This is a genomic window from Pseudomonas sp. GW821-FHT07B01, assembly GCF_059419065.1.
This window is the reverse complement of the sequence record NZ_JBWKRA010000022.1, coordinates 1-57,671: the sequence shown is the minus strand read 5'-3', so window position 1 is coordinate 57,671 and position 57,671 is coordinate 1. Positions and strand designations below refer to the sequence as shown.

42 protein-coding genes (1 of these 42 running past the window's edge) are annotated in these 57,671 nt (G+C 61.0%); 23 read left to right on the top strand and 19 right to left on the bottom strand.

Annotated elements, in window-relative coordinates:
- On the bottom strand, positions 1-2,245 hold the 5' portion of the coding sequence (locus AC07S6_RS21515) for a calcium-binding protein (protein ID WP_495112994.1). Its footprint begins 1,124 nt before the window's first position; the window shows 2,245 of its 3,369 coding nt (coding positions 1-2,245); its start codon is at positions 2,243-2,245; the stop codon falls past the left edge of the window.
- Positions 2,246-2,406: 161 nt separating this feature from the next.
- On the opposite strand from AC07S6_RS21515, the gene pdxR reads away from it, so the two are divergent.
- On the top strand, positions 2,407-3,840 hold the full coding sequence (gene pdxR, locus AC07S6_RS21510; protein ID WP_495112993.1) for a MocR-like pyridoxine biosynthesis transcription factor PdxR: 1,434 nt from the start codon (positions 2,407-2,409) through the stop codon (positions 3,838-3,840).
- A gap of 84 nt (positions 3,841-3,924) precedes the next feature.
- Positions 3,925-4,326, top strand: a complete 402-nt coding sequence (locus AC07S6_RS21505; RefSeq protein WP_019820196.1) for a cupin domain-containing protein — start codon at positions 3,925-3,927, stop codon at positions 4,324-4,326.
- A 127-nt stretch (positions 4,327-4,453) separates the two neighbouring features.
- Here AC07S6_RS21505 and AC07S6_RS21500 read toward each other — a convergent pair whose 3' ends face one another.
- Positions 4,454-5,083 carry a DNA-3-methyladenine glycosylase I gene (locus AC07S6_RS21500; RefSeq protein ID WP_019820197.1) on the bottom strand — a complete coding sequence of 210 codons (630 nt, stop codon included), beginning with the start codon at positions 5,081-5,083 and terminating at the stop codon, positions 4,454-4,456.
- 215 nt (positions 5,084-5,298) lie between these two features.
- On the opposite strand from AC07S6_RS21500, the gene AC07S6_RS21495 reads away from it, so the two are divergent.
- The 3 genes from AC07S6_RS21495 (at position 5,299) to AC07S6_RS21485 (ending at position 8,187) form a co-directional block, all read left to right on the top strand.
- Positions 5,299-6,624, top strand: coding sequence for a C4-dicarboxylate transporter DctA (locus tag AC07S6_RS21495; protein WP_495113022.1), 1,326 nt, complete (start codon positions 5,299-5,301; stop codon positions 6,622-6,624).
- A gap of 158 nt (positions 6,625-6,782) precedes the next feature.
- Positions 6,783-7,484 carry a FadR/GntR family transcriptional regulator gene (locus AC07S6_RS21490; RefSeq protein WP_014718317.1) on the top strand — a complete coding sequence of 234 codons (702 nt, stop codon included), beginning with the start codon at positions 6,783-6,785 and terminating at the stop codon, positions 7,482-7,484.
- Positions 7,485-7,500: 16 nt separating this feature from the next.
- Positions 7,501-8,187 (top strand): GntR family transcriptional regulator, encoded by a 687-nt coding sequence (locus AC07S6_RS21485; RefSeq protein ID WP_054897964.1) that lies wholly within the window; start codon positions 7,501-7,503, stop codon positions 8,185-8,187.
- Positions 8,188-8,370: 183 nt separating this feature from the next.
- Here the strand turns inward: AC07S6_RS21485 and AC07S6_RS21480 are convergent, their stop codons facing one another.
- On the bottom strand, positions 8,371-13,239 hold the full coding sequence (locus tag AC07S6_RS21480) for an NAD-glutamate dehydrogenase (protein WP_495112992.1): 4,869 nt from the start codon (positions 13,237-13,239) through the stop codon (positions 8,371-8,373).
- A 482-nt stretch (positions 13,240-13,721) separates the two neighbouring features.
- Between AC07S6_RS21480 and AC07S6_RS21475 the strand changes: the two genes are divergently transcribed.
- The 12 genes from AC07S6_RS21475 to AC07S6_RS21420 all read left to right on the top strand — a co-directional run bounded on the left by AC07S6_RS21475 (position 13,722) and on the right by AC07S6_RS21420 (position 27,520).
- Positions 13,722-14,075: a hypothetical protein gene (locus AC07S6_RS21475; protein ID WP_166406207.1), complete on the top strand. Its 354-nt coding sequence runs from the start codon at positions 13,722-13,724 to the stop codon at positions 14,073-14,075.
- A 266-nt stretch (positions 14,076-14,341) separates the two neighbouring features.
- The gene (locus tag AC07S6_RS21470) at positions 14,342-15,301 is read left to right on the top strand and encodes an AAA family ATPase (RefSeq protein WP_020301524.1); all 960 of its coding nucleotides are present in this window, start codon (positions 14,342-14,344) and stop codon (positions 15,299-15,301) included.
- Positions 15,302-15,306: 5 nt separating this feature from the next.
- Positions 15,307-16,239, top strand: coding sequence for a DUF58 domain-containing protein (locus AC07S6_RS21465; protein WP_014718313.1), 933 nt, complete (start codon positions 15,307-15,309; stop codon positions 16,237-16,239).
- Complete coding sequence (locus AC07S6_RS21460; RefSeq protein WP_003190798.1) at positions 16,236-16,730, top strand: DUF4381 domain-containing protein; 495 nt, start codon at positions 16,236-16,238, stop codon at positions 16,728-16,730. The genes AC07S6_RS21465 and AC07S6_RS21460 overlap by 4 nt, the downstream gene beginning before the upstream one ends.
- The gene (locus tag AC07S6_RS21455) at positions 16,723-17,811 is read left to right on the top strand and encodes a vWA domain-containing protein (protein ID WP_197884102.1); all 1,089 of its coding nucleotides are present in this window, start codon (positions 16,723-16,725) and stop codon (positions 17,809-17,811) included. Before AC07S6_RS21460 ends, AC07S6_RS21455 begins: the two co-directional genes overlap by 8 nt.
- Positions 17,808-19,547 (top strand): tetratricopeptide repeat protein, encoded by a 1,740-nt coding sequence (locus tag AC07S6_RS21450; RefSeq protein ID WP_495112991.1) that lies wholly within the window; start codon positions 17,808-17,810, stop codon positions 19,545-19,547. Before AC07S6_RS21455 ends, AC07S6_RS21450 begins: the two co-directional genes overlap by 4 nt.
- Positions 19,544-21,184 carry a BatD family protein gene (locus AC07S6_RS21445; RefSeq protein ID WP_019820202.1) on the top strand — a complete coding sequence of 547 codons (1,641 nt, stop codon included), beginning with the start codon at positions 19,544-19,546 and terminating at the stop codon, positions 21,182-21,184. The genes AC07S6_RS21450 and AC07S6_RS21445 overlap by 4 nt, the downstream gene beginning before the upstream one ends.
- A 103-nt stretch (positions 21,185-21,287) precedes the next feature.
- Positions 21,288-21,410, top strand: a complete 123-nt coding sequence (locus tag AC07S6_RS21440; protein WP_495112990.1) for a hypothetical protein — start codon at positions 21,288-21,290, stop codon at positions 21,408-21,410.
- Positions 21,411-21,511: 101 nt separating this feature from the next.
- Positions 21,512-21,634, top strand: a complete 123-nt coding sequence (locus AC07S6_RS21435; protein WP_254989527.1) for a hypothetical protein — start codon at positions 21,512-21,514, stop codon at positions 21,632-21,634.
- 419 nt (positions 21,635-22,053) lie between these two features.
- Positions 22,054-23,295, top strand: a complete 1,242-nt coding sequence (locus AC07S6_RS21430) for an exonuclease SbcCD subunit D C-terminal domain-containing protein (protein WP_495112989.1) — start codon at positions 22,054-22,056, stop codon at positions 23,293-23,295.
- On the top strand, positions 23,292-26,930 hold the full coding sequence (locus tag AC07S6_RS21425; RefSeq protein WP_495112988.1) for an AAA family ATPase: 3,639 nt from the start codon (positions 23,292-23,294) through the stop codon (positions 26,928-26,930). Before AC07S6_RS21430 ends, AC07S6_RS21425 begins: the two co-directional genes overlap by 4 nt.
- On the top strand, positions 26,927-27,520 hold the full coding sequence (locus AC07S6_RS21420; protein WP_495112987.1) for a glutathione S-transferase: 594 nt from the start codon (positions 26,927-26,929) through the stop codon (positions 27,518-27,520). Before AC07S6_RS21425 ends, AC07S6_RS21420 begins: the two co-directional genes overlap by 4 nt.
- A gap of 345 nt (positions 27,521-27,865) precedes the next feature.
- On the opposite strand, the gene AC07S6_RS21415 is transcribed toward AC07S6_RS21420, so the two are convergent.
- Positions 27,866-30,796 carry a carbohydrate binding domain-containing protein gene (locus AC07S6_RS21415; RefSeq protein WP_495112986.1) on the bottom strand — a complete coding sequence of 977 codons (2,931 nt, stop codon included), beginning with the start codon at positions 30,794-30,796 and terminating at the stop codon, positions 27,866-27,868.
- A gap of 196 nt (positions 30,797-30,992) precedes the next feature.
- Between AC07S6_RS21415 and AC07S6_RS21410 the strand changes: the two genes are divergently transcribed.
- Entirely contained in the window at positions 30,993-32,552 is a 1,560-nt protein-coding gene (locus tag AC07S6_RS21410) for a hypothetical protein (RefSeq protein ID WP_495112985.1), read from the top strand.
- Between the two features lie 57 nt (positions 32,553-32,609).
- Here AC07S6_RS21410 and AC07S6_RS21405 read toward each other — a convergent pair whose 3' ends face one another.
- From AC07S6_RS21405 to AC07S6_RS21385, 5 genes are all read right to left on the bottom strand, one after another.
- On the bottom strand, positions 32,610-32,789 hold the full coding sequence (locus tag AC07S6_RS21405) for a hypothetical protein (protein WP_495112984.1): 180 nt from the start codon (positions 32,787-32,789) through the stop codon (positions 32,610-32,612).
- 156 nt (positions 32,790-32,945) lie between these two features.
- Positions 32,946-34,118 (bottom strand): lactonase family protein, encoded by a 1,173-nt coding sequence (locus AC07S6_RS21400; RefSeq protein ID WP_495112983.1) that lies wholly within the window; start codon positions 34,116-34,118, stop codon positions 32,946-32,948.
- Positions 34,108-34,395: a DUF5629 family protein gene (locus AC07S6_RS21395; RefSeq protein WP_014718303.1), complete on the bottom strand. Its 288-nt coding sequence runs from the start codon at positions 34,393-34,395 to the stop codon at positions 34,108-34,110. The genes AC07S6_RS21400 and AC07S6_RS21395 overlap by 11 nt, the downstream gene beginning before the upstream one ends.
- A gap of 491 nt (positions 34,396-34,886) precedes the next feature.
- Complete coding sequence (locus AC07S6_RS21390) at positions 34,887-37,262, bottom strand: efflux RND transporter permease subunit (RefSeq protein ID WP_133633834.1); 2,376 nt, start codon at positions 37,260-37,262, stop codon at positions 34,887-34,889.
- An 18-nt stretch (positions 37,263-37,280) separates the two neighbouring features.
- Positions 37,281-38,318 carry a WD40/YVTN/BNR-like repeat-containing protein gene (locus AC07S6_RS21385; RefSeq protein ID WP_197884091.1) on the bottom strand — a complete coding sequence of 346 codons (1,038 nt, stop codon included), beginning with the start codon at positions 38,316-38,318 and terminating at the stop codon, positions 37,281-37,283.
- Positions 38,319-38,649: 331 nt separating this feature from the next.
- On the opposite strand from AC07S6_RS21385, the gene AC07S6_RS21380 reads away from it, so the two are divergent.
- Complete coding sequence (locus tag AC07S6_RS21380) at positions 38,650-39,009, top strand: hypothetical protein (protein ID WP_495112982.1); 360 nt, start codon at positions 38,650-38,652, stop codon at positions 39,007-39,009.
- A gap of 222 nt (positions 39,010-39,231) precedes the next feature.
- Entirely contained in the window at positions 39,232-40,347 is a 1,116-nt protein-coding gene (locus tag AC07S6_RS21375) for a Gfo/Idh/MocA family protein (RefSeq protein WP_495112981.1), read from the top strand.
- Positions 40,348-40,461: 114 nt separating this feature from the next.
- On the opposite strand, the gene AC07S6_RS21370 is transcribed toward AC07S6_RS21375, so the two are convergent.
- The 10 genes from AC07S6_RS21370 to AC07S6_RS21325 all read right to left on the bottom strand — a co-directional run bounded on the left by AC07S6_RS21370 (position 40,462) and on the right by AC07S6_RS21325 (position 54,008).
- The gene (locus AC07S6_RS21370) at positions 40,462-42,165 is read right to left on the bottom strand and encodes an AMP-binding protein (RefSeq protein ID WP_130175682.1); all 1,704 of its coding nucleotides are present in this window, start codon (positions 42,163-42,165) and stop codon (positions 40,462-40,464) included.
- 31 nt (positions 42,166-42,196) lie between these two features.
- Positions 42,197-43,495, bottom strand: coding sequence for an acetyl-CoA C-acetyltransferase (locus AC07S6_RS21365; protein ID WP_020301535.1), 1,299 nt, complete (start codon positions 43,493-43,495; stop codon positions 42,197-42,199).
- Positions 43,492-44,382 carry a MaoC/PaaZ C-terminal domain-containing protein gene (locus AC07S6_RS21360; protein ID WP_495112980.1) on the bottom strand — a complete coding sequence of 297 codons (891 nt, stop codon included), beginning with the start codon at positions 44,380-44,382 and terminating at the stop codon, positions 43,492-43,494. Before AC07S6_RS21360 ends, AC07S6_RS21365 begins: the two co-directional genes overlap by 4 nt.
- Positions 44,383-44,385: 3 nt before the next feature.
- Positions 44,386-45,729 carry a 3-oxoacyl-ACP reductase gene (locus tag AC07S6_RS21355; RefSeq protein WP_336826387.1) on the bottom strand — a complete coding sequence of 448 codons (1,344 nt, stop codon included), beginning with the start codon at positions 45,727-45,729 and terminating at the stop codon, positions 44,386-44,388.
- A gap of 152 nt (positions 45,730-45,881) precedes the next feature.
- Positions 45,882-48,392 (bottom strand): acyl-CoA dehydrogenase, encoded by a 2,511-nt coding sequence (locus AC07S6_RS21350; protein ID WP_495112979.1) that lies wholly within the window; start codon positions 48,390-48,392, stop codon positions 45,882-45,884.
- A gap of 248 nt (positions 48,393-48,640) precedes the next feature.
- Positions 48,641-50,050: an outer membrane protein transport protein gene (locus tag AC07S6_RS21345; RefSeq protein ID WP_060764225.1), complete on the bottom strand. Its 1,410-nt coding sequence runs from the start codon at positions 50,048-50,050 to the stop codon at positions 48,641-48,643.
- Positions 50,051-50,175: 125 nt separating this feature from the next.
- Positions 50,176-50,679, bottom strand: coding sequence for an alkane oxidation protein activator PraB (gene praB, locus AC07S6_RS21340; protein WP_034126044.1), 504 nt, complete (start codon positions 50,677-50,679; stop codon positions 50,176-50,178).
- 134 nt (positions 50,680-50,813) lie between these two features.
- On the bottom strand, positions 50,814-51,308 hold the full coding sequence (praA, locus tag AC07S6_RS21335) for an alkane oxidation protein activator PraA (protein ID WP_047710679.1): 495 nt from the start codon (positions 51,306-51,308) through the stop codon (positions 50,814-50,816).
- A gap of 125 nt (positions 51,309-51,433) precedes the next feature.
- Entirely contained in the window at positions 51,434-52,714 is a 1,281-nt protein-coding gene (locus AC07S6_RS21330; RefSeq protein ID WP_019820221.1) for an alkane 1-monooxygenase, read from the bottom strand.
- A gap of 295 nt (positions 52,715-53,009) precedes the next feature.
- Positions 53,010-54,008, bottom strand: coding sequence for an alpha/beta fold hydrolase (locus AC07S6_RS21325; RefSeq protein ID WP_495112978.1), 999 nt, complete (start codon positions 54,006-54,008; stop codon positions 53,010-53,012).
- Between the two features lie 287 nt (positions 54,009-54,295).
- Here AC07S6_RS21325 and AC07S6_RS21320 point away from each other — a divergent pair, with 287 nt between their 5' ends.
- From AC07S6_RS21320 to AC07S6_RS21310, 3 genes are read left to right on the top strand one after another with little or no spacing between them, the layout of a single operon-like run.
- A complete protein-coding gene (locus AC07S6_RS21320) occupies positions 54,296-55,834 on the top strand; it encodes a flavin-containing monooxygenase (protein ID WP_495112977.1) in 1,539 nt (512 codons plus the stop codon).
- Positions 55,831-56,721: an SDR family NAD(P)-dependent oxidoreductase gene (locus AC07S6_RS21315; protein ID WP_020301543.1), complete on the top strand. Its 891-nt coding sequence runs from the start codon at positions 55,831-55,833 to the stop codon at positions 56,719-56,721. The genes AC07S6_RS21320 and AC07S6_RS21315 overlap by 4 nt, the downstream gene beginning before the upstream one ends.
- 15 nt (positions 56,722-56,736) lie before the next feature.
- Positions 56,737-57,594, top strand: coding sequence for a metal-dependent hydrolase (locus AC07S6_RS21310; RefSeq protein WP_495112976.1), 858 nt, complete (start codon positions 56,737-56,739; stop codon positions 57,592-57,594).
- Positions 57,595-57,671 lie beyond the last annotated feature (77 nt).

Sequence of the window (57,671 nt, the reverse complement as noted above, 5' to 3'; positions counted from 1 at the left end):
ACACCTTGTCCAGGCTGACGTCCTGGCCGCCCGCTCTCACGGCAACGGTGACGTTAGTGTCCTCGCTGCCCATCAATACCGGTTCAAGGATCGGCTCAAGCGTATAGCCGTCCTCCGTGAGAAACAGCAGGTTGTGCTTGTTCAAGCGGCGCAGCTCATCACTGGACGTATAGAGCCGCTCAAGCTTGATGACTTGCTCCGGCAGTTCGCCGTCCACGCCCCTCCACGCCACGATGACCAGCGCACAGCCCTGGATACGCCAACTGCTGATAGACGCCAACGGCCAGCGCATCTCAATCACAGAGCCCTCGGCCCAGTCCTGCTCATGCAATGTCACCGCGCCAGGGTTGCTGGCAATCACATAACGGTCCTTGCCCGCGCCACCGTCCACCCAGGCGCCAGCGCCCAGCACAATCACTGTATCGTTGCCCTCTGCGGCTTCGATCCGATCGTTGTGACCGGCGGCGACCAGGGTATTGGCCTGTGCTGAACCCTTGACGTGGCTGGCTAGCCCGGTTGGGGTGTAGATATTTTCTATCGAGTCCAGGCTGATCGAAGGACAAGGCGGCGACTTGTCGATATCCTTGCGCCGCACCACAGTGCCCGCCTGCAGGTCGATGGCATAACCTGCCGTCCCGTCGTCATAGATTGTCGAGTTGGCCAGGTAAAGCGTATCGCAGCCCTCCTCGCCACGCAGCTCGCTGGCCGGGCTATTCGCATCGGTTTCGTCCAGTATGGCCGTCGGCATGTCATACCTGAACAGGTCGTTCCTGGCGCCCCCGGTGAGCTGCTTGTGGCCTTCACCGAAGCGGAAAATGTTCGGGTTGCCAGTCGAACCTTTGACCTTGTCATTACCTCCCCCCAATTGCCAGAGCACAGCCGCATCCACGGCAGTACTGTCAAACACCGCACCCGGCAGACGGTCAACCGGGGTATTGGACGCATCGACTTCATCATTTTGGTCAATCACCGTGGGCTCTGTGGTGTCGATGTACGGATCTTCACCCTCGGCCTCGTTCCAGCGGCGCTTCCAATGGCGGACTGGCCTCAACCGCACCTCAAACCCGCCATTGACCACCGCCTGCACGGTGCCTTTGAGCGCGCCTTTAAGCCAGGCATCGGCCTGCTCCTTCAGTTGCTGCGCATACTGTTGTTCCATCCTGGCCACGACGTACCGATCGCGTATGGCCCTCTCCTGCTCCTTGCCTTGAAAGGCCAGCCAGCCCGCGTGCAGGCGCTCGAAGATACTCAGTTCGATGTAATCATCAATGTCATCCACCTGACGAACCGCAGCATAGAGTTGCGTGCCAAAGATCAGTACGGCAGCGGCGGCAATGCCCAGCGGGCCGGCCACGCTGAACCCGGCCAACGCTGCGACACTCAGGGCCACAGCCACGCTGGCGCTCACAATACTGAAGCCGGCATTGACGTAATGGTCCATGGCTTCCTTGCCGGTACTCTTCGCTGCCTTGGCGAACGACTCCTTGGCATTGAGATAATCAAAGGGCAACGTCAGCACCAACGCAAACAGGCTGGCCCCCCGTCGCAGGGCCTGGCCGAGGCAACTGGTGCTGAAACCTGCAAATACCTTGCGACCGTTTTCCAGCAGCCGTCTGCCGAGTTTTTCCAGCGCCAGCTCCAGTGCAGCCCCTGTGAGGTTGGCCAATAACTCAGCGCCGGTGACTACCGACCTATTGATGTCGCCGGTTTTGATCGCCTCGGCCAAGGCGCTGATTGCGCTGTAGTACCCGTAAGCTGCAAGCCCCGCGCCCATGACCGCCAGGCTTCGGCTTTTCTTCGGCTCGACCCAGCGAGGCATTCCCTCCAACTGCGCCGCTTGGTTGAGATTGGTTTTCTGTACTGAACGCAACAGGTTATCGAGCTTGCCGACTGCACCAGGATGTTCGTCTCCCGGCTTCGCCAACAGCAGAGGTGGTGCCTGTAGCGAACGCAATGCCGCGAACTCGAATAACAGCGCGGCACTGTTGTCACTGACCGAGTCATTCCTGCGCAGACACCGATGCAGTCTGGATGCCGAGAATCGGATCGCATCAAGCAGCGTCTGGTCTGCTTCGCGTACTGCCAGGTGATGGGCCTTTACCGGTTTTCCCGCCATGTAGGCCCCCATGGCGGCAAGGTCTCTACGCTGGACAGTCAGCTCGCCCACAACCAATGGCCCCAGGCTCTGATCCAGGGCAAGCAATGCTGCTTGCCTTTTTTTCGCAGGTGTTTCGATTGTCGCCATGCGTCCGCCTCCCTATGCCACGACGTAAACAGGGATAGTGGCGGCCAACAGGACCCAGGCAACGGTAGATGCTTATGCGTACCGGCAATTGACGCACAGATAGTTTGAGCCCATAGCGCAAGCGAGTAATCTTGGCGCGGAGTGAAGCCTTGGGATGAAACATGGAACTGCACGTGGTAATCAATGGCCGCAAGGACCTGGCCGAACAGCTCTACCAGCAGTTGCGCGAAGCCATCGCCACCGGGCGGCTGTCGGCAGGCGCACAGCTGCCCCCTAGCCGACTGCTCGCCGAACAACTGGGCATCTCGCGCAAGACCGTGTCGGACACCTACGCCACCTTGACCTACGAGGGCCTGCTGATTGGCAAGATCGGCCGCGGTACTTTCGTCAATGCCTGGGCGCCACAGCCCGACCGCGTGCAAACCGCCACCGACCTGGCGTGTGCCGCCAACCTGGGCAAATGGGCGGCACTGCCCTCACCCATGGGCCACCCCGCCCGCGAGGAGATCCTGCGCTACGAATTTATCGGTGGCGCGACGACACGCCACCAATTCCCCCAGGATGAATGGCGGCGTTGCACCCAGGATGCGTTGCGTCGCATCGCCCAGAACAGTGGTTTTTACAGCCAGCCAGAAGGCGTGCCCGCCCTGCGCGATGCCATCGCCGGGCATATCGCGTTTTCCCGTGGGGTCAAATGCGGCGCCCGCGATATCGTAGTCACCAACGGCGCACAGCAGGCGCTGGACCTGCTTGCCCGCGTGGTGCTTGAACCCGGCAGCCTGGTCGCGATGGAAGACCCCGGCTACAGCCCCGCACGCCAATTGTTCGTCGCGATGGGCGCCCGCGTCGCCAGTGTTGCCGTCGACGAACAGGGCCTGCAGGTCGACCAGATCCCGGATGGCACGCGCCTGATCTATGTGACGCCGTCCCACCAATTCCCCCTCGGCATGCCCATGAGCCAGGCGCGGCGCGAAGCCCTGCTGGACCGCGCCATCGCGCTCGGCGCGATCATCATCGAAGACGATTACGACAGCGAATTCCGCTACGAAGGCCGCCCCACCGACTCCCTGCAAAGCATGGATACCCGCGGCGTGGTCACCTACGTCGGCACCTTTTCCAAAACCCTGTCGCCGGAGTTACGCCTGGGCTATGCGGTGCTGCCGCCGGCCATTTATGGTGCGGTGCTCAAGGCCAAGCAATTGACCGACCAGCACAGCGCTACCTTGCCGCAGTGGGCACTGGCCAAGTTCATCAGCGAAGGCTACCTGCTCAAGCATATTCGCCGCTGTCACGGGGTCTACGCGGGGCGTCGCGAACGCATCCTGCAGCGTCTGGCGGGCGATCTGTCGCCGTGGTTCGAGGCAGTACCGACGGTGGCGGGCTTTCACCTGGCGGCCCTGTGCAAGGTGCCGGTGAATATTCCATTGCTGATGGAACGGGCGCGTCAGGTCGAGGTGGGTTTATATCCCTTGGACGTGTTTTTTCACGACCTTCCGGTACGCTCGGGGCTGATTCTGGGGTTCGGCGCCATCGAGACTCTGGATATCGACCCGGCGCTGGACAAGGTCCACGATATTCTGCTGCAGATTGGCTAGGCAGTTTTCCGCCGCATTGGTCATTGGTGGCAAGCCCCCGGCGGCGTAGGGTGAAGCGGTCTTTCACCCGATGGAACCCTCATCATGAAACGCTTGTTCGCTGCCACACTGATGCTCGCCTCCCTCAGTGCATTTGCCCACGACCCGGTCTACAACAAGGAAACGCTCAAGGTGCTGCAAGAGCACGCCTTGACCAACGTGCCGGGCAAGAAAACCATCATGCTCACCGTGGACTACGCCCCCGGCCAGGCCACCGTGCCCCACAGCCACACCGGCACCGCCGTGGCTTATGTGCTCGAAGGCGAGATCACCTCGCGGGTCAATGATGAAAAGGCGATCACCTACAAAGCCGGGCAATCGTTCTACGAACCGGCCGGCTCGCGGCATTTTGAGTCAAGCAATGCCAGCCAGACCCAACCGGCCAAGCTGCTGGTGGTGATGGTGCTGGATGACAAGGCTGAGGTACTTACCCCACTTCCCAAGTAATCAGCAACACCACAAAACCCATGTGGGAGCTGGCTTGCCTGCGATAGCGGTGGACCAGCCAGCTCATCTTTTACTGGCCCACCGTTATCGCAGGCAAGCCAGCTCCCACAGTTTTAACCGTATCTGGTCAGGGACGTTTGAACAGGTTGCGCTGGTGTTCAATGCGCGGGCGGCACTCGCAACCCTCCAAGTGATCATTGACCATCCCCATCGCCTGCATCAACGCATACATCGTGGTCGGGCCGACGAAGGTCCAGCCGCGTTTCTTCAGGGCCTTGGATAAGCGCACCGAAGCCGCTGAGGTCGGATTGGCCGTCCAGTAAGCCATGTCCACCACTGCCGGCCGCTCTTGCGCGCCGGGTTCGAACGCCCACAGCCAGCGCGCCAGCGAACCGGTCTCCTCCACCAGCTCACAGGCCCGGCGTGCGTTGTTGATGGCCGAGATGATTTTCGCCCGATTGCGCACGATGCCCGGCTCGCTCATCAACCGCTCGATGTCCGTCTCGCCGTACTGCGCCACCCGGCGAAAATCAAAACCCTCGAACGCCTGTCGAAAGTTTTCGCGCTTGCGCAGGATGGTGATCCACGCCATCCCCGCCTGAAAGCCCTCCAGGCAGATCTTCTCGTACAACGCGATGTCATCCGCCACCGGCACACCCCACTCGTGGTCGTGGTAATGCAGGTAAGCAGGCGCTGCAGTGCGCCAGGCGCAATACATGCGCCCTGCTTCGTCGGTTGTCAGCCCTGATTGATCCATCCATCACCTCGTATGCCCAAGGCGATGATACGCAAAAAAAATTAATCCCCGCCAACCGCTCAAGCATCGTACTTGCCGACCAACTGGTCAGACCGGGACCTGCCAACCGCCAAATATTTACTTGTGATTTGAAAAAAACCGAGCGTAGACTGGCCCCGCACTGGACTTACCGGTAAGACCACAACAATTAAGCCCTGGAACCACCAGGGCACCGAATAGAGATCCCTCCCATGCTCAGATGGTGCTCGCGTTCGATTTTCCTGCAAGTCGTGATTGGCCTGATGCTCGGCATCGCCTGCGGCCTGGCCCTCCCCGAATTCTCCTCGCAACTCAAACCCTTGGGTGACGGCTTTATCAAGCTGATCAAAATGCTGATCGGCCTGATCGTGTTCTGCGTAGTGGTCAGCGGTATTTCCGGCGCGGGCGACTTGAAGAAGGTCGGACGCATCGGTCTCAAGTCGGTGATCTATTTTGAGATGCTGACCACCGTCGCCCTGGTGCTCGGCCTGATCATGGCCTTCAGCACCGGCATCGGCAGCGGCGCCAATATTCACCTGGAGCAACTCTCTTCCGCCGGTTTGAATGAACTGGCGGACAAGGGCCAGCACATCCGCGGCACCAGCCAGTTTCTGATGGAGTTGATCCCCAACTCGGTAGTCGGCGCCTTTGCCGATAATAACGTGCTGCAAGTGCTGTTGTTTTCGGTGTTGTTCGGCAGCGCGCTGAACCTGGTGGGCGAAGCGGCCAGCGGGATTTCGCGACTGATCAACGAATTGAGCCATGTGATCTTCCGCATCATGGGCATGATCGTGCGCCTGGCGCCGATTGGCGTATTCGGTGCTATCGCCTTCACCACCAGCAGCTATGGCCTGGACTCACTGCAACACCTGGGCAGCCTGGTGGGGCTTTTCTACCTGACCTGCTTTGCCTTCGTGGCGGTGATCCTCGGGCTGGTGATGCGCCTGTCGGGCCTGCGCATGTTGCCGCTGCTCAAGTACCTGCGCGAAGAACTGCTGATCGTGATGGGCACCGCCTCGTCCGACGCTGTGCTACCGCAGATCATGCGCAAGCTGGAACATTTGGGCATTGGCAGCTCCACCGTGGGTCTGGTAATCCCCACCGGATACTCGTTCAACCTCGACGGTTTCTCGATCTACCTGACCCTGGCTATCGTGTTTATCGCCAACGCCACCGGCACACCGCTGTCGATGACCGACTTGCTGACCATCCTCCTGGTATCGTTGATCACCTCCAAGGGCGCCCATGGCATTCCAGGCTCGGCATTGGTGATTCTGGCGGCAACGCTCACAGCGATTCCGGCGATTCCGGTGGTCGGCCTGGTGTTGGTGCTGGCGGTGGACTGGTTCATGGGCATCGGCCGTGCGCTGACCAACCTGATCGGCAACTGCGTCGCTACTGTGGCGATTGCGCGCTGGGAAAAAGACATTGATATACAGCGCGCCAACAGGGTGCTCGACGGCCAGCAAGGCTATGCCTTCCAGGCCAAGAAGCCGGTACTGCCGGCGCATCAGGAGTTCTAGGACAACACCCATCCAATGTGGGAGCTGGCTTGCCTGCGATAGCGGTGGGTCAGCGTCAACTGTAGTGCCTGACACTCAGTCATCGCAGGCAAGCCAGCTCCCACTTTGGACCTTCGCCAGACTGAATACTGTATGAGCAACATCAAGGAGCCATCGACGTGATCAGCACTTCAACCGTCGTCAATTCAGTGGTAGAAAAACTGCGCGCCGCCTTGGCGCGAGGCCAGTGGCGGCGCGGTGAAATGCTGCCCGGTCAACGCGAACTGGCCGAACAACTGGGTATCAGCCGCCCGAGCCTGCGCGAAGCGGTAATCGTGCTGGAGACCCTCGGCCTGGTGCGCTCCATGCCCGGCAAAGGCGTGGTCGTGCTGGAAACCAGCGTCAGCGAGCCGCAATCGAGCGACGCCGTGGCCGATGCCAGCCTCGAGGACATCCTGCAACTGCGCTACACCCTCGAACCCTTCATCGTCGGCCTGGTGGCGCAGTCGATCAGCAGCAAGGAAATCGGCCAACTGCGCCTGACCCTGATGGACATGCGCGAAGCCCTGGATGCCGGCGATGCCGAAGCCGGCATGAACGCCTATATCGACTTCCATGAAGAATTGTTCGCCCTGACCTCCAACCCGATCTTCCAGAACGTGGTGCAGCAAACCAGCACCGCGCTCAAACAAAGCGCCCAGGTATTGCGCAACTCCCCTGAACACCTGGCCGAACGCTTGCAAGAGAACGAAGCCGTGGTACGCGCCATCCGCAACAAGAACAGCGCCCTGGCCAGTGCCGAAATGCGTCGGCACATCCTGCAGGAAGGCCTGCGCATGGGCATTCGCTTGAATATCCCGGACGACCATCTGGGCAGTTGATTTTCGGAGACCGGCCATGAACGCTCACGCCCTGCAACGCGACTCCACCCTCACGTCCCTACGCTGGACGCCCGAAAAAAAGCCCTCGGTGGACGATATCTACCCACGCTTGTTCGACGCCATCCTTGAGCAACGCATTGCGCCCGCCAGCCGCTTCACCGAAGAAGGCCTGGGCGAACTCTTTGGCGTGAGCCGCAGCGTGATTCGCCGGGTGCTCGCCAAGCTGTCCCATCAGCAAGTGGTCATCTTGCGCCCCAACCAACGCGCCCAGGTCGCCGCGCCGGATGCCCAGCACACACGGCAGATTCTGGAAGCACGGCGCCTCACCGAAATGACCGTGGTGCAACTGGCCTGCGCCCAGGCCACAGCGATGCAAATTCGCCAACTGCGCGAGCTGATTGCACAGGAGCGCAACGCCATTGAGTGTGACCAGCGGGGGCCGGCGATCCGGTTTTCGGGAGAGTTTCATCTGCAACTGGCGCACATGGCAGGCAATGCGCCGTTGGCACAGTTTCTCAACAGCCTGGTGCCGTTGACGTCGTTGATCATTGCGCAATTTGAAACAAAGGCCTGCACCTATTGCGCATGGCAGGAGCATGTGGCGATTGTGGATGCCGTGGAACAGCGCGACGCTCACACGGCTGTCGCCCTGATGACCCAGCACCTGGATCACCTGGAAACCCGACTACTCAAACACCACTGACTCCAAGTGAGTAAAGTTAAAACTGTGGGAGCTGGCTTGCCTGCGATAGCGGTGTACCAGTGACCAAATTATTAACTGACCCGCCGCTATCGCAGGCAAGCCAGCTCCCACATTGATCGCATTCCAGATCAAACAAAAAGCCCCCGCATCTCACGATGCGGGGGCCTTTGGTTTAGCGAGGCATCAAGCCGGTTGCAACACCGACTGGCCACTCAACGCCAGGTCCAGCAACTCACGGTTGGCCACCGCGTACATGGCGTAGTCCGTGCCCACTGCGGCACGAATTTCCACCATCATGGCGCGCCAGCGATCCGCCATGTCCTGATGCTGCTCAAGCCACAGGGCCACGCGGGCTTCCATGTCTTGTGGCGCATCGGCCATTTGCAGGACCGAAATGGTGATCGCCCGTTGCTGCCAGTCCACGTCATCGCGGAAGGCTTCGCGGGCCTGGGCCTGCCAGTTGTTGGCAACCGGCAGATCACTGATCTGCTGCAGGTACCACGGCAGGTCCAGGGCGCTGCCAACGGCGAAGTAGGCCTTGGCCACTTCGGCGGCGTCATGCCCGGTCACGTCGGCGGCTTCGATGATCGGCAGCAAGGTGTACAGGTGGGTAGTGCCTGCCACCATGCGCGCCAACAACTCTGGTACGCCGGCCTGGGTGTAGGCCTGGTAGCGGTTCTGCCAGCCTTCGCGGGTCGGGCCTTCCAGCAGTTCGTCGAGCTTGAGGCCCAGCGCGGCCAGGTGCGGACCGAAGTGCGCGGTGTCGCGCCCGGCGTCTTGCTCGTTGCGACGGCTGCGCAGGAACCAGCGCGTAGCACGACGGCCCAGGCGCATCAGTTCATCCATGAGCTCCAGTTGCACGTCAGCGGAAACCTGGTGGTCCAGGGCTTCGATCTGACGGAACCAGTGCGGGAGATGGAAGATGTCCCGCACGATCACATAAGCGCCCGCCACGTTCGCTGGGCTCATGCCGGTCGACTCTTTGAGTCGCTGCACGAAGGTGATGCCCATGTGGTTGACCAGGTCGTTGGCGATCTGGGTGCTGACGATCTCGCGCTTCAGACGATGGCGACGCATGGCTTCGCCGAACTTGGCCACCAGGCTCGGTGGGAACGCGGTCTCCATGTCACGGGTCAGGTACTCGTCATCCGGTACCAGCGACTTGAGCAACGCTTCCTTGAGGTCGATCTTGCTGTACGAGATCAGTACCGACAGTTCCGGACGGGTCAGCCCCTTGCCAGCGGAAGCGCGCTCGGTGAGCTGCTCTTCGGTCGGCAGGTACTCGATGGCACGGTCCAGCTTGCCACGGCCTTCCAGGTCGCTCATCAGGCGCTTGTACTCGGCAGCACGCTCGTAAGCCTTGCGCGCAGCCAGGGACAGGGCCTGGGTCTGCTTGTAGTTGTTGCCCAACACCAGGTTGCCAACTTCGTCGGTCATGCTCGCCAGCAGCTGGTTGCGCTGCTTGTCGGTCATGTCACCGGCCTGCACCACTTCGTTGAGCAGGATCTTGATGTTCACTTCGTGGTCGGAGCAATCCACGCCACCGGCGTTGTCGATGAAGTCGGTGTTGGAACCGCCGCCATTGAGGCCGAATTCCACACGGCCCAGTTGGGTCATGCCCAGGTTGCCGCCCTCGCCCACTACCTTGCAGCGCAGCTCGTTGCCGTTGACGCGCAGTGCGTCGTTGGCCTTGTCGCCCACATCGGCATGGCTCTCGGTGCTGGCCTTGACGTAGGTACCGATACCGCCGTTCCACAACAGGTCCACCGGCGCCTTGAGCAAGGCGTTGAGCAGTTCGGTCGGGGTCAGCTTGTCGGCCTGGATGTCGAAGCGCTCTTTCATCTGTGGCGAGATGGCAATGCTTTTCGCGCTGCGCGAGAAGATACCGCCACCTTCGGACATGATGCTGGTGTCGTAGTCGGTCCAGGCCGAACGCGGCAGTTCGAACAAACGCTTGCGCTCGACGAAGCTGGTGGCCGGGTTCGGGTTCGGGTCGACGAAGATATGCAGGTGGTTGAAGGCTGCGACCAGTTGCAGTTTGTCCGACATCAACAAGCCGTTACCGAACACGTCACCGGCCATATCGCCGACGCCTACCACAGTGATGCTGTCTTCCTGCACGTTGATGCCGCGCTCACGGAAGTGACGCTGTACACCTACCCACGCTCCCTTGGCGGTGATGCCCATTTTCTTGTGGTCGTAACCAGCCGAACCACCGGAGGCGAACGCATCGCCCAGCCAGAAGCCATAGTCAATGGCAATGCCGTTGGCGATGTCGGAGAAGGTTGCAGTGCCCTTGTCCGCCGCTACCACCAGGTACGGGTCATCGTCGTCATGACGCACGACGTTGGCCGGCGGCACCAGGGCGCCGTCTTTCAGGTTGTCGGTGATGTCCAACAGGCCGGAGATGAAGATGCGGTAGCAGGCGATGCCTTCGGCCGCGATCTCGTCCCGGCTGCCGCCCAATGGCAGGCGACGCGGCAGGAAGCCGCCCTTGGCGCCCACCGGCACGATTACCGAGTTCTTCACTTGCTGGGCTTTTACCAGGCCAAGCACTTCGGTGCGGAAGTCTTCTTCACGGTCAGACCAGCGCAGGCCGCCACGAGCGACGTTGCCGAAGCGCAGGTGCACGCCCTCGACCCGTGGCGAGTACACGAAGATTTCAAACTTCGGCACTGGCTTGGGCAGCTCGGGGATGGCACGCGGGTCGAACTTGAAGCTGAAGTACGACTTGTTCTGGCCGTTGGCATCGGTCTGGTAGAAGTTGGTGCGCAGGGTGGCCTTGATCAGGTCCAGGTAGCGACGCAGGATGCGGTCTTCGTTGAGCACCTGAACGTCGTCCAGGGCGCTGAGGATCGCTTGCTCCAGGCGTTGCTGCTTGTCTTCCAGGTCGTCGGCAGTGAGCTTGCGCGCCAGGTAGAAGCGGGTCTTGAACAACCGGGTCAACTCGCGGGCGATGTCGGTGTGGTTGTTCAGGGTGCTGGCGATGTAACCCAGGTCGAAGCCCAGGCGAATCTGCTTCAGGTAACGGGCATAGGCACGCAGCAGCGCCACGTCGCGCCATGGCAGGCCGGCGGTGAGGACCAGGCGGTTGAACGCATCGTTCTCGGCATCGCCATGCACGATGTGCACGAACGCATCCTGCAGGGTGTCGTTGAGCTGCTGGATATCCAGGTTCACGCCTTCGGCGGCGATGAACGCAAAGTCATGAATCCAGAACTCACGGCCATTGGCATGGCGCAGGCGATACGGAAACTCGCCCAGCACGCGCAGGCCGAGGTTTTCCAGGATCGGCAGTACGTCGGACAGCGCCAGCGGGGTGTCAGCGTGGTAGAGCTTGCAATGCAGCTCACGCTGACCGGAGACCTGGCCCAGCGGCTGATAGAAGCTCATCACCAGCGGGTTGGCTTCGGTCAGGCTGTTGAGGTGCTGCATGTCGACCACAGCCGAATGCGCAGCGAAACGCTCGCGGTAGCCGGCCGGGAAGCCCTTAGGGAAATCCGCCAGCACGTTGGTGCCCTGGGCTTCGCCGAAGCTTTCCACGACCAGACTGGCGTAGTCGTCCTGCCAGCTGCGGCAGGCCTGCACCACTTCTTTTTCCAGTTGCAGCGGGTCGATGTCCAGGCGGTTCTTCGGGTCAACTCGCAGAATCAGTTGCACACGGGCAAGGACGGACTCGGAGAAGAAGGTCCAGAACTCGCAGTCCGAGGCCTTCAGACGGTCCATCAGCACTTGCTGGATCTTCTGGCGCACTTCGGTGGAGTAGATGTCGCGTGGCACGTACGCCAGGCAGTAGCAGAAACGACCGTAGGGGTCTTTGCGCAGGAACACGCGGATCTTGTTGCGCTCCTGGATCTGCACGATCGACATCACGGTGCTGAACAGCTCGTCGACTGGAGTCTGGAACAGGTCGTCACGGGGCAATACTTCCACCACCTGGGCAAGCTCTTTACCCAGGTGCGCCTTGGCCTGGAAGCCCGAACGACGTTCGATTTCCGCGACCTTGCGGCGGATGTAAGGGATCACCCGCACGCTTTCGCCGTACACCGAGGAGGTGTACAGGCCCATGAAACGGTGTTCCTTGATGACCTTGCCGTCGGCGCTGATCTCACGGATCGACACGTAGTCCGGGTAGGCCGGACGGTGCACGCGGCTTGGGTGGGCGGCCTTGGCGAACGACAGTACGGTCGGCTCGCGCAGGTAGGCCACCGCGTAGTCCTCGATGCGCAGGTCTTCGGCGGTGAGGCCGGCGCGCAGCAGCTTGGTCAGACCGAGGAAGGAGCTGGCGTCATATTCGATATGACCGCCGTCCGCCTCGTCACGTACCACAAACTCTTCGTAGCCCAGGAAGGTGAAGTGGTTGCCCACCAGCCATTCGAGGAAGTTCTTGATCTCGGCTTTTTCTTCGCCGTCGATGGCGAACGCGCTGGCGTCGATACCGGCCAGCAGGTCCTGGACCTTGGCTTTCATCGGTTCGAAATCGGCCACGGCCACGCGTACTTCGCCCAGCACCTGCTCAAGCTCTTTGCTCAGCACGTTCAGTTCGGCGGCATTGGCGCAGCGGTCGATCTCCAGGTACATCAGCGACTCTTGCAGGATGCCGTCGCCCTGGGTGCCCTTGGGCAGGATTTCCAGCAGCTCGCCCTTGCTGCCACGACGCACGCTGAGCACGGTGGTTTGCAAGGTATGGATGCTGTAGCCACGGCGGTTCAGTTCGGTGCGTACCGAATCGACCAGAAACGGCAGGTCATGGTGCAGCACTTCGACCGCAGTGTGGGTCGATTGCCAGCCATGACGTTCGTAATCGGGGTTGTAGACCCGCACTTGCGGTTGGGTGTGATCAAAGCGCTCAAGCAGGCGCCAGGCAGACAGGGTACAACCGGCCAGGTCGGAAAGGCGACGCTGGGTCAGTTCGTCCAGGGAAATGATGCCGAAGAATTGTTCAGCGAACAGCGCCACTTGTGGCAGTGCCTGTTCACTGAGGTGCTGCGCCAGTGCCGCTTGCAGTTGATGCTGGAAGTCGGCCTTGCTGGCTGCGGTGAAGAACGCCATCTGTGGTACTCCGCTTGGGCTTGTTATTGATGAAAGCGTCGCGTGTTATCCCCTTGCGGGGAGACCGTCAGCTCTGTTCGCTGGTGTGCTGACAAGCACCATAAACGAATCAGGGTGACAGGTGGGTGAAGCTGGACAGGACAGTCAGGTCACATACAACTTCCATACGGCATGCCGTTGGCCAGATGACGATACGACGGGCAGGTCAGGCGCCTGGCACAGGGCACATCCGTTGCGCAGCTTAACGAGTGTAGGAAGAACGCTGCTTGCGACGCTGCGACATATTCGGTCATCGGTAAGCAGGGTACCGGTTGCAACTTGGGCAACCCCGGATTTTCGGTAGAAAATCTTGCTACTTTGCACACCATCAGTACCAGAAATGACTGATCCGGCCCGTCAGGTCATGCCTGACTTCCGACACAGGATGAAGCACAAAATTCGCCGCAGTGGCACAATTGCCCTCCCCTATACAGGATTGCCCCATGCTGCAGCTGAAAACCGACGCCCTGATGGCCACCCCGTGCGACGACGAAGAAGACAACATGGCCATGCTTTGCTGTCACGGCAAGAACGGCGAAATGTTCATGCTCACCCGTTACCCGGATGAAGACGAAGTGGAGCTGACCTGGGACTACGAACCTTCGACCCTCGATGGGCTGAAAGTGACGTTGGGCGACACCACCTTATTGATCGAACTGGCGGCCGGCGATGCCGATGCCCTGGGCGGCAAGGACCAGTTGGAGATCACCCACAGCACCGCTGCGGCAGACATGGCCGAAGTGCAGCAAACCCTGCAGAACATCCTCACAGGCACCGGCACTTTCATTCGGATCTGAATGCACCGAAGACCCCATGTGGGAGCTGGCTTGCCTGCGATGCAGGCGGTGGGGTCTTTCAGCCAGACCGAGTTGAGGCCATCGCAGGCAAGCCAGCTCCCACAGTGACCGTGCTTTACCTGCCCAGACGCTTGCTATCCCATGGGTTTTGCTAAAAATACCCATCAAGCCGTTAGTCGCCGCACCCCGCGATGCATTAAAGTAAACGCCCCAGGCCCGGTGTTCTGTCACGACACCCAGGCTCATCTTTCCAGGAACCGTCATCGATGGAACATCGTGAAGCGCTGCTTGCGCTGCGAACCTTTCTTTCTACGCAGATTCTCGGCCAGGAAAAACTCATCGATCGCCTGCTGATCGCCCTGCTCGCTGACGGCCATATGCTGGTCGAAGGCGCACCGGGGCTGGCCAAGACCAAGGCGATCAAGGAGTTGGCCGAAGGGATCGAAGCGCAGTTCCATCGTATTCAGTTCACCCCCGACCTGCTGCCCGCCGACATCACCGGCACTGAGATCTATCGCCCGGAAACCGGCAGTTTCGTGTTCCAGCAGGGGCCGATCTTCCATAACCTGGTGCTCGCAGACGAAATCAACCGTGCCCCGGCCAAGGTCCAGTCGGCCTTGCTTGAAGCGATGGCTGAGCGCCAGGTCAGCGTAGGCCGCAGCACCTATGAGCTGTCGCCGCTGTTTTTGGTGATGGCCACGCAGAACCCCATCGAACAGGAAGGCACCTACCCGCTGCCCGAAGCGCAGCTCGACCGGTTCCTGATGCACGTCAAGATCGGCTTCCCGGACGCCGCCGTCGAGCGTCGCATCCTGCAGCAAGCCCGCGGCGAAGCACTCAATGGCGAAACCAAACCCGAGCGCCGGGTCAGTCAGCAGGCCATCTTTGCTGCGCGCAAGGAAATCCTCGGCCTGTACATGGCCGATGCCGTGGAGGAATACCTGGTGCAACTGGTGATGGCCACGCGCACCCCTGCGAAGTTCGATCCGGAAATGGCCGAGTGGATCGCCTATGGCGCCAGCCCCCGTGGTTCCATCGCCCTGGACCGTTGTGCCCGGGCCCATGCCTGGCTGGCCGGTCGCGATTTTGTCAGCCCGGAAGATATCCAGGCGGTCTTGTTCGACGTGCTGCGTCACCGCATCATCCTGTCGTTCGAGGCCGAGGCCGCCGGTGTCGACCAGGACCGCGTGGTGCAACGCATTCTCGACGTCGTTGCCGTCGCTTGAAGTCGATGAACGCAAGCGATGGCATCCGCGTAACCCTCAGTGAATTGATTGAGATGCGCCACCGCGTGCGTGAGGTGCAGTTGTTCTCCACGCCTGGCCAGCGTAGCCCGCTGGTGGGCCTGCATCACTCCAAGCTGCGCGGGCGTGGCGTCGATTTCGACCAGGTGCGCGTGTACCAGGCCGGCGACGACGTACGCACCATCGACTGGCGCGTGACGGCGCGTACCCAGGAGCCGCACACCAAGCTGTTCCACGAAGAGCGCGAGCGACCGATTTTCATCATGGTCGAGCAAAGTTGCCGGCTGTTTTTCGGTTCGGGGCAAATGTTCAAGTCGGTGCTTGCCGCCCAGGCCGCCAGCCTGATTGGTTGGGCCGCCCTGGGCCACAACGACCGGGTGGGCGGGCTGGTATTCGGCGACAACGAGCACTACGAGATCAAGCCACGGCGCAGCAAGCAAAGCCTGTTGCAACTGCTTAACCGGCTGGTGCGGGTCAACCAGAGCCTGGATACCGAGCGTCAGCCGGAAGCGGATGCCCTGGGCATGGCCTTGCGCCGTGGCCGCGAGGTACTGCGCCCGGGCAGCCTGGTGGTGGTGATCTGTGATGAACGCGCCCTCACCGAAGGCGCCGAGCAACAGCTGAGCCTGCTGGCGCGCCATTGCGACCTGCTGTTGTTGCCAATCTCCGACCCGTTGGACCACGCCCTGCCCGCCGCCGGGCTGCTGCGTTTCGCACAAAGAGGTGCGCAACTGGAACTGGACACACTGAACATCGACCTGCGCCAGGCCTACAAGGCCCAAGCCGAAGCGCGTATCGCCCGCTGGGAACTGCTCGCGCAGAAACTGCGGCTGTTGTTGATGCCCTTGAGCACCCAGAGTGAAATGGTCGAGCAACTGCGCGAATACCTCAACCCGCAACGCCCGGTTAAAAAACCATGAGCAGCCTGGACCAACTGCAACCGCTGATCGCCCCGCCCGCCATTGGCTTCTGGCCACCTGCGCCGGGCTGGTGGCTGTTGCTGCTGGTGATCCCACTGCTCGGTTGGGGCTTGTGGTGGCTGCGTCGTTTCCTGCCGGCCCGCCGCCCTGTGGCCCGCGCCGAACAACCGCTGGACCCGTTGCGTATCGCCGCCCTGGCCGAGCTGGCTTTGATGCCCAAGCCCTACGACGGTGCGCCTGCGGGCGCCTGGTTGCAGCAACTCAACGGCCTGCTTAAGCGCCTGTGCCGTAACGACTACCCTTATAGCCAGAGCCATACCCTCAACGGGCGCAAATGGCTGGCCTTCCTGGACAACCGCTGCCCCGCCGCCGGCCTGACGCGCTGGATGGTGTTGGTGGAAGGCGCCTACAAACCCGAATGCAAGCTCGACGACAAAGCCATCGCCGGTCTCACCCAAGCCGTCGACACCTGGATTCGCAAACATGTTTGAGTTCGCCTGGCCGTGGATCTTCGCCCTGTTGCCACTGCCCTGGGTCATGCGCCTGGTGCTGCCCGTGGCCGACAGCGGCGAACCGGCGCTCAAAGTCAGCTACCTCAGCGACCTCGAAGGTTTGGCCCGCCGCCGTGCCCGCGTCAATCTGCCCGGCTGGCGCCAGCAAGCCCCCTTCGTGGTGCTGTGGCTGCTGCTGTTGACCGCCGCCGCCCGCCCGCAATGGCTGGGCGAACCCTTGCCGATTGCTGCCAGCGGCCGGGATTTGCTGGTGGCCGTGGACGTCTCCGGCTCCATGGATTTTCCCGACATGCATTGGCAGGACGAGGACGTCAGCCGCCTGGCCCTGGTCAAGCACCTGCTGGGAGACTTTCTGGAGGAGCGTGAAGGTGACCGCGTGGGCCTGATCCTGTTCGGCAGCCAAGCCTACCTGCAAGCGCCCCTGACCTTTGACCGCCGCACCGTGCGCACCTGGCTGGATGAAGCGCGCATCGGCATTGCCGGCAAGAACACCGCCATCGGCGACGCCATCGGCCTGGCCCTCAAGCGTCTGCGCCAACGCCCGGCGCAAAGCCGCGTGCTGATCCTGGTCACCGACGGCGCCAACAACGCCGGGCAGATCGACCCGTTGACCGCCGCACGCCTGGCGGCCGAGGAAGGCGTGAAAATCTACCCCATCGGCATCGGTGCCGACCCCGAGCAAACCGGCTCCCTGGGCATCCTCGGCGTGAACCCGAGCCTGGACCTCGACGAACCGGCGCTCAAGGCTCTGGCCGAGGCCACTGGCGGCCAGTATTTCCGCGCCCGAGACGGCGAGGAACTGCTAAAGATCAAGGACACCCTCGACACCCTGGAGCCCGTGGAGCAACAACCCACCCAGGCCCGCCCGGCCCAGGCGCTGTACAGCGGCCCGTTGGCCTTGGCGTTGGTGTTGAGCCTGTTGCTGGTGATCCAGGAACGCTGGCCGAACAACGCGCTGCAGCGCGGCTTCAATAGGCTATCGAGCAGGGGCATCTTTTTGCAGCAACACCCTGAATGGCGCCAGCGCCTACAGCGCCTGCGCTTGCGGAGGCGTCGATGATCGCGCTGTGGCCGCACTGGTTGCGCCCCTGGTGGCTGTTATTGCTGCCCCTGCTTGGCTGGTTGCTGTGGCAGTTGTGGCACCGGCAAAAGCGCGCCGGGCGCTGGCAGATGATCCTGCCGCCGGCGTTCCATGCCGAGTTGCTCAGTGGTGGCAATGGCCGCGAGAGTAAATCGCCATGGGTGGTGCTCGGCATCGCCTGGCTGTTGGCCGTGCTGGCGCTGCTGGGCCCCAGTTGGCAACGGGTTGAACAGGCCAGCCAGAAACCTTCCGACCCCCTGGTGGTGCTGCTGGAACTGACCCCGGAAATGCTCGCCACCGACAGCCCGCCCAACCGCCTGGAACAGGCACGGCGCAAGCTGTATGACTTGCTGCAAGCACGCACCGATGCGCAAACAGCCATCATCGTGTATGCCGGCAGCGCCCATACCTTGGTGCCGCTGTCCGATGACCTGGCCACCAGCCGCAACCTGTTGGAAGCCCTGCGCCCTTCGATCATGCCAGAGCCCGGCCATCGTGCCGATCTGGCTGTGGAAAAAGCCCTGGGCCTGCTCAAGCAAGGCGGTCTCGGCCAGGGGCGCCTGCTGCTGATCGGTTCCTCATTGTCCAAACAAGAGCGCCAGGGCATCCGCCTGCAACTGCAAAGTGCCCAGGCTCCAACGTTGTCGATCCTCGGCATCGGCAGTCGCGAAGGTACGCCGGTGACTCAGGAGAGCGGCGAATTCCTCAAGGACGACCAGGGCGCGATCCTGGTGCCGCGCCTCGACAGCCCGACCCTCAAGGCGTTCGCCAGCGAAATGGGCGGCCGCTACCGTGCGGCGCGCCTGGATGACAAGGACCTGCGCCAACTCGGCATGCTCGACAGCGCCCAAGCCCTGCGCGACGACGGCCAACGGCTGCGCCTGGACAGCTGGGCCGATCAGGGTTACTGGCTGCTTTTGCCGTTGTTGCTGCTGGCCGCGTGCGCCGGGCGTCGCGGCTGGCTGTTCTGCCTGCCCTTGCTGCTGATGGGCGCGCCGCAACCCAGCTACGCCTTTGGGCTGCAGGACCTGTGGCTTCGCCCCGACCAACAAGGCCAGTACCTGCTCAAGCACAAACGCCCGGCCGAAGCCGCCGAACACTTCCAGGACCCGCAATGGCAAGGCGTTGCGTTGTATGAAGCCGGCAATTACGCCGAGGCCATCAAGCGGTTTGCCCAAGGCAGCGACGCCTATTCCCACTATAACCGCGGCAATGCCCTGGCCAAGGCCGGTGAACTTGAAGCGGCCCTTGATGCGTATGAACAAGCCCTAGAAGCCCAGCCCGATTTGCAGCCCGCGCTGAAAAACAAAGCCCTGGTTGAAGCGCTGATGCAGGAGCAAGCGCAGCCCGAGCCGGACCCGCCCGCAAAAAACGCAGATGACGAAACCGCCCAACCCGGCCAAACTGCGCAACCGGGCACCAGCGCACAAACGGCCCAGGACGGCGAGCAATCGTCCCACGGCCAGGGCGAAGCCGGTACCGCTGAGACTCAGACAGGCGCCGCGCCACAGCCAGGCGGTAATGAAGTGCCTGGCAGCGAACTGGGCGACGAGCAGACCACCACGCCGCCACTGCGCCCCGCCGACACACGCCTGGAAGGCGAGCGCCGCCAAGCACTGGAGCAATGGTTGCAGGAGATCCCGGACAACCCCGGCGAGCTGTTGCGCCGCAAATTCTGGTACGAACAGCAACAACATCAGGACACCACTCGATGAGCCGCCGCACCACCCTTTTGCTCCTGCTCGCGTTGTCGGCAGGCCACGCCCAGGCGGCGGACTTGGTCGCCAGCGTAGACCGCAGCCGCCTCAACTCCGGGGAAACGGTGGAGCTGACGGTGCAATCCAGTGATGTGACCCAGTTTGGCAAACCGGACCTGTCGCCCCTGGACGCGCAGTTCGAAGTCAGCGGCACCCGCCAGATCAACCAACTCACCACGCTGGACGGCGACAACCACGCCACCACCCGCTGGATCATCACCCTGTTGCCCAAGGTAAACGGCAACGTGGTGATCCCGCCGCTGCAGGTGGGCGCGCTCAAGACCCAGCCGATCACCCTGCAAGTGGTGGAAAGCGCGAGCCAGAACACCAGCGCCGAACTGGCCCCGGTGTTCATCGAAGCCAGCCTCGACCAGACCAGCGTTTACGTGCAGGCCCAGGCCCTGTTGACCGTGCGCGTGTACCACTCGGTGTCGCTGTATGACGACAGCAGCCTCACGCCCTTGCAGATACCGGATGCTCGTGTTGAACAACTGGGCGAATCACGCACCTATGAAAAGGTCATCAACAGCATTCGCCATGGCGTGATCGAAACCCGCTACGCCCTCTACCCGCAACACAGCGGCGCTGTGGTGATTCCGGCGCAGACCTTCAGCGCCACCCTGGTGGAATCGCGACCGCCCCAGGAAAACACCCTGCAGGGCACCAAGCCGGGCAAGATGATTCACGTCAGCTCCGCGCCCCTGCCCTTGACGGTCAAACCCAAACCGGACGCCTACCCCGCCGACACTCCCTGGCTGCCCGCGCGCAGCCTGACCTTGAGCGAAGGCTGGAACCCCACGCCGGACCACGTGCAAGTCGGCGATTCCCTGACCCGCAGCCTTACCGTGGAGGCCGAAGGCCTGTCCAGCGCACAGCTGCCGGCGCTGCCCGGCACCGAGGTCAACGGCCTGCGCCGCTACCCCGACCAACCAGTGATGGCTAACCGTACCAGCGACCGCGGCCTGACCGGCAGCCGTGAAGACCGCGAAGCCCTGGTGCCGACCCGCGCCGGCGAGCTGGAACTGCCCGCCGTGGAAGTGGTGTGGTGGAACACCCACGAAGATCATCTGGAACGCACCAGTCTGCCGGCGCGCACCGTGCACGTGGCGGTGAACCCCAGCCTGGTGGTGGACACCCCGGCGACACCGACCATCATCACCGCCCCCGACGATGACCGCCTGTGGCTATGGCAACTGAGCACACTGATACTGGCCTGCACCACCCTGCTAGGCTTTGGCCTTTGGTGGCGCGCACGCCGGCAACCGGCGGTACAACGCGCCGCGCAAACCGGCCCCAGCCCACGCACCCTGCTCGACGACCTCAAGCGCGCCACCCAGGCCAACGACCCCCACGCCACCCGCCAGGCCCTCGACGCCTGGGCAAGGCAACAACCCGAAACCCTGGCCGACATGGCCGCACGGTTTGTGCCGCTGTCCGATGCCCTGGATGGCTTGAATGGCGCGCTGTACAGCGAAAGCGGCCAGTACTGGTTGGGTGATGACCTGTGGCGTGCGATCAAAGCCATCCCCGTGGCCGAACGCGAGCAAGACCCGGCCACCGACACCACCAGTTTGCCGCCGCTCTACCCCAAGTAACCCCCGAGCCTGATCGTTCCCACGCTCTGCGTGGGAATGCCGCCCCGGACGCTCCGCGTCCAGGTTTCACGCCCTGTGCAACGGTGACGCAGAGCGTCACGGGATGCATTACCACGCAGAGCGTGGGAACGATCAATGGCGAGCGATCAAGGCCATTCCTGCGGCCGAACGCGAACAAGACCCGGCCACCGACACCGCCAGCTTGCCGCCGCTCTACCCCAAGTAACCCCGAGCCTGATCGTTCCCACGCTCTGCGTGGGAATGCCGCCCGGACGCTCCGCGTCCAGGCTTCACGCCCTGTGCAATGGTGACGCAGAGCGTCACGGGATGCATTACCACGCAGAGCGTGGGAACGATCAATGGCGTGCCATCAAGGCGATCCCCGTGGCCGAACGCGAGCAAGACCCGGCCACCGACACCACCAGTTTGCCGCCGCTCTACCCCAAGTAACCCAGCCTCGACCAACACCACAAAACCCTGTGGGAGCGGGCTTGCCCGCGATGGCGGTGTAACAGTCGGCAGATGTGCTGGCTGATACTCATCCATCGCAGGCAAGCCAGCTCCCACAGTGGATCTGCGTCGCCTGATCGACATGGCCCGCACCCTCGCCGACCGTGCGCTCGATTGCCTGCAACCCAACCCCACTAACACGCCATAACCCCCTAGGAGCGAGCTTGCCCGCGAAAAACTCACAAGCGCCGGGTTTATCCAGAAAACACGCGTTATCGTTGACGTTTTTCGCGAGCAAGCTCGCTCCTACAATCAGCCATCAGGGCTAGCCCACACTCCGTTGATCGCGTCGGCCATGAGTCCGCGTGCACTTTTACAGGTAAACTCCCCTCCTTTTCATCTTCTCCACGGAGTTCGCCTTGCGTCTGTTTCATACCTCCGACTGGCACTTGGGCCAAAACCTCCACGGCCAGGAACGCGACTTCGAACACGCCTGTTTCCTTGAGTGGCTGCTGGGCCAACTCAAGGCACAGCGCCCGGACGTGCTGTTGATCGCCGGCGATATCTTCGACACGGTCAACCCGCCGCTCAAGGCCCAGGAGCGCTTGTATGACTTCATCATCAGCGCCCACGAACAACAGCCGACACTGACCATTGTGATGATTGCCGGCAACCATGACTCCGGTTCGCGCATTGAGCTGCCTGCGCCTCTGATGCGCCGCTTGCGCACCCATGCCCTGGGCCGAGTGCTGTGGCTGGATGACGGGCAACTGGATGCCGACCGCCTGCTGATCCCGCTGCCCAATGCCAAAGGCAAGATCGCCGCCTGGTGCCTGGCGCTGCCCTTCCTGCGCCCGGCGGAAGTCACCGGCGCACAGCTGGGCGATGATTACCTGCGCGGCATCGGCCAAGTGCATGAATGGCTGATCGCGGCCGCCAATGCCAAGCGCAACAAAGGCCAGGCGTTGATAGCCATCAGCCATGCGCACATGGCCGGTGGGTCGGTATCCGAAGACTCCGAACGCAGCCTGATCATCGGCAATGCCGAGGCGCTGCCCGCCACACTGTTCGACCGAAGCGTGGCATATGTGGCCCTCGGCCATTTGCACAAGCCGCAAAAGGTCAATGGCGAGGAGCGCATTCGCTACAGCGGCTCGCCAATCCCCCTGTCGTTCTCCGAAATCGGCTACAAGCACCAGATTCTCGACGTGACGTTCCAGGGCGAACGGCTGGTGGGCTGTGAACCGATCCTGATTCCCCGCTCCGTCAACCTGCAACGCCTGGAAGCCGCGCCCCTGGCCGATATTCTCAAGCAACTGGGTGAACTGCCCGACATCGACCTGCTCGCCGAAACCCAGCGCCACCCCTGGCTGGAAGTGCGCGTGCGCCTCGACGAGCCGCAACCGGACCTGCGCCAACAGATCGAAACCGCCCTGCAAGGCAAGGCCGTGCGCCTGGTGCGGATCGCCGCCGAGTATGCCGGCACACGCGGCAGCGCAGAGGTAGACGATGCGCAACTGATCGAACTCGACCAGCTCACGCCCCAGGAACTGTTCAGCCGCGCCTGGCAAGACAGCTACGGCAGTGAGGTGGATGAACAGACCTTGAAGGACTTCGCCGTGCTGCTCCAGGAAGTACAACAGGAGGGCGAACAGCCATGAAGATCCTCGCCATCCGCCTGAAAAACCTCGCCTCCCTGGCGGGCCCGTTCGAAATCGACTTTACCGCCGAGCCCCTGGCCAGTGCGGGTCTGTTCGCCATCACCGGGCCGACCGGCGCAGGGAAAAGCACCCTGCTCGATGCGTTGTGCCTGGCGCTGTTTGGCGCGGTGCCACGCCTGGGTGACACCGGCCAGGCCAAGATGCCGGACGCCGACACGGATATTTCCATCGGCGACCCGCGCACCCTGATTCGCCGCGGCACTGGCGGCGGCTATGCCGAGGTGGATTTTGTCGGTGTCAGTGGCCGTCGCTACCGTGCGCGCTGGGAAGCCAACCGCGCCCGCGACAAGGCCAGCGGCAAGTTACAGAACAGCCGGCAAAGCCTGATCGACCTGGACAGCGACCAACTGCTGGCCAGCCAGAAAACCGAATACAAGACCCAGCTGGAATTGGCCCTGGGCCTGAACTTCGAACAGTTCACCCGTGCGGTGCTGCTGGCGCAAAGCGAGTTCAGCGCCTTCCTCAAGGCCAATGACAATGAGCGCAGCGAACTGCTGGAAAAGCTCACCGACACCGCGCTCTACACCCAGCTCGGCCGCCGTGCGTTCGACAAGGCCAAAGAGGCCAAGGACGCCCACAAACAGCTGCAGGACCAAGCCACCGGCGTGGTGCCCCTGGCCCCCGAAGCCCGCGCCGAGCTGGATCAACAGTTGGCCCAAGCCCAGCAGCAGCTCAAGAGCCAACAAGCCCAGCTCAAGCAGCTGGAGTTGCAGCACACCTGGCTCAAGGAACTGCGTGAATGGCAGGAGCGCCATCAGCATGCTGTGGAGCAACTGCAACGCGACGAGCAGACCTGGGCCGACCAAGGTCAGCAACGCCAGGACCTGAGCCTTCTGGAGCAGTTGGCACCGCAACGCCATCACTTCCTGCGCCAGGCAGAACTCGCCACCTTGCTGACGCCCCTGGCGGCACAGATTGCCCAGCACCTCGAGCAACAAACCGCCCTGCACACCCGCCAGGAACAGGCGCAACACCAGCAAGTGGCCGCCCAGTCAGCGCTGGCCGAGGCCCTGAAACACCAGGCCGACGCCGCGCCCCTGCTGCGCCAGGCCATCGAAGAGCAAAACACCCTTGCCCATGTGAGCCGCGAACTGGCCAAGCGCAACGAGGAAAAACACCAGCACGAAAGCGCCTGCACCGAAGGCCAGGCCCTGCTCGACGGTTTGCAACACACGCAGGCCCAAGGCACCGAGCGCCTGCAACGCCTGGCCACCGAGCTTGAGCACAGCGCCGCCCTCGCGCCGCTGAGCGATGCCTGGAACGCCTACCGTGACCGCCTGCAACAACTGGTGCTGATCGGTAATCGCCTCAACCAAGGCCAGGCCGAGCTGGGGCAACTCGAACAGCGCGCCAGCGCCGCCATTGAACAGTTCACCCAACAGCGCGAAGCCCTGGATTTGCTCTACCACGAGGCCGGTGCCGAACCGCACGCGGTGGCCGAACAAATCCAGTTACTGGCCAGCCTGCTGCAAGACAATCGCAAGCAACAGCGCGCCTTCGAAGACCTGGCCCGCTTGTGGGACAGCCAGCAACAGTTGGATCAACAGGCAGGTGCGCTCACGCAAAGGCTCGCCGAGGCCGCGCAAAAACGCGAACAACTGAACCAGACCGGCCTGCAAACCAAGGCCGAACTCACCGTTGCCGAACAAACCCTGACGGTGACCAAGCAACTGCTTGAGCGCCAACGCCTGGCCCGCAGTGCCAGCGTCGAGGAATTACGCGAGCAGTTGCAGGATGACCAACCCTGCCCGGTTTGCGGCAGCCACGAACACCCCTATCACCAGCCCGAGGCTCTGCTGCAGAGCCTGGGCCGCCATGATGAAAGTGAAGAGGCGGCGGCACAGAAAGCCGTCGACAGCCTAAAGGAAAAACTCACCGAACTGCGCGGTGAAGTGGGCGGCCTGATCGCTCAGCAAAAAGAGTTCCTGCAACAACAGGAACAGTTGGCCACCCAGCAGCAGGGTTTGGCACCGAGCCTGCAAGCCCACCCACTATCTGCCTCGCTGTTCGCCCAGGACACCCCCAAGCGCAGCCCTTGGCTGGCCCAGCAATTGGCCCAATTGACCCAAAGCATCAGCCAGGACGAACAACGCCAAGGCGCCCTGCTCAACCTGCAACAGAACGCCGGGCGCTTGCAGCAACAATTGCAAGCGGCCCAGGACGCCAGCCAGCAAGCCCGGCAATTGCTGGTGGACCAACAACGGCAACTGGCCGGCGACCGCGAACGCCTGGAGGCGGAACTCAGCGCCTTCGCCAGCCTGTTGCCCAGCGAAGCGCTGGAAGGCTTGCGCAGCGCGCCTGCGGCGACCTTCATGCAGCTCGACCAGCAGGTCAGCCAGCGCCTTGAGCAGTTGGGCCATCATCGCGATGAGCAGGCCGAGCAGCAGGAGCGCCAACAGGCCATCGAGAAACAACACACCCACCAACAGCATCGCCAGCAGCAACTCGACGCCTTGAATCTGCAAGTCGCCGAGCTGGCCGACCAGCAACACGCCGTCCAGGAAAAACTCCGCGCCTTGCTAGGGGACCACCCCAGCGCCGAGCAGTGGCAACAGCAGCTGGAGCAAGCCGTCACGCAGTCGCGCCAAAGCGAGACCGACGCCAACCAGGAACTGCACGCCGTGCACACGGCCCAGGTACAGCTGGCCGCCGACCTCAAGGCCCAACAGCACCACCAGCAGGCATTGGAGGCGGAGCAGCAAGCCCTTGCGACACGCATCGGCGAATGGCGCGCCCTGCACCCAGACCTGGATGATCAGGGCCTGGCACGCCTGTTGGCCCTTGATGAAGCCCAGGTCGCGCAGTTGCGCCAGCACCTGCACAGCAGCGAAAAGGCCGTCGAGCAAGCCAAGGTTCTGCTGCACGAGCGCGAACAGCGCCTGGCCGAACACCAGGCCCTGCACAATGGCAATCTAGAGGCCGAGCAGTTGGACGCCACCCTGGCAACGCTTGAGCAGCAATTGCTCGAGGGTGAGAAACACTGCGCCGAACTGCGCGCACGCCAGTCCGAAGACCAGCGCCGCCAGAATGCCAACCAGGCCCTGGCCGAACAGATTGCCAAGGCTTACGAGCAGTGGCAGCGCTGGGCACGCCTGAATGCGCTGATCGGCTCGGCCACCGGCGACACCTTCCGCAAGATCGCCCAGGCCTACAACCTCGACTTGCTGGTGCACCATGCCAACGTGCAACTGCGCCAACTGGTGCGCCGCTACCGGCTTAAACGCGGCGGCAGCATGCTGGGGCTGCTGGTGATGGACACAGAGATGGGCGATGAACTGCGCTCGGTGCATTCCCTGTCCGGTGGCGAAACCTTCCTGGTGTCGTTGGCACTGGCGTTGGGGCTGGCCTCGATGGCGTCGAGCACCTTGAAGATCGAGTCGCTGTTTATCGACGAAGGTTTTGGCAGCCTTGATCCGGAGTCCTTGCAATTGGCGATGGACGCTCTGGATGGTTTGCAGGCCCAGGGGCGCAAGGTGGCGGTGATCTCCCACGTACAGGAAATGCATGAACGCATCCCGGTGCAGATCCAGGTACAGCGCCAGGGCAATGGCCTGAGCACGTTGGAGGTCAAGTGAGCGAAGCGCTGCTGTATTCGTTCCGGCGCTGCCCGTATGCGATGCGGGCACGGCTGGCCTTGCGTTACTCAGGTGTTGCTGTGCGAATCATCGAGGTGAGCCTCAAGGCCAAGCCGGCCGAAATGCTGGCGCTGTCGCCCAAGGGTACGGTGCCGGTGTTGAGTGTCGAAGGTCGAGTGATCGAGGAGAGCCTGGAGATCATGCAATGGGCGCTGGCGCAGCACGACCCGGATGATTGGCTGCTGCAAGGTGACCCTGCGGTGCTGGCGTTGATTGCCGAGAATGATCAGGTGTTCAAGCATCACTTGAATCGATACAAGTATGCCGAGCGCTACCCGGAGCAGCCGATGGAGCATTATCGGGCCGAGGGTGAGGTGTTCTTGCAGAAGTTGGAAGGCTTGCTGGCGGAGCGTGAGTACTTGCTCGCCGAACACCTGAGCCTGGCGGATGCGGCACTGGCGCCGTTTGTGCGCCAGTTTGCTCATGTGGATCGGGAGTGGTTTGCGGGTACAGCGTATGACCGGTTACAGGCGTGGCTACACCGGTTCCTGGAGTCGCCGCTGTTTATTGCCGTGATGGCAAAGCCCTGACGACACTCAGTGTTGGATTAAAGAATAGGTTTATTTTCATACTTCAGCCTTAGACAAATCCGTCCATACTCTCCCACGCCGAGAGAGTATGGGCCAGACTCACTTCTAAATAAATTTCCTTCGTACCGTCCTATCTGGGCCCAAATCTAATATTGTCTATATGGACAGGACCTTTAACATCTTCTCTAAAGAAACCCAGAGAAATACGAACATATACGTCACCGGGCTGTGTTACAGGAACAACATCGTGCGAGACAGTATGCCAACCCTCCCCCGACCAGTAATAGTCTCTAAGAACTACTGATTTTAGATCAATCTGTCCCGTATTGCCGCACTCTTATTACCTTACAAGAGCATCACCCTGATATTATCAATATGAAAAGAATAATAACCCCCTGTAGGTGATTTAAGAATCAAACTAATTATCATGGAGCTGGCTGAGGGGCTAAAGACTCTCGAGAATGATTGCCATCCACTTGGCGACCAAAAAAAATCAGAGACAATGGGTTGCCCATTTACATATATCGTTAGCTGATAACCATAAGCGGTTGACGCTGTCATTCCGTCAAACGATATTTGATAACTCCTGCCAGCCTGCACGCCATTATAAGTTTTACCTATTCCCGCTGGAGTTAAGGCGTTTGTGTAAGTCGCCAAATAATAGTTGCCGCCTGCCAAGTTAATGTCAACTTCCCCCGTCCCTCTGGACCAGCCATTCCAATCACGATTATTAAATGTCGTCAGATCATTCAGCTTTTCGGAGATAATAGTGTACTCCACTATCGGAAAACGGATGGCCTGGGTTTCATCCTTGCTTGTGCTGACCGCTGCCTTGAGCTCCATCTGCAGCTTGGTGCCATCACCCAATCCATTCAAATAACTACGAGCGATCCCTGGTTCGATTTTTCCGTTAGCGATCCAGGTCGGGTTGACAGCTGCACTGCCCGCCCCGTTGTACACTGTCAGCGAATGATCAACGCCCTTGTCCGTTTTCCCCAGCAACTTCAACCAGACGGGGTAAGGCGCAGTGATAAACGGCCAGACACCAATTTGCCCTGTGGCATTGCCGGTAAACGTAGTCAAGTCCAGTACTTGAGTGGCCGCGTTAGCCTGATTGATCTTGAGCGCCGTTTTGGCCAACTCAGCCTGGGGTATCGGCTTCACGGTCACCGTCAAGGTGCGCGAGGTCGTCGGCTGGCCAGCGCGGGTCACCACATACATGAATGTTACCGTGGTGTCGCTGTCGCGAATATTCGCCGCAATCGCCGCCTTGGAGATATCGAACACCACCTCCTGCAAGGTCTCATTGCCTGGCTTGGCCGGGATATCCGGAGAGCCACCATTGTCGGCACCCTCCATGCTGACTTTGATCGAGTCGTTGTTGCGCATACCCACATAGCTCACCACCAGTTGGGTGCCTTGTTGCACCCTGAGCGGCTCCAGTTCGGCAGTGTCGGGGCCGGTCGTCTGGGCTTCGAGCAAGGTCGGTGGCGGCAATTCTCCCAGGCCACGGCTGATCAGCAGCTCGGTGATCTCAGAATACCGCGGCATCACCTCATCAGCGCGTGTCAACGTGTAGAACACCGTCACCGACTCATCCAGGTTGTTCTCCACGTAGTATTTTTCGATGTAGTGGGTGGTGGTGGCGCCATTCACGGCCACCTGCACCGGCACCTCGGTGCGGGCGCCCGGGCCAATCCAGTACATGCGGATCCAGTCGCCGCGCAGTGTTTCGCCAAACGGCGCAAACACGGTGGCATAGGCGCCTACATCATCCGGATTCAGCTGACCGCTGACCGCCTTGTCGACAATCGGCTTGGGCATCGTACGCTTGATCTGACCCACCACGACCTGCAACCGCAGGGACTCCTGCGGGCGGCCGCCGGGCCGGGTGTGGGCGTAAAATACTTCGGCCAGGTGGCCGTCGAAACGCCGCAGTTCCTCGGGGTATACCGTAAACAACAAATCCCCACCGGGCGTGGGCGGGATATCGTCGACTTCGCGGCCGATGCGATGTTCGATGGTGTTATCGGCGCTGCTGACCCGGAAGATGACTTCGATATAACCGTCCTTCGGCCAGCTCCCTTGAAGGGGGAAGCGTACGGTCGCGTTGACATCCGGCTCGATATGCCCGCCCAGGTCCTCGTCTATCGTCGGCGCCGGCCACCTGACGACTTGCCCAACGACGTCCAGATAGAGCTTTTCGGAAGGCTGTTGCACCGCGCCATTCTGATACAGGGCATGCACACTCGCGCTGCCTTCGGCAATCGCGCTCACCAGCGCGTTGGGAACCTCAAAGGTATAAAGGCCTGCTCTACTGAGTTCTTCGGTGTGCGTATGAGGGATCGAATTGCCTTCACTGTCCAAACCGGCCCAGATCAGCGTCACGTGGGAATAGGCGCTAGTCTCCTGGGAGGTGACCCAAATGGCCACCTCCACATCCCAACTGCCCAGTTCCGCGAGGTCGATTTGCGTACCGGTGTCTGGAAACTGCAGCCACGGCGCTTCGGGGCGCACCTCATTAAGGTGCACATCAATCAACGACACCGCCGACCAGCGCGCCCGCTCCTCCGGTAGATTGCCGCCCGCGTCCCGCACCTGGTAAGCCACGCGCGTCAGCGGGTTATTGCCCGCGGCGCTGATAGTGGCGTAGTCGACGGTCAAGGTGATGTCACGGCCCACTTCCTCGGGTTGGACCCGGTGCAGAACCACTTGCGAGCCCCAGGCCAGAGTGATCAGGTCATAAGCGCGCATGTGTAGCCAGTAGCGAATGATGATCTTGACACCCGCCAGTGCCTGCTGCTGGTTGACGCCACGCAACAAAACCTCCGGTGGGAGCTCATACACCAGCCCCTGGTGGCCGGGCAGACTGTCTTTGTCTTCGCCACCGGGGCGAGACAGGCTGACCCGTAACTTGATTTCTTCGGTGAATGACTCATTACCGCTGCTGCGCCTTAGCTTGCCAAATACCGGGTTGGCCCAGTACTCGACGATACGATGCGCGGGAACGGTCAACGGGATCAAGTCAAGGTTTTCCTCGCCTTCGCGAATCGGCGTAGAGGCTACGGGAACATTACGGTTGCCCCAGTACAGTGAAGCAACACTGCCCGGATTGACGCCATCTTTGGGGTTGATCAGGTAGACCACCAACGGCACCTCGGTATGCCGCAGGCCAATACCGCCATGGGCCCCTTCGATATCGTCGTCAATAACCGGTTCCAACAGCGGTACAACGATGGGCGGCAGGAGGGGGTTACGTATTTTGGTCTTGGGCATGGCGAGAATCCTCACGATGTGCGCTGCTGGCTTACCGTTATCAGACGCCTGAAATCGCAGGTTGCCTACTGTCAGAATTAACAGGTAGTGCTGGGTTGCCCTGGCTCGGCACCTGTTAATTCTGACAGTAGCCAATACCCGGATTCAGGCGCTTGATAGCGCCAACAGCACACGTCTCAGGATCAGGAGAACAGTCATGCCAGCCAAAAAAAACCAGATATCCGCGCCTGCGACCAAGCCAGCAGTGGCAGAGGGAAATACCAAAACCAAAGCCGCTGCCAAACAGAAGGTTCCGGCCCCATCACACACCATCATGACGCTGGAGGAAAAGAAGGCGCCCAAGTACCTCGACCGGCTTTACATTCCCGGCATGAGTGAGAACGTCAAAGGCTACGACGCTGGCGTCCCGAAGTGGTTGTTTGAGTCGCGCGCGACGATTCAAGTAGACAAAGGCTGGGCCGCGGCCCCTGGCGATGTCATTACGGTCGGTAAACTACTCGACAACGGCACCGTGTCGGTACTCGCCACCAAGCAGCTTAAACCTGGCGAGGAGCTGAACAACGCCTACTTTTTCGCCGCCGAACAGAAGGACCTGCCCGACGGCCCGTATGCCCTGGTGTATGTGGTCCACTATGCCGGAGGCACGGACTACGACAGGTCTTACCCGCTGCTGACGCTGGTCAAGACCGACCTTCCCGCCGGTAACGACGACGATGGCCCTACAGTACCCGGGCATTCAGGACTGAAATTCAGCGTATCCGAGACGGTCATCGTCCCAGGCAATGCCAGCAAAGGCGTCACGATCACGCTACAGCCACCTCCAAACACCAACCCAACCGATGAAGTCGATCTTCACTGGGGATCGGTGATCAAGACGCAAAACATTGCGGGGCCTCTCAAGCCCACAGTGATCCTGGTGACCTATGCGGATCTGGTTGAAGCAGGCGACAGTGATCGCTTGCTCGTCTGGCTCGAGGTGCGAGACCTAGTGGGGAATATCTCGACGCCTGGTTCGGCCAGCGTGGAGGTCTCGGTGAACCTGGGCCAGCAACTGACGGATGGCCCAGTCATCGTCAATGGCGGGCCACCTGGCTATATCGACCTTGAAATCGTGGGGGAAAACCCTCTGGAGCTGCAGGTTCGCACGCCGTCAAGCGTGGGCCAGGTGGGTGATCTTTATGATGTGATGTTCCGCATCTACCCGCCTAAAGGTGGCGTCAAAATCATTCACAAATTTGTCGAGATCAAACGAGGTGGCCAGGTCTATTCAGTGTTCATCGATTACCTTGATATACGGATGGCCGCTGAAGGCCGGGTGGAGACCAGCTTCGTATTGAGAAAATCCGGCCCGCCCTACGAGGTGTACTCCAAGAAAACCAGCGCCGAGGTCAGAGGCTCAGTGGTTCGCCTGGAGGCACCGGACCTTGAGGGCTACCCAGCCGATGACATCGGTAACGACCCGGCGCATGTCATCGCACGCTGCCCCTACTATGCCTGGCGGCAACCCACCGACGAGATTCTGTGGATCTTTCGACTTGTAAAAGGGTTGAACGAGGTGATCCTCCATACCGAGACACAAGTCGTCGGCCAATCCTGGCCCGTCGGTGCGCCGGTCAAGCAGGTGTTTTACTGGGAACAATTGCGCCAGTTCAAAGGCTATCGTCCCGAGTTCTATTACGTGATCTCGACCAGCTTCACCCGCGCGCGCGCAATAGACTTGAATGAATCCTTGCGCCGGGTGTTGACCATCCGCTAGATACGTCAAACCCCAAGGCACTCTCGCGAGTGGCTTGGGGTTTGAATCCCTCGACAATCAGTTTTGAATCTTGTGATCTAGCGCCGCATAAAAGTTGGCACTCTGTTGCAGGTATTTCTGGGTATAGGCCGTGACATTGGATTTTTTGCCGCTGACTTCCACGCTGGCAGCGGCAGGCAATGCCACAGTGGCGGAAACAGCAGAAGCAGCGATGATCGAGAAGAGATTGAAATTCATGGCGGTAACCCTTGTGTTCGTTTGGTTGGGTGGCCTGGGAAGGCCTTGGAACCCAACTTACGCCCGAGGGTTGAACCTTAGAAATGCTTTGAAACAGTAGCCGTTATCACTGCGATTAATACAAAGGCACAGGCCCCGCAGTGCGGGGCCTGTGGCTTATTGACGCACCAGGAACTTGAGGTCACTGGGGGCATCAATCGGCAATTTCTGCACGGTTTTACCCAGCAGGCCGGTCTTGGGGTCGCGCTCGACGACGACAATTTCATTGCTTTTCTGGTTGGCGATCAGCAGGAATTTGCCGCTAGGGTCGAGGCTGAACTCACGCGGATGGTCGCCTTCGACAGAACGGCGCTGGATTTCCTTGAGGTGCGCGGTGGCCGGGTCGATGCTGAACACCAGCATCTGATTGGCCGTGCCACGGTTGCTCACGTACAGGAATTTGCCGTCGTTTGACGCATGCAACGCCGCACCGGCCTTGTCGGACACCGATTGGCCGGCGGCATAGTCGAGCAACTGGGTTTGCGTCAGCTTGCCGTCGTTGTAATCGAACACGGCTACCTGGGCGCTCATCTCAGTGGTCAGCCAGGCGTGCTTGCCGTCCGCGCTGAACAGCAAGTGACGCGGGCCGCTGCCCGGTGGCAACTGCACCGACGCCGGGTCGGCCGCCGTCAGTGGCAGCTCATGATTGGCCTTGGGGTCGTAGCGGTAGGCAAACACCTTGTCCGCCCCCAGGTCCTGCACAAATACATACTTGCCGTCCGGCGACGACACCACCGAATGCACATGATTGGACGCCTGGCGCTCCGGGTTCACACGGCTGGCCGGGTGCCCGCTCAACTGCACCGGTGCCGACAGCTTGCCGCTGGCATCCACCGGCAGGATCGCGAGGCTGCCACCCGGGTCTTCCACCACCGAATAGTTGGCGACGAACAGGTAGCGCCCATCGGCGGCCACACTGGAATGGGTCGGCTCATTGCCCAGGCTCTGCACCTGGTTGATCAGGGTCAACTGGTGGTTCTGGGGGTCGATGCTATAGCTGCTGACACGCCCCACCGGGTCTGCCTGGCCGGGGCCGTTTTCATTGACCACAAACAACTGCTTCTGGTCTTTGGAAATCGTCAGCCAGGAAGGGTTGGCGGTTTTCGCCGCCAGCACCGGCTTGCCGCTGAACTGCCCGGTGCTACTGTCGAATTGCAGGCGGTAGATCCCTTCACTGGTGCCGGCCGTATAGCTGCCGACCAACAGTTCATGGATATCGGCCGGTGCGGCCTGCACCGACATCGCACCGACACTGCCTGCCATCAGCAGGGGCCAGAATTTACGCATCATCTGCTTCGTCCTCGTCGTTATTGTTGTCGCCCTGGATGGCGCTCAAGCAGACCAGACGGTGTTCACCGTCGTCGTTGATCAGCAACCAGCTTTGCAAGCTCTCGTCAAAGGTAGCCGCCTCCAACTGTTCTGGACTGAAGGTCCAGCGCTTGAGTTCCCGGCCATCCATGCTTTGGATCTGCAGTTGCTGATCAAGCTCGAAGTCAAAGGCGTGCAGCCCATTGATGATCAGCATATCGCTGGTAGCAAGGACGCGAGTCAGGGTGTCGGCAGTCATGGCAGTCAATCATTTTGGGGAAAGCCGCAATGATAGCCCAGGCTGTAACCTAGAAGTTGAACACTGCGGTGATGCTATCGCAGCATAGGTATCTACAACTTCGGTACGACGCTAAACTTGTGGCGAGGGAGCTTGCTCCCGTGACGGCCTGACAGCCAACGCCCGCCTACCTGACACCCCCACGATCAAACTGTGGGAACTGGCTTGCCTGCGATGGCGGCCTGACGGCCGACGCAGTTATACCGGGTAAATATCCATTCCTGCGGTATCAGACATGTAGGCGCTCTGATCCAACATCCCAGTTGGCTGCCAGGCCGTCTTCGCAGGCAAGCCAGCTCCCACACTTGGCACGGTGCGTCAGTTGGATCAGCTTCGGCTGTCAGGCCGTCACGGGAGCAAGCTCCCTCGCCACAGGTCCAGCTTTGCGCCAACGTTGTGTAGATACCTATGCCTATCGCAGGCAAGCCCGCTCCCGCCTTTTGGGAGCAGGATCAATGCGCGAACAACGAGTTGCCCTTCTGCCCTGCCAGCTTCTCAGGCTTGATCAGGAATCGCGCCAGCGCCGGCAACAGCCACAGCGCGCCGAACATGTTCCACAGCAACATGAAGGTCAACATCAAACCCATGTCGGCCTGGAACTTGATGGCCGAGAATATCCAGGTGCACACGCCGATGGCCAGGCACAGGCCGGTGAACAGCACGGCCTTGCCGGTGGATTTCAGCGTCTGGTAGTACGCCTCTTGTAGCGGCAGGCCGGCGCGCAGGAAGCTTTCCAGGCGGCTGTAGATGTAGATGCCATAGTCCACGCCAATCCCCACGCCCAGAGCGACCACCGGCAAGGTCGCGACCTTGACACCAATGCCCATGAACGCCATCAGCGCGTTGCCCAATACCGAGGTCAGCACCAGCGGCAACACGATGCACAGGGTCGCCGCCCAGGAGCGGAAGGTGATCATGCACATGGTCGCCACGCACAGGTACACCAGGATCAGGATAATCAGCTCCGACTCCTTGATCACCTCGTTGGTGGCCGCTTCGATCCCGGCATTACCCGCTGCGAGGATGAATTCCAGGCCGTCCTTGTTGTTTTCCTTGGCGAAGTCCTGCACCGCATGCACGGCGCGGTCGAGGGTTTCGGCCTTGTGGTCGTTGAGGAACACCAACACTGGCGCCAGGGAGCAATTGTTGTTGTACAAGCCATCGGCACGGGCGATGGAGTTGTTCAGCACATCCGGGTTGCGCGATAGGGTTTCCCATTTCAGGTTGCCTTCGTTCATGCCCTTGATCATTTGCTTGGACACGGTCACCAACGAGATCGCCGACTGCACGCCCTCGGTGTTCTGCATCTTCCACATCAACTGGTCGATGGGCGCCATGGCTTCATAGCGCGAGCAGCCTTCGGCCTTGGTCTTGACCATCACCACCAACACGTCGGAGCTGGTGGAGTAATTGCTGATGATGAAGTTGTTGTCCTTGTTGTAGCGCGAATCCGGGCGAAGTTCCGGTGCGCCTTGGTCCAGGTCGCCGATCTTCAGGTTCTGGCTGTACCAGAGGCCGCCACCAAAGGCGATCAACGCCAGGAACACCGAAACCGGCGCGACTTTCGGGCTGGCGAATTTGGACAGCAGACGCCAGAAGCTGTGTTCGCGGTTCGCGTCTTTCTTGCTCTTGGCGATGGCACGCTTGCTGATGCCCACGTAGGAAATCGCGACCGGCAGCAGGATCAGGTTGGTGAACACGATCACCGCCACGCCGATGGACGCGCCAATAGCCAGTTCGCGGATCACGCCGATGTCGATGATCAGTAGCGTGATGAAGCCCACCGCATCCGCCAGAATGGCGATCATCCCCGGCAGGAACAGTTGCCGGAAGGTGCGCCGCGCAGCGGTCAGGGCGTTGTCTGCCTCGCTGGATTGCAGGGCAATGCCGTTGATCTTTTGCACGCCATGGGAAATGCCGATGGCGAAGATCAGGAACGGCACCAGCATTGAATACGGGTCCAGTCCGAAACCGAAGAAGTGCATCAACCCCAGTTGCCAGACCACCGCCACCAATGTCGTGCTCAACACCGCGATGGTGCTGCGCAGGCAGTTGGTGAACCACAGCAGCAGAATCAGGGTGATGACGAACGCAACGCCGAAGAACAGCACCACCATCACCAGGCCATCGATCAGGTCGCCGACCTTTTTGGCAAAGCCGACAATATGAATCTTGACGTTGGGGTTCTGGGTTTCGAACTTGTCGCGGATCTTGTCTTCCAGTTCATGGGAGAACTTGCGGTAGTCCAGGGCCAGCAACTTGCCCTGGTCCTGCGGGTCCGGGTAGGACTCCAACAGCGGGATATCAACGATGCTCGACTTGAAGTCATTGGCCACCAGCCGCCCGACCTGGCCGGACTTGAGCACGTTATTGCGCAACTGGTCGAGGCTCTGCGGCGAACCGTTGTAGCTCTGCGGGATCACTTCCCCGCCGGCAAACCCTTCTTCGGTCACCTCGGTCCAGCGCACGCTGGGGCTCCACAGCGACTTGAGGCCCGAGCGGTCCACACCAGAGATGTAGAACACCTCGTCGTGGATCTGGCGCAGGGTCTCCATGTACTCCTTAGTGAAGATGTCGCCGTCCTTGGCCTCTACCGAAATACGCACGGTGTTGCCCAGGTTGGCTAGGTCGTTGCGGTGCTCCATCATCTTTTCAATGAAGGGGTGCTTGAGGGGGATCATCTTTTCAAAGCTGGTGGACGGGCGAATCAAGGTCGCCTGCCAGAACAGGAAGATACTCACCAGCAGGCAGATGACGATCACCGCCGGGCGATTGTTGAAGATCAGACGCTCAAGAAAGGTCGCTTTATCGTTGTGATGACTGCTCATTGAATCCCCGCCTTCTTATTATTTTGAGAGCTCTGCGCCGGCCGAGGTGGCAACCCGCACGCCACCCTGCCCCGCGAGGACCAAATTGCCATTGCCTGCTGCCGTGACCGCTGAGAGTGAAATGCGGTCCGGGCGATTGAACACACTGAAGGTCTGGCCGTCGTCATGGCTGACCACCACGCTGCCGCCGTTGCCGACCACAACAATGGAACCGTCCTCCAGCAAGGTCGCCCCCGACAGGCCAAACTCCAACGCGCCACGCGCCGCGTTCAACTGGACCTGCTCCCAGGTGCTGCCGAAATCGGTGGAGCGGTAGAGGTTGCCGCGCAACCCATACGCCAGCAGGGTTTGCGGCTGTGCGGTGCTGATCACGCCAAACAGCGAACCCTCGTAGGGGCCTTCGAGTTTTTCCCAGGTCTGGCCGTCGTCGCTGGAGCGAAACATGCTGCCTTGCTCACCGACGATAAACAGGCCGGCGCCCTTGACCTGGGCGATGGCGTTGAGGTGGTACTGGTCTTCGTTGTCGAGACGCTCGCTGACATCGTTCCAGGTTTTGCCGCCGTCGGTGGTTTCGATCAGCGCACCGTAGGCGCCCACGGCCAGGCCGTGGTTGGCGTCGTTGAACCACACATCGAGCAACGGTGCTTCGCGCTTGAGGTCTTGATATTGCTGGGTCCACGTGGCGCCGCCATCGGTACTAGCAAGAATCTGCGCATCATGGCCGACGGCCCAGCCGTGCTGGTCATCGACGAAAAACACCGCCGTGAGCAGTTGCCGAGTGGGCACTTTGGCTTGGGTCCAGGTGTTGCCCTGGTCATCGGAATAGAGGATATGCCCACGATCACCGACCGCCACCAGGCGCTTGCCTGCGTGAACCACGTCGATCATCAAGCCTTTGGCGGCCCTGGGGGATTCAATTGCAAAGACTGCGGCGGCGGGGGTATCGCTGGCAGCCAGAACCGGCAGCGACAATGCGCTGCCAGCGAGCAGCGAGAGCGCTGTGGCCAGCAACGCAACCCTGCGTGCGGCGCGTGGGCGGCAAACAACCCAACCCATGACAGGCTCACTCATAGACCTTTCTCCCATTTATTATTGTTAGGTCGTCTTCTGTTCCAGGACCTTGAAACCTGCAATCTAGAGCGCCTGGAGGAAGCAGAGGCCATCCTATCGGGCTTTGGAATCGTCTGACAATCGGCGCTACGTTATCTTTTGTTAACTGATAGCCGCAAAGCGAAGGCTGAATAGCCGAGCATTCGGCGCAATGATGGCGTTTTAACCTGTAATAGCGGAAATTTCGGCAGGCATATTCGGAAACGGCTTACTGGCTGGCCGTTTGCGAGCTGAACCACAATCGTCGCTCAAATCTTGCCATACGGACGCGACAACCATGAAAGCCAACGCCCTAACCCTATTAGTTTCTTGCCTGCTCCTGGTTTCCTGTACGACCTACGACCGCACATGGGTCAAGGCTGACGCTTCCCGCGAGCAACGTAAGCATCAGGAGGCCGCGTGTGAAGCGGATGCGCTACGAGCGCTCCCCCCGAATAATGTAAGGGCTTCGGCAACGTCCACACGCTCAACCTGCTCAAGTAGCGACAGCACCTGCAAAAAAAAGAACGAACAGACGGACACCGAGTACAGCTATACGGATAAAAACCGCCTGCCTCGGGAAACGCTGATCAAGGACTGCATGTTCAGAAATGGCTGGAGTCGCACAAAAGTCGAACGGCCACTGATCAAATGGTGAGCAGGTGATGATGGTGATCGTTCCCACGCTCCGCGTGGGAATGCAGCCTGTGACGCTCCGCGTCACGACGCTGAAGACAGACGCAGAGCGTCCAGTGAGGCATTCCCACGCGGAGCGTGGGAATGATCAGGGAGAATGAATTTTTATTCCATCTATTGAATTTAGCGAATTTTTATTCCATTAATGACGTTCCTGAAAACAATAATCCAAAGGACCACGACGATGCGTGAACTCGGAATCGGCTTGATCGGCACAGGCTTCATGGGCCGCGCCCACGCGCTGGCGTTCAACAACGCTCGAGCGGTATTTGAACTACCCGTGCAGCTCAAGCTGGCCGCCCTGGCCGATGCCGACACCGAACGCGCCCAGCGTTGCGCCAGCGCCTGGGGGTTTGCCCAGGCCCATGGCGACTGGCAAGCGTTGATCAATGACCCCAAGGTCGATGTCGTGGCTATCACCACCCCCAACCACTTGCATTACCCCATGGCCATGGCCGCGATTGCGGCGGGTAAAGCGGTGTATTGCGAGAAACCCCTGGCCGTCAGCCTTGAACAAGCCGACGCTATGCGCCGCGCCGCCCATACCGCCGGAGTGGTAACGCGGGTGGGTTACAACTACCAGCACAACCCGATGATCGTGTTGGCGCGGCAGATGATCGCCCAAGGCGAACTGGGCCAACTCATCAGCTTCCAGGGTGAGTTCAGCGAAGACTTCATGGCCGACCCGGCCTCCCCTTGGTCGTGGCGCTGCGAAGTGGAGCACGCTGGCGGCGCCCTGGCTGACCTGGGCAGCCATTTGCTGTCGATGGCCCGCTATCTGCTGGGCGAGGTCACTCATGTCTGTGCCGACACCCAGACCGTGCACGGCCAGCGCCCCACCACTGCCGGCAGCCCAACCTCAAAAGCCATTGCCGTGGATGACCAGGTGCATGCCCTGTTGCGCTTCGCCAACGGCGCCCGTGGCACGGTGAGCAGCAGTTGGCTCAAGCACGGCTATAAGAACCATCTGAGTTTCGAGATCAGCGGCACCCAAGGCACGCTGGCGTTTGACCAGGAACGCTTGAATGAACTGCGCCTGTACCGCATCGGCCAGGACGGCTTCCAACGCGTGCTGGCTGGCCCTGCCCTGCCCGGCTATGCGGCATTCAGCCCGGCGGCGGGGCACCAGTTGGGTTACAACGAATTGAAGACGTTGGAAGTGCACGAGTTGATCATGGCCCTGGCCGGCCAAGGGGCCCAGGGGACGGACTTTGAGGCTGCTTGGGAGGTGGAGCGGTTGGCGACGGCGATTCGAGTGGCCGCCCTTGAGGAACGCTGGGTGAAAGTGGGCACGGTTTAAACAGTGGGAGCGGGCTTGCTCGCGAATACGCTGTGTCAGTCGGCACATTCAGTGCCTGAACCGCCGCTTTCGCGAGCAAGCCCGCTCCCACATTTGGTCATCTGAACCATTCAATCAGCGCAAGGCCCGACGCAGCACTTTGCCCACCGTGGTCTTGGGCAGTTCCGTGGTGCGAAACTCCACATACTTTGGCAGCTTGTACCCCGTCAGGTACTCTCGGCAGTGAGCAAGAATCTGCTCCTGTGTCAGGCTCGGGTCCTTGCGCACGACGATGATCTTGACTTTCTCCCCGGTCACCGCATCTTCCACACCAATGGCGGCCACTTCGGCGACCCCAGGGTGCATAGCCACCACGTCCTCGATTTCATTGGGGTACACGTTGAAGCCCGAGACCAGGATCATGTCCTTCTTGCGGTCCACCAGGCGGATATACCCGCGTGCGTCCATCACGCCGATATCCCCGGTAGACAGCCAGCCCTCGGCATCCAGCACCTCGGCGGTTTCCTTCGGCCGTTGCCAGTAGCCCTGCATCACTTGCGGCCCACGTACTTGCAACTCGCCCTGCTCGCCGATATCCGCCAGTTCGCCGTCTTCGCGTACGAAGCGCACCCAGGTAGAGGGCAATGGCACGCCAATGCTGCCGGTGAATTCCATCTCGCGCATGCGGGAAATATCAATGGGGCTGATGCTCACCACGGGCGAGCATTCGGTCAGCCCGTAGCCTTCGATGATCGGCAGCCCGGTTACTTCCTTCCAGCGCTTGGCCACCGCGGTGTGGGTGGCCATGCCGCCAGCAATCACCAGGCGCAGGTCGGAAAAGTCCCGTGCACAGAACTCCTTGTTTTCCAGCAAGCCATTGAACAGCGTGTTCACCCCGGCAATGCCATTGAAGCGTTCCTTGCGCAGGATCATCTGCACGCGCTTCACGTCCCGAGGGTTGGCGATGAGGATATTGCGCCCGCCCAGGCACATGAACATCAGGCAGTTCACCGTCAGTGAGAAGATGTGGTACAGCGGCAGCAAGGTCACGTTGGTTTCCTGCTTGTGCAGGTTTAACTGATCACCGACCCAGGCCTTGGCTTGCAGCAGGTTGGCAATGATATTGCGATGGCTGAGCATCACGCCCTTGGCATCGCCGGTGGTGCCGCCGGTGTATTGCAGAAAGGCCAGTTCATCGCGGTGCAGGCTGACCGGTAAATGGTGCATGGCCCTGCCCTGTTTGAGCACTTGGTTGAAACGCAGCGAACCGGGCAGCCTGAAGGCTGGTACCTGCTTCTGCACGCTGCGCAGGATGAAGTTCATTGCCGCGCCCTTGAAGGTGCCCAGCAAGTCACCGATCGCCGCGACCACCACACGCTTGACGCTGCTGCCGACCATGGCTTTTTCCAGGGTATGCGCGAAGTTTTCGAAGATCACCACGGTTTCGGCGCCACTGTCCTTGAGCAGGTGCTTGAGCTCGTGGGCGGTATACAACGGGTTGACGTTGACCACCACTGCCCCGGCCAGGATCGTGCCCAGCAGGCAGATCGGGTACTGCAAGCAGTTGGGCATCATCAGGGCCACGCGATCGCCCTTCTTCACGCCCTGGTCCTGCAGCCAGGCGGCAAAGGCAATGCCCTGGGTGCGCCAATCGGCATAGGTCATTTCAGTACCGATGCTGACGTAGGCCACCCGCTCACGGAATTTTTCCAGGTGCTCAAGGAACACTTCGCGCAACGACGGGTAGTCCTCAATCCCGGCCTCTATATCCGCCGGCACGCCAGGCAGGTATGTGTTCAACCAGATGCGTTCGGTGTGTTCCAGGCTGATCGCGTTCATCGCAGTGTCCTTATTGTTGTTTTTGATAGCGCTACTTTTCGACGATGGCGGTGATGCCCAACCCACCCGCCGCGCAGATCGAGATCAGGCCGCGACCGCCACCGCGTTCATGGATAGCCTTGGCCAGCGCCGCCAGCTGCCGGCCACCGGTGGCCGCAAAGGGATGGCCGCAACCCAGTGAGCCGCCGTTGACGTTCATCTTGGCCCGGTCGATGGCGCCCAGGGGGGCGTCAAGGCCGAGTCGCTCGCGGCAATACTGCGGGTCTTCCCAGGCCTTGAGCGTGCACAGCACCTGGGCGGCGAACGCTTCGTGGATCTCGAAGAAATCGAAGTCGGCAAACCTCAAGCCTTCCCGCGCAAGCATGCGTGGCACGGCGTAAGCCGGCGCCATCAGCAGGCCCTCGGTGCCGTCGACAAAATTCACCGCAGCCGTTTCGCCCGTGCGCAAGTAGGCCAACACCGGCCAGCCATGGGCGGCGGCCCATTCTTCACTGGCCAGCAGTACCACCGAGGCGCCATCGGTCAGGGGCGTGGAGTTGCCGGCGGTGAGCGTGCCGTTCTGGCGGTCGAAGGCCGGCGACAAGCCGGCGAGCTTTTCCAGGCTGATATCGGCACGCAAGTTGTTGTCACGGGCCAAGCCGCGGTGGGGGCTGATCAGGTCGTCGAAGAAGCCACGTTTATAAGCCGCATCCAGGCGCTGGTGGCTGGTGAGGGTCAGCTCGTCCTGGGCCAGGCGTTTGATCTGCCAGCGCTTGGCCATTTCTTCGCAGTGCTCGCCCATGGACAGCCCGGTGCGCGGCTCGCCATTGCGCGGCAGCAATGGTTTGAACAGCATCGATGGGCGCACTTTCATCAAGGCCTTGAGCTTGTCGCCCAGGCTTTTGGCGCGATTGGCCGCGAGCAAGGTATGGCGCAAGGATTCGTTGATGCCAATGGGCGCGTCGGAGGTGGTGTCGGCACCACCGGCAACGCCCACTTCGATCTGGCCGAGGGCGATTTTATTCGCCACCAGCAGCGCAGCTTCAAGCCCTGTGCCACAGGCTTGTTGCACATCATAGGCAGGGGTTTGCGCAGACAACGTGGTGGACAACAGCGCCTCGCGGGCCAGGTTGAAATCCCGCGAGTGCTTGATCACCGCTCCGGCAGCAAACTCACCCAGGCGTTGGCCGTGCAGGTTGTAGCGCTCCACCAATCCTTGCAGGGCGGCGACCAGCAGGTCCTGGTTACTGTCGTGGGCATACACCGTGTTGGAGCGCGCAAATGGAATACGGTTGCCGCCGATAATCGCCACGCGGCGGGTCGGGGCCGGGGTAAAACTGTAGTCACTCATTGCTGGCTCTCTTTCCAAATGAATAGCCCGCGCATATGGGGCTTGTCCCCGACAAAATTGCGCACTTCGAACTCGCGCCGTGGCCCGCTCGCCGGATGGCGCCACAGGGCGACCTGGCCGGGCAGGAAGATCGGCAATTTGAAGTCGCAATGTGCCTCGGCCTGGTCCAGGCCACCGGGCGGCTGTTGCGCTGCCAATGCGCGGCCCAGGGTCCACATGCCATGGGCGATGGCGCGACGAAAGCCGAAGAGCCTGGCACCGATGACCGACGTGTGAATGGGATTGAAATCCCCCGAGACCTTGGCAAAGCGTCGCCCCAGGTCGGCGGGCAGTACCCAGCGCTGGGTGCGTAACAGGCCATCTTCCTGCAGTGGCAGAGGGTCATTCCAGGGTTCACCCACCGGATTGCTGACGTCACGGCGCAAATACAGGCTATCGCTTTCCCACACCAGGGTTTCCTGGCTGTAGGCACGGGTAGCAATGCTCAACGCCTGCCCTTTGGGATGGGCCACCCAGCGCTCGCAATACACCTCCAGGCGCAACGCCTGACCCTCGTACAAGCGCTGGTGCTGACGAATACGATTGGCCAGGTGCACCATGCCACTGGCCGGGTACGGAAAGCTTGGCCGAGTCAGCAGCATGAGGTGCAGTGGGAACGCCAGCACATGGGGATAGGACAATGGCACGCCCTGCTCGCGACGAAAACTACACGCCCGTGAGTAAGCGGCGATACCGGCCGACGAAAGCTCCACCGCGCTGCGCACTAGGCGTGCGGTGGGCAATGGCGGCGCACCGTCGGGCTTGGGTTTGCGCAAGGCGCGCAGGCCGTCGAGCAACAACTGCGTGCGCGACGGCGGTGGGTCGATGATCTGTGTCACGTAGTCCATCGGTCAGGCTCCCAACAGGCTTTGGCCGCACACCCGCACCACCTGACCATTGACGCCGCCCGACGCCGGATGCGCCAGCCAGGCGATGGTCTCGGCCACGTCGATGGGTTGCCCGCCCTGGGACAACGAATTCATGCGCCGCCCCGCTTCGCGGATCATCAGCGGGATCTTCGCGGTCATCTGGGTCTCGATAAAGCCGGGTGCCACCGCGTTCACCGTGACCTGCCGGGCTGCCGCACGCGGCGCCAGGCCCTGTACCAAGCCGATCACCCCGGCCTTGGACGTGGCGTAGTTGCTCTGCCCCAGGTTGCCGGCGATACCGGAAATCGACGACACGCACACAATGCGCCCACCAGGGTTCAAACCCTGACTGTCGAGCAAAGCCTCACTGAGCTGCCACGGCGCTTCGAGATTGACCGCCAGGACACTGCGCCAGGCGCCCTCGGTCATTTTGGCGATGGTCTTGTCGCGCGTGATGCCGGCGTTGTGCACCACCACATCAAAGGCGCCATATTGGCTGACGTGGGTTTGCAACAGCGCGGCGGTGTCGGCGGCGGTGATATCCAGGGGCAACGCCGAACCGCTCACGCTGGTCGCCGCCTGCTGCAAGGCTTCCTGGGCCTGGGGCACGTCCACACACACCACATGGGCACCGTCGCGCGCCAGCACCTGGGCAATCGCCAGGCCGATGCCACGGGAGGCGCCGGTGACCAGGGCACGTTTGCCGGCAAAGGGTTTGTCCCAGTTGATGGCGGCGTGGCCATCGACCGGTTTTTCCAGGCGCACCACCTGCCCCGAGACATAGGCGGAACGGCGCGACAGGAAAAACCCCAGGCTGCTGTCCAGCGCGTCTTCCGCGCCCGGCGCCACGTACAGCAGTTGCACGGTGATCGCGCGGCGCAGTTCCTTGGCCAGCGACCGCACCAAGCCTTCAAGGGCGCGTTGGGCGATGGCCTGGGGCAAGTCGTCGCAATGCTCGGGTGCCGTTCCGAGCACCACTACTCGGCCATGCTGGCCGAGGCGCTTGGCATTGCTGTGAAAGAACAGGTAGAGCTCATCCAGCTGCTGCAGGTCGGTCACGCCGCTGGCGTCGAACACCGCGCCTTGCACCTTGACCGTGGACGGTGCCTTGAGCGTCGCCGGGCTCGCGGCGACGGTGTCGGTGGCGCTGAACACGCGCTGCACCGAGGCCACCAGCCGCCCTGCCCCGGCGATGATCACAGGATTAGCCAGGCCGGCCTGGCCGCTGCGATGCCGTTGCAGGGGCAAGGGTTGCGGCAAGCCGACCGCCTGGGCCAGACGCCGGCCCCAGGGGGAATTGACGAACGAAAGGTAACTGTCACTCATAGAGGGTTCCACTCACAACACAATGGCTGTCTTGTAAACCCGATCGAATGGGGGAGCTGGCTTGCCTGCGATGCCGACGACTCGGTGTATCAGTCAAACCGAGGTGATGCCATCGCAGGCAAGCCAGCTCCCACAGGTGGACCGGGTTTCTCTTAATTGACCGGAGCGCTGCGCCGTTTGGCCACCGGCTCGAGCGCCTGCTTACGCTGCTGCAGGGCCTCCAGCAAACCAAAGTCCTGGGGAAAGTCGTCCACCTGGATACCGTGGTCGGCGTATTCCACATAGCGCGCCAGCAAGGCGTCTTCGTCGTCGCTGATCAAATCCAGCGCCCGCGCCTTCACGCGCCAGTCGGTGAAGGCGGTGGCAGAGATCGGCAGCGGACCGAGCAGACCTTGCTTGATGGCGGGTTTGAGCCGCGCCTCGATCAGCTCCACTTGGGGCAGCAAACGGAAACCCAATTCGCCGTAGGCCAGCTTGTCGACTTCCGGACGGGGAATGTAGGAGTTGGCTAGCAAACGGTCGCGGGTTTCGCCAGGGGTCTGCACCACCTCCGCCACCTGCGCCAACAGGCGATCCGACGGTTTGCGCTGCGGGATGCCAAACGGAAAACTCAACGTGCGCACTACTGCTGCTGCGGGTTTTGAAGGGTAGTTGTCGAGCACTTCGGCCAAGGCTTCGTGGGCGCGCAACAAGGCGTCCTGGGCCGCCCAGTGCACCAGCGGCAAGTCCGCCTGGGGCCTGCCGTCATCCTCGAAGCGCTTGAGCACGCAAGACAGGATGTACAACTGCGACAAAATATCCCCCAGGCGCCCGGTGATACTTTCCTTGCGCTTGAGGGCACCTCCCAGCACGCCCATGGAAATATCCGAGATCAGCGCCAGCACCACCGACAACCGATTGGCCTGGCGGTAGTAGGCAGCCAGCGCCGAGTCGGTCTTGGCCGGGGCCGCAATCAGGCGTCCGCCGGTCAGGGCATGCACCGCTGCGCGTACGGTGTTGGCCACGACAAAACTCACATGGCCAAACATTGCGCTGTCGAAGTCTTCCAGGGCCTTGCGCCGGTCGGGGTTGTGCGCCGCTTCCATCTCACGGAACACGTAGGGATGGCAACGAATCAAGCCCTGGCCAAAGATGATCAGGCAGCGGGTCATGATGTTCGCACCTTCCACCGTAATGGCGATGGGGCTTTGCTGGTAGGCACGGGCGAGGAAGTTATTGGGGCCCATGCAGATGCCTTTGCCAGCGACGATGTCCATGCCGTCGTTGACGATGATGCGCGCCCGCTCTGTGACGTGGTACTTGGCAATGGCCGAGATCACCGACGGTTTCTCGCCGGCGTCCAGGGATGCCACCGACACCTTGCGCACCGCATCACAGGCATACAGATGCCCGGCCATGCGCGCCAGCGGCGCCTGTACACCTTCGAACTTGCCGATGGGCAGGCCGAATTGCTTGCGCATCGCCGCATAGGCTGTGGTACCGCGCACCGCCACTTTACCCAGGCCGACGTTGGCCGATGGCAGGGAAATCGCCCGGCCTGCCGCCAGGCATTCCATCAACATGCGCCAGCCGTTGCCGATTTGTTCGCGACCACCGATCACCCACTCCAAGGGAATGAACACATCCTTGCCGGTAGTAGGGCCGTTCTGGAAAACCGCATTCAACGGCCAGTGACGCCGGCCGCTGTTTACCCCTGGATGGGAGGTGGGGATCAACGCACAGGTAATGCCCAGGGAACCAGGCGCGCCAAGCAAGCCCTGCGGGTCTTCGGCGCGGAACGCCAGGCCCAGCACCGTGGCAATCGGGCCGAGGGTGATGTAGCGCTTGTCCCAGGTCACTTTGAAACCCAGTACTTCCTCGCCCTCATGCATGCCTTTGCAGACGATGCCCAGGTCAGGGATCGCGCCGGCATCGGAGCCGGCATAGGGGCTGGTCAGGGCGAAACACGGAATATCGTCACCGCGTGCCAGGCGCGGCAGGTAGTAGTTGCGCTGAGCGTCGGTGCCGTAATGCAGCAGCAGCTCGGCCGGCCCCAGGGAGTTAGGCACCATCACCGAAATAGCTGCCGCCGAGCAACGTGTCGACAGCTTCATCACCACCTGGGAATGGGCGTAGTGGGAGAAGCCTTTGCCGCCGTACTGCTTGGGAATGATCATGCCGAGGAACCCGGCCTCCTTGGTGTACTGCCAGCCCTCGGGGGACATGTCCTGCCAGACTTGCGTGGTTTCCCAGTCGTTGGCGATGTCGCACAGGGTTTCGACTTCGTTGTCGAGGAAAGCTTGCTCCTCCGCGCTCAGGCTGGCCGGCGCGGCTTGCAGCAGACGCTGCCAATCGGGTTTGCCGCTGAACAGCTCGGCATCCCACCACACCGTGCCGGACTCGATGGCCGCACGCTCGGTATCGGACATCGCCGGCATGATTGTACGAAACAGGCCCAAGGCCTTGGTGGTCAGCAGCTTGCGGCGCAGGGGTTTGATTGCCAGCACCAAGGCGGGCAGCACCACCAACACTGCCGCCAGGGCAATGCCTGGCACGGCCACTGCGTTGAACAGGTAACCCACCACCAACCAGACCAGGCCAGCGCCCAGCCACAAGGTAGCGGCGCCTTGTCGATACGCCAGGGTAATCGCGGCGGCGAGACCCACCAATAACCAGATAAGCATGGGGATACCTCTACTTGATTCAGGGTGTGGCAAACGCATGAGCAGCTCGACATGAACTGCGGCTAAAAATCACACTACAAACTTCAAAGCGTAAATTCAAATTTTGTTTTGAAATTTTTATTTAATCGCTGAGCGAAAAAATAGCGGCTGAACAGGCCCGCCTCGGTCGTCATGATTGGATGGGATCAATCAGGGTCGCCTATGCGACCCCGCTTCCAGCCTTCAAGCCATCTTGCGCTCGCACTGGATCAGAACGCGTAAGTCGCTGAGAGACTGACTACTTCGCCTTTGGCATCGGCTTTTCCATCGAGCGTGGCCCCACCCAGGCGATCCTGGTTGTGGGTTCTGAGCTTGGCTTTCTCAACGAATTGCCGTGAGTAGGCACCGTCGATACTCAAACCTGGAATCGCGCGAATGTTGTAGCCAAACCCCAGGGAGGCGAAAATCCGGTCACCGTCTGGGATACGTGGGTCACGTGTGGAGTTGCGCGTGGGCGTCTGGTCGGTTGCGACACCCGCACGGAAGGTAAAGTCGTCGGTGAATTTGTAGTCACCGCCGAGCGACACCATCCAGGCGTCCTTGTAGTTGTAGGGAATCGACACGATCTGCGTCCCCTCTGACTTCAATGTCAACGCCTTGAACGAGGACCATTGGGTCCAGGTGACGCTGGCGCCCAGCGTGAGGCGATCGTTGAACTGATGGACCCAGTCGATGGAAGCGTTGGCTGGCACATCCAGTTGCGTTGACGCCTTGGCACCATTGACGTTGAGGTCCAGCCCCGGGTATGCCAAGGCTGGCAGGCCACCTTCGATAAGTGACTTGTTTGCCTCGTCAGCATAAATGCTGTACTTGCCTTCCAGTTTGTTCTTGATCTTCGCGTGATAATTCAAGCCCAGGGTATCGAATTCGGTGGGTTTCCAGACCACGCCCGCAAACCAGCCGACCGAGGTGTTATCCACCTTGACCCGCATCAGCGATGAGCCCACTCCCGAGGGGAACGGTATGCCGATTTCAGGTGACAACGCTGCTGCGGAATACAAGTCGAGATTCTGGCTTACAAAGCCTTTGGTGTGCTGGACAATCGCGCCGGCACCCACCGAAAACTCATCATTGACCTTGAACGACAAGGAGCCTGTCACCCCTACCGTTTCAATGCGCGTATCGACGGCAAAGTCGCGACCGATCCAGTCGTCATCCCAGGTCGTGCGTGCGCCCATCGGCACCACTTGGCTGAGCCCGAACGCAAAACGGTCGTTGAGCGGTATCACCATGAAGCCGGTGGGGAGCCAAGCGGTAAAGCCGCCTTGCCCGCCATCGCCGGTGCGAGGCGTAGAACTTAAATCCGTTGGGTCGACGGCCACAGGCGCGTTGCCTGCGTAATCCTTCGCCGTGCCCTTGTATTTGACATTGATACGAGCGTAATCGACGGTAAATTGGGAGATCGTGTGATCAATGAATGCCATGCCGGCCGGGTTGTTGTAAGCCGCGGAGGGATCATTCTGGAACAGTGAGCCACCGCCGAAGGCACGCCCCCATCCTGGAGCACCAAAGGTCGGCGTCGAAAAACCGCCGGCGTGTGCGTGTCCCGTTGCCGTGATCAGGCCGCCAAGAATCGCCAGGCTCAATAACGTGCGTGCCTGCTGTTTCTTATTATTCATGCTCCACTCCTTATTGTTTTTATCCTCCAGGATCGGTTTTCCCGACCTGGGTTCCCGCAGCCAGTGCCTCTTGCGAGGCACTGGTGTTTTCAACGTGTGATCATCACGTCAACCACTCACGGCACTTACGGGGTCACGGTAAAGGCCGGGCTTGGGGTAGCGGTCAGAGCGGTAATTTTGCAGGAGCCAACCGTTTGGGCGCTGGGTACGGTCAGGGTATTGGTGGAGTTTTTGAAGCCGACATTGATGGTCACTGGCGAGGCGGAGCAGTTGTTGAGAATTTTGAAGTTCACACCTGAAACCGTACCGTTGAAGGCATCAGGACCGCCACTTGCCACGTTCAATGTCCATGGCAAGCCCAGCAACTGAGGGACACCACAGAGCGCGTTGGAACCGCTGACCTGCGCGCCGGTAATCGAGGCACTCGCCCCGTTGGCGGCGACCGAGCCAGTAAATACGATGTTGCACGTCACCGGCAGGTTCAACGAAGCGGGCGACGTGACCGTGATGGACCCCGCAGTGGTGAATCCCTTACCGGCAGGCGCAATAGTTGCCGCATTGGCCATTGAAACAGCGCCAAAGCACAGAGCAAACGAAGTTGCACAAACGAGGGTTTTCAAGCTTTTCATTGTTTTTCCTCACATGTTATGGCGATTCATTTCGCCAGGGGTAATGGCCATGATCGAGAGGTCACGGTGAAACTGCAGAACTTCCCTTTCCAGCCAAATTTCAATGTATTTACCGCTACAACAGTCGGAACGCGTTATTCGACAACTTTGAAGTTGGGCGGCATCTTGATCGACACCGTCTTGATCTTGCAGTCTTCGCCAATCGCCACATCGCTGGCTTCCAACTTGCCGGTGGCGTTATCCCAAGTTCCGTCGGCCGTCGACGGCCCACACTTGCCGCCCAGGCCAAAGGCATGCACGTCCACGCTGATCTTCGACATGGAGCCGCTTTTTGTATCTTTGGCGATTAACACCCAAGGCAAGTTGATGGCTTCGACACGGCTGCACTTGAGGCCACCGTCGAACTCGACTTTGTCGACATTCACCGATGAACCATCGGCTGCAACCTTGCCGGCTACCTTGATGGTGCAGTCGGCACTGATGAGCTTGCCTTTGGAAAAGCTGATAGGTCCTTGGGCAGTGAAGGCACTGCCAGCGGGTTCGATACGCGCAGCCTGAGCCTGGTGATACACAATCAGGCCCATGGCCGCCAAGAAGATGTGGGCGGTGAACTTGGCAGAACTTTGCATGGTGTACGTCCTTCCCTTGAAATTATTGTTGTAGGGTCAAACCAGGTTCTTGCACTCAAAACGCCGGGCGACAAGGACCTGCGCGATACACAGATCCCGAGTACACCCTGAAGGCTTACTTCATCTCAAAACGGCTTGGCACTACCGCTGTACTTCTCCAGATACTTCAAACGCTTTGACGGCTGAAGATTGGTCAGGTTGATATCGCCGGCATAGTGATTCAGTACACGATGGTCCATGCGACGCCGCCACAAGTACGGCACATAAGCCCAGACAATCATGCTGGCGTAGCCATATGGAAGTTGCGGTGATTCATCAAAGTGACGCAGCGACTGATAACTACGCGTGGGGTTGGCATGGTGATCGGAGTGCCGCTGCAACTGGAACAGAAAGATATTGGTGACAATTCGATTACTGTTCCACGAGTGACGCGGCGAGCAGCGTTCATAACGGCCATTGGGCAACTTCTGACGCTTGAGGCCGTAATGCTCGACGTAGTTCACCACTTCCAGCAACGAGAACCCGTAGATGCCCTGGATAATCAGGAACGGAATTACCGCCGCCCCCAGCCAGGCAATCATTGCGCCCCACAACACCACGCTGTACATCCAGGCGCTGAGCACCGCGTTCTTCCAGTGCAGGGCCGGCAGGCCGAGTTTGCGCAGGCGTTCGCGCTCCAGGTTCCAGGCCGACACAGCGCTGAACCACACCGAACGCGGCAGGAATGCCCAGAAACTTTCACCCAGGCGCGAGCTGGCCGGGTCTTCCGGCGTGGCGACCCGTACGTGATGGCCACGGTTATGTTCGGTGTAAAAGTGGCCATAGAAGGTCGGCGCCAGGGTGACTTTGGCCAGGAACACTTCCAAGGGCTTGGGTTTGTGCCCCAGCTCATGGGCGGTGTTGATGGCAATGCCGGTGGCGGCCCCGGTGGACATGGCCATGCCCACATACGTCAACCAGCTGACTGCACCGTGAAGTTCAGTGCGTGCGGTGATGAACGCGGCGGTCCTGGCCAGCCAGCTCGAGGGTTCCAGGGTGGCCGTGGCCTGTAACAGGCCGCCGTTGATGATCCAGTCGATACCGCCCGCAGCGAGCCAACCGGTGATCACCACCGAGGCAATCACAAACAGCACGCCGGTGTAGACGATCCAGCGGTAGTAGCGTTGGGATTCAAGGTGGCTGACCGCAGATTCGGGCGGGTTGCTGACGTCTTCGCCGAGCAGGCCGTCAATCAGCGGGATCAAGCCGAAGATCACCAGCACGCCCACCCACCACAGTTGTTGCACGCCTGTGGTGATGGCAAGGGCGCCGGAGAGCAAGGGCGTCGCCAGCGGCATAATGCCCAGCCACCACAGGTGGCGTTTGCCGTCGGCCCACACGGTCGCAGCTGCCAGAGTCTGGTTCATGGCAGCCTCCGCACACATTCGGTAGGCAATGCGGCAGCGGTGCGCTGACTGCTGCGAGAAATCATGCATGCGATAAAAGGCGTTTTTTTCATTATTTTATTCGCTCTTAGGCATTTCAAAAATAATTTCAAATTACACATTGAAATAATTTTTTTAAATAAATAGCGCGGAATCGTTAGGTCGTCAACTAGTTTCTCCAGCCCTTTTTTCCGTGACCGAGCAGTCTCTTTTCAGCCGTTTGGTCAGGTGCTCAAGGGCAGGCGTCAACGCCAGGCGCCGCAGTCAGGTGGCACTGTTACTGGCTCGCCAGGGCGACGGGTGGGTTTAACGGACGGACGCTCTCGCCGGGTCGAGCCCGCTTGGCCACCTGCTCCACCAGCGCCGCCACGCGCTCGGTGGCGGTGATCGGCAACATATGCCCACGGCCTTCGATCACCTGCATTTTCAGCCCTGGCACCTTGCTGGCCAGGGCCTGGCCGTGTTTCTGGAAGTCGAGCACCTTGTCCTGCGCCCCGTAGATCAGGCCGATGGGCAGGGTCAATCGGGAGTAGCGCTTGACCATCTCCGGCAGGTGGTCGTTGACCCGGTTGATCTCGGTGGACGCGGCGTAGAAATTGTCGGGTCGCATGCCCAGCAAACCGCCGCCACGGGTGGCGAAGTCTGGCGGCGCAGGATCGGGGGCAAATACGCCCTTCACCACCGAGTCTTTGGTCAGCAGGCCGATGGGCAGGGTCAAGGTGTGCGCCACCCAGCGCCGCAGCCAGGCCGGGCGCACGGCCAGAGACAGAAACACCAGCGGCAGCATGCGTTGGGGGTGAGTCAAGGGCGCAACCAGCACCAACCCGGACACCGCATGAGGATGGTCGAGGGCCAGCGCCAGGGCAATCGCGCCGCCCAGAGAGTGCCCCAGTATCAGCGGCTTGCCCAGATCCAGCGTCTTGATGAAGGCCGCGATTTGTCGCGCCTGGGCCGGCAAGTCTGCCGGCGTGCCGCTGTGCCGGGTGGAATAGCCTGAGCCCGGCCGGTCGAGGCTGATGACCCGAAAATGCTCACGCAACTTGCCGGACAAGGCATAGGTCAGGTTGCGACTGCTGCCCATCAGCCCGTGAATCATCACCAGCGGCGGGCCCTTGCCCTCTTCGACATAATGAAAGCGCTCGCCATCCACCTCGACGAAACGCCCTTTGATCGGCACGGTCGCTTCAATGCGCCGCGTCATCCAGGCACTCAAGCCCCATAACGCAGCACTGGCGCCCGCCAGCACACCCGCAGCGACAACCCATTCGACAGCCATAGCTCGGTCCTCTGCTTCCCTGCTGCTGGCGACCCGACCGGAATTGATCTGGCCCCAGCCATCGTCCACACCCTGGACCTAGACTCCATGCATACCACGTTCGTCCGTCGGACAAATCGCTCATGCGCAACAAGGCCCTAGCGTAGGCGAATTTTTCAGGTAGATTATTTAAAATCTTTTTTAAAATAAATAATTCAATTTTCCTTTGCAATGGTGTTCTATCTAAAAGACAAAACAAAAACAGGAGCACATCCGATGCCCAAGCGCTTTATTGACGAGGCAGCCCTATGAATGCCCCCAGTGACTCAATCGACATCGCCATCATTGGCTCCGGGTTCGCGGGCCTGTGCATGGCGATCAAACTCAAGGAAGCCGGGCTCACCGAATTCTTTATCGCCGAACAGGCCCAGACCCTCGGCGGTACATGGCGCGACAACCACTACCCAGGTTGCGCCTGCGACGTGCAGTCCCATGTGTATTCGTTTTCCTTTGCGCCCAATCCGAACTGGACGCGACAGTTCGCGGCGCAACCCGAGATCCGCGCCTATCTGGAAGACTGCGCCAGGCGCTTCGAACTGGCGCCCTACCTGCGCTTTGGCATGGGCCTGCAACGTGCGGTGTTTGATGAACAGCAGCAGCGCTGGCAGCTGACCTTCAGTAACGGCCGCCACGTCAGCGCACGGGTGCTGGTGTCGGGAATGGGGGGCTTGTCGCGCCCGGCAATGCCGGATATCCCAGGGCTGGACAGTTTCAAGGGCAAGCGCTTCCACTCCCAGCAGTGGGATCACGAGTACTCCTTGAAGGGCAAGCGCGTGGCGGTGATCGGCACCGGTGCCAGCGCCATCCAGTTCGTGCCACAGATCGCCCCGCAGGTAGCGCACCTGGACCTGTTCCAGCGCACACCGCCGTGGATCATGCCCAAGCCTGATCGGCCGATTTCCGCTGCCGAGCGCTGGTTGTTCAAGCATGTACCGCTCACCCAGAAGCTGGTGCGTGCTGCGCTTTACTGGGCACTGGAAGGCCGCGTGGTGGGCTTTGCCCTGCATCCACGCCTGATGAAAATGGTGCAGAAAATCGCCCTGCGTCATCTGCGCAAACAGGTGGCCCGCCCTTCCCTGCGCAAAACCCTGACGCCGGACTACACCATCGGCTGCAAGCGCGTGCTGATTTCCAACGATTACTACCCGGCACTCTCGCGCAGCAATGTCGAGGTGGTCACCGACAACGTGCTGCGCATCGAAGCCGACGGCGTGATCACCGCCGACGGTATCAAGCACCCCGCCGATTGCCTGATCTTCGGCACGGGTTTCCAGGCCAGCGACCCGTTGCCCCGTGGCTGCATCATCGGCCGTGACGGCACCGACCTGATGGATGCCTGGCGCGATGGCGCCCATGCCTACAAAGGCACCACCGTGCCGGGCTACCCGAACCTGTTTCTGATCGTGGGCCCCAATACTGGCCTGGGGCATAACTCGATGATCCTGATGATCGAGGCCCAGGTCGCGTACATCCTCGACGCCCTGAAACACATGCAGCGCCAGCGCCTTACCACGGTAGAGGTCAAGCCCGCCGTGGAGCACGCCTACAACCAGCAGTTGCAGGACAAGCTCAAGCGCACCATCTGGAACACCGGCGGCTGCCAGAGCTGGTACCTCGACCCGCGCACCGGCAAGAACACCACGCTGTGGCCCGGCTCGACCTGGCGCTTCAAGCAGGTCACCCGGCATTTTGCCCTCAAAGACTACAGCGTCAGCCAGGCGCCGGCGCCCGCCCTGCCGCGAGCGGTTGCAACGCCCCACTCCACCACAGAAGGCAGCCTGTCATGAAGTCATTCAACGGCCGCGTTGCGGCGATCACCGGCGCGGCTTCCGGCATGGGCCGCTCATTGGCCCTGGCCCTGGCGCGGGAAGGGTGTCATCTGGCGCTGGCAGACAAAAACAGCCAGGGCCTGGAACAGACCCTGGCGCTGATCCGCACCTCGACCTTGTCGCCCGTCACTGTCACCACCCAAGTGCTGGACGTGTCCGACCGCCAGGCCATGCACGATTGGGCAGCACGCTGCGTGGCCGAGCACGGCAAGGTCAACCTGGTCTTCAATAATGCCGGGGTGGCGCTGTCGAGCACCGTCGAAGGCGTGGATTACGCCGACCTGGAATGGATCGTCGGCATCAACTTCTGGGGAGTGGTGCATGGCACCAAGGCATTCCTGCCGTACCTCAAGGCCAGCGGCGACGGGCATATCATCAATACGTCCAGCGTGTTCGGCCTGTTCGCCCAGCCCGGCATGAGCGGCTACAACGCTACAAAGTTCGCGGTACGCGGCTTCACCGAAGCCTTGCGCCAGGAACTCGACCTGCAACGCTGCGGCGTGTCGGCCACCTGTGTACACCCCGGTGGCATTCGTACCGATATCTGCCGCAGCAGCCGCATCGACGCGAACATGACCGGTTTTCTCATCCACAGCGAGCAACAAGCCCGCGCCGATTTCGAAAAACTCTTCATCACCGACGCCGACCAGGCCGCCAAAGTGATCCTGCAAGGCGTACGCAAAAACAAGCGTCGCGTGCTGATTGGCCGCGATGCCTATTTCCTCGACCTGCTCGCCCGTTGCCTGCCGGCGGCCTATCAGGCGCTGGTGGTGTTTGCCAGCAAGCGCATGGCGCCCAAACCGCGCACGCCGGTGTTTGAAACCAACGACGAGCCTCGACTCTGAACAGGAGCACGCACCATGTTGCCGATCCGTCGCGATATCCGTTTTGCCTTGCCTGCCGAGCGCATCAAGAACTGGCACGAACAAGGGCCCGTGGTCAGCCATTTCTTCAATGCCCTGTCGCTGCTGTTTCCCCAGGGCGAGCTGTTCTTCATGGACAGCGTGCGCCACTACCGTGGGCAGATCGACGATGCCGAACTGAAAAAAGAGATCCAGGGGTTTATCGGCCAGGAGGCCATGCACAGCCGTGAACACGTGGCGTATAACGACTTGCTGCAAGCGGCCGGCCTGCCGGCGCACACCCTTGACCGACGCTTGAAGTTCTTCCTCGACCTGCAGAAAAAACACCTGCCGCCATCGTTCAACCTGGCGGTGACCATCGCCCTGGAACACTACACCGCCATGCTCGCGGAAATCCTGCTGAGCGACCCGTCGCGCTTTGGCGACTCACTCAAGGGTTACCAGCAGATGTGGTACTGGCACGCCCTGGAAGAAACCGAACACAAAGCCGTGGCGTTCGATGTGTGGAACACCGTGATCAAGCCAGGGCCGGCACGTTACCTGCTGCGCACCGGCACCATGCTGACCACCAGCGTGCTGTTCTGGGTGGTGGTGCTGGATTTTCACGTGCGCCTGTTGATTGCCGACCGCACTTCGGGCGTTACGCTGAAGGGCTTGTGGCGCATGGTGAAGTTCTTGTACGGGCCCAAGGGTGTGTTTCCACGGATGTTCCGGCCGTGGCTGCATTACTTCAAGCCGGGCTTTCATCCCTGGGATCATGACAACCGGGCGCGGTTGGCGGGCATTGACCGGTTGGTCGAAGAGATAGAGCGCACGCGCCGCAGTTACGACGCTTATCAAACTGACGCCTCCTGACCTAAATGTGGGAGCGGGCTTGCTCGCGAAAGCGGTGGGTCAGTCATATTGATGTCGACTGACACGCCGCCTTCGCG

What these genes read in the sequence shown, in the direction of transcription:
- pdxR (WP_495112993.1), top strand. Translation starts at nt 2,407, where the DNA reads ATGGAACTGCACGTGGTAATCAATGGCCGCAAGGACCTGGCCGAACAG.
- AC07S6_RS21505 (WP_019820196.1), top strand. Translation starts at nt 3,925, where the DNA reads ATGAAACGCTTGTTCGCTGCCACACTGATGCTCGCCTCCCTCAGTGCA.
- AC07S6_RS21500 (WP_019820197.1), bottom strand. Translation starts at nt 5,083, where the DNA reads ATGGATCAATCAGGGCTGACAACCGACGAAGCAGGGCGCATGTATTGC.
- AC07S6_RS21485 (WP_054897964.1), top strand. Translation starts at nt 7,501, where the DNA reads ATGAACGCTCACGCCCTGCAACGCGACTCCACCCTCACGTCCCTACGC.
- AC07S6_RS21480 (WP_495112992.1), bottom strand. Translation starts at nt 13,239, where the DNA reads ATGGCGTTCTTCACCGCAGCCAGCAAGGCCGACTTCCAGCATCAACTG.
- AC07S6_RS21475 (WP_166406207.1), top strand. Translation starts at nt 13,722, where the DNA reads ATGCTGCAGCTGAAAACCGACGCCCTGATGGCCACCCCGTGCGACGAC.
- AC07S6_RS21470 (WP_020301524.1), top strand. Translation starts at nt 14,342, where the DNA reads ATGGAACATCGTGAAGCGCTGCTTGCGCTGCGAACCTTTCTTTCTACG.
- AC07S6_RS21465 (WP_014718313.1), top strand. Translation starts at nt 15,307, where the DNA reads ATGAACGCAAGCGATGGCATCCGCGTAACCCTCAGTGAATTGATTGAG.
- AC07S6_RS21460 (WP_003190798.1), top strand. Translation starts at nt 16,236, where the DNA reads ATGAGCAGCCTGGACCAACTGCAACCGCTGATCGCCCCGCCCGCCATT.
- AC07S6_RS21455 (WP_197884102.1), top strand. Translation starts at nt 16,723, where the DNA reads ATGTTTGAGTTCGCCTGGCCGTGGATCTTCGCCCTGTTGCCACTGCCC.
- AC07S6_RS21450 (WP_495112991.1), top strand. Translation starts at nt 17,808, where the DNA reads ATGATCGCGCTGTGGCCGCACTGGTTGCGCCCCTGGTGGCTGTTATTG.
- AC07S6_RS21445 (WP_019820202.1), top strand. Translation starts at nt 19,544, where the DNA reads ATGAGCCGCCGCACCACCCTTTTGCTCCTGCTCGCGTTGTCGGCAGGC.
- AC07S6_RS21440 (WP_495112990.1), top strand. Translation starts at nt 21,288, where the DNA reads ATGCATTACCACGCAGAGCGTGGGAACGATCAATGGCGAGCGATCAAG.
- AC07S6_RS21435 (WP_254989527.1), top strand. Translation starts at nt 21,512, where the DNA reads ATGCATTACCACGCAGAGCGTGGGAACGATCAATGGCGTGCCATCAAG.
- AC07S6_RS21425 (WP_495112988.1), top strand. Translation starts at nt 23,292, where the DNA reads ATGAAGATCCTCGCCATCCGCCTGAAAAACCTCGCCTCCCTGGCGGGC.
- AC07S6_RS21415 (WP_495112986.1), bottom strand. Translation starts at nt 30,796, where the DNA reads ATGCCCAAGACCAAAATACGTAACCCCCTCCTGCCGCCCATCGTTGTA.
- AC07S6_RS21410 (WP_495112985.1), top strand. Translation starts at nt 30,993, where the DNA reads ATGCCAGCCAAAAAAAACCAGATATCCGCGCCTGCGACCAAGCCAGCA.
- AC07S6_RS21405 (WP_495112984.1), bottom strand. Translation starts at nt 32,789, where the DNA reads ATGAATTTCAATCTCTTCTCGATCATCGCTGCTTCTGCTGTTTCCGCC.
- AC07S6_RS21400 (WP_495112983.1), bottom strand. Translation starts at nt 34,118, where the DNA reads ATGATGCGTAAATTCTGGCCCCTGCTGATGGCAGGCAGTGTCGGTGCG.
- AC07S6_RS21395 (WP_014718303.1), bottom strand. Translation starts at nt 34,395, where the DNA reads ATGACTGCCGACACCCTGACTCGCGTCCTTGCTACCAGCGATATGCTG.
- AC07S6_RS21390 (WP_133633834.1), bottom strand. Translation starts at nt 37,262, where the DNA reads ATGAGCAGTCATCACAACGATAAAGCGACCTTTCTTGAGCGTCTGATC.
- AC07S6_RS21385 (WP_197884091.1), bottom strand. Translation starts at nt 38,318, where the DNA reads ATGGGTTGGGTTGTTTGCCGCCCACGCGCCGCACGCAGGGTTGCGTTG.
- AC07S6_RS21380 (WP_495112982.1), top strand. Translation starts at nt 38,650, where the DNA reads ATGAAAGCCAACGCCCTAACCCTATTAGTTTCTTGCCTGCTCCTGGTT.
- AC07S6_RS21375 (WP_495112981.1), top strand. Translation starts at nt 39,232, where the DNA reads ATGCGTGAACTCGGAATCGGCTTGATCGGCACAGGCTTCATGGGCCGC.
- AC07S6_RS21370 (WP_130175682.1), bottom strand. Translation starts at nt 42,165, where the DNA reads ATGAACGCGATCAGCCTGGAACACACCGAACGCATCTGGTTGAACACA.
- AC07S6_RS21365 (WP_020301535.1), bottom strand. Translation starts at nt 43,495, where the DNA reads ATGAGTGACTACAGTTTTACCCCGGCCCCGACCCGCCGCGTGGCGATT.
- AC07S6_RS21360 (WP_495112980.1), bottom strand. Translation starts at nt 44,382, where the DNA reads ATGGACTACGTGACACAGATCATCGACCCACCGCCGTCGCGCACGCAG.
- AC07S6_RS21355 (WP_336826387.1), bottom strand. Translation starts at nt 45,729, where the DNA reads ATGAGTGACAGTTACCTTTCGTTCGTCAATTCCCCCTGGGGCCGGCGT.
- AC07S6_RS21350 (WP_495112979.1), bottom strand. Translation starts at nt 48,392, where the DNA reads ATGCTTATCTGGTTATTGGTGGGTCTCGCCGCCGCGATTACCCTGGCG.
- AC07S6_RS21345 (WP_060764225.1), bottom strand. Translation starts at nt 50,050, where the DNA reads ATGAATAATAAGAAACAGCAGGCACGCACGTTATTGAGCCTGGCGATT.
- praB (WP_034126044.1), bottom strand. Translation starts at nt 50,679, where the DNA reads ATGAAAAGCTTGAAAACCCTCGTTTGTGCAACTTCGTTTGCTCTGTGC.
- praA (WP_047710679.1), bottom strand. Translation starts at nt 51,308, where the DNA reads ATGCAAAGTTCTGCCAAGTTCACCGCCCACATCTTCTTGGCGGCCATG.
- AC07S6_RS21330 (WP_019820221.1), bottom strand. Translation starts at nt 52,714, where the DNA reads ATGAACCAGACTCTGGCAGCTGCGACCGTGTGGGCCGACGGCAAACGC.
- AC07S6_RS21325 (WP_495112978.1), bottom strand. Translation starts at nt 54,008, where the DNA reads ATGGCTGTCGAATGGGTTGTCGCTGCGGGTGTGCTGGCGGGCGCCAGT.
- AC07S6_RS21320 (WP_495112977.1), top strand. Translation starts at nt 54,296, where the DNA reads ATGAATGCCCCCAGTGACTCAATCGACATCGCCATCATTGGCTCCGGG.
- AC07S6_RS21315 (WP_020301543.1), top strand. Translation starts at nt 55,831, where the DNA reads ATGAAGTCATTCAACGGCCGCGTTGCGGCGATCACCGGCGCGGCTTCC.
- AC07S6_RS21310 (WP_495112976.1), top strand. Translation starts at nt 56,737, where the DNA reads ATGTTGCCGATCCGTCGCGATATCCGTTTTGCCTTGCCTGCCGAGCGC.